Raw genomic sequence first — 57,671 nt, forward strand, 5'->3', positions numbered from 1 at the left:
CATTCCCAATAACCCTGTAACCCAATACCTGCGAATCCAATTTATCCGGAACATCAATAATTCCTTCAATTGTAAAGTTCCCTGATTCCTCAATTACATCGATACATGATTTTGCATGTCCTCCTCCTCCTATTAAAATCAGTGGTTTCCCCATATCATTATTTTTTCCGACAAAGGACTATTTAAGCTGTTAATACTGTATAATTCCTGCGCCCCAGGAATATCCCACACCGAAACCAGCCACCAATACCTTCATACCTGATTTAATCTTCTTCTGCTCCTCCGCCTGTTTAAGGGCTATGGGAATGGTAGATGAGACCGTATTTCCACAATTGGCCATGCTAACAAAAAACTTCTCTTCCGGGATTCCAAGTTTAAGTCGTAAATGATCAAGCATATACTTGTTGGCCTGGTGAAAAACAAACAGATCAATATCCTCTTGTTCCAGACTATTCTTTTGTAATATCTGTTTCACCATCACCGGCACAGATCTGAGGGTAAACGAAAATATCTCGGCGCCATTCATGAATAAGGTGGTACCAGATAAGCCATTAGGACTGGGAATGGTACCTTCAGAATCTGAAACACGGGGATGGCGCATACCTCCTCCTTTCACTATGAGGTTTTCCGCACCGCTACCGTCAGTACCAAAAGTAATAGCCCGTATGTCTGCCCCGTGACCGTTTCTTTTAATGAAAGTTGCACTGGCAGCATCTCCAAAAATAGTTCTTACGCTTTTATCGTGATCATGAATATGCTTACTGTATGTTTCTGAAGTTATCAATAAAACGTTCTCCACGTCTCCGGAACAAATTAATCCTTTAGCGAGGCTCAAGCCATATACGTAGCCGGAACAACCAAGATTAAAATCGAGGGCACCTGCCGTGGTTGGAATACCTAAAGCGTGCTGCACAATACAAGCCGTTGTAGGTAAAAAATAATCCGGGCTCTGCGTGCACAGTAAAATAAATTGTATCTCCGAAGGAGTTATTTTATGTTCCTCAAACAACTTGCTTGCTGCCTTGATAGCCATCGACGAAGCAAACTCATCTTTTGCTGCAATCCGGCGCTCTATCACACCGGTTTTGGCAGCTATTTTATTTACTGACCAATCAGGAAATAATTCATGAAGGTCATCATTGGTCAATGTTTCCTCCGGTAAATAATATGAAATTGCATCAAGTGTTATCATCTTTAACCTCATATAATTGTTAAACCTCCATCCACAACCAAAGTTGTTCCGGTAATCCATTTACTGGCAGCTGAAAGCAGAAAGATAGCTGCATTCGCAACATCTTCCGGCTCACCATAATCGCCTAAAGGATACTTCAATTTATCTTCTTTCACGCTCTCGTCAGACACTTGTTTTATCATCTCATGATACATCTCTGTTTTTATCATGCCAGGAGCGATGGTATTAAACCTGATCTTCCGGGAGGCGTATTCCAGCGCCATTACTTTACTTATGCTGTTAAGTGCACTTTTTGAACCGGCATAGGCTCCAAAACCTTTAACTGCAGTATAGACTCCATTCACAGAAGTCAGAAAAACCACCGAGGCGGCTGATTGAATCTTTTTTTTATTCAACAAAAGGCGTGTAAGATTAACAGGAGCCAGGTAATTGGTTTCAGTAATCTGCTTTAACTGATTGAAGTCCAGTATTTTTATTGGAGCAAGCTTCAATATACCAGCTGCATGAACAATTCCATCTAGAGGAGGTATCTTATCAACAGCCGCAGCAATTGCAATTTCATCTGTAATATCTAATGATAACACAATATGGCCGGCCCCATCAAGCAGCTCCTTAACGTTCGTTAGTTTCTCAGCGTTTCTTGCCACTAAAATAACTTTCGCGCCCATCGACGCAATCGAGATCGCAATTTGCTTACCGATACCGGACGATGCTCCGGTAATAAGTATTGTTTTCTCTTGAAGATTAAACGGGGATTCTGGCATCAATCAAACTATTATTATGCAATTACTATATAGTTGAAAACTATCTTCTATTTCGCAATGATATTATACAACTCCTCAACAGTAGCAGCATTCATAATATCATTTCCCGAGATCTGTTTATTATATTCCCTGTCGACCATAGCAATTATAACGAGACTGGTCATTGAATCCCACTCCTCTAATTCACGATAGTTAGTGGCGGCTGTGATTGTGCCTGGCTCAACATCTTCAAGCTGCTGCTCAAATTTTGTAATAAACTCTTGTATTCCCATTTATTAGTATTTAATATAATTATCTAACACTGCTTGGCAGATTAACGACTCTTTCCTCCAGCCATAAAGCATTTGTGAGATCTGTAGATTGGCATGCAGCATACATCTGCAATTTATTCATCAATCTCCAGATTGGCCTTGTCATTACCTTCTGCTCGTTCGTTTCTTTAAGAAACAAATGCTGGGCCGTATGATCCGGCAAAATGATTGCATTTAACCAGTAATTAGCCTTTGTGTTCTCAATTTCCCTTACAAACTTTATGTCCGTTCCCGTAAAGAATTCAGCATATAAATCAGCGAGTTCCCGTTTGTTCTGCAACATCATTTCCAGTTGTTCCAGCTGTGCACAAGCCAAAGCTGCATTAAGATTCGACATTCGGTAGTTATAGCCTACCTCATCGTGTACAAACTCCCAGGCATGGGGCTGCTTTGCTGTTGTGGATAAATGCTTCGCATGCAATGCTATGGATTCATCATCAGTAACAATTGCTCCTCCCGCACCACAGGTTACGGTTTTATTGCCATTAAAACTGAAGGTGCCTATTTTTCCGATTGTACCTGTATGCTTGCCATTGTAATAGCTACCGAGTGACTCCGCAGCATCTTCAACCAAAGCAATATTGTATTTCCTGCAAATATTTGAAATATCCTGGATCCTCAATGGAAACCCAAAAGTGTGCATCGGCACGCACGCTGCGATCCGCTTCCCGGATACTTTATTGATGCAATTTCCGCTACTATCAATATAAGTGTGATCGTGTAAAAACTGTTCCAGGCTTATTGGCGACATCCCCATTGTATCCCTGTCCACATCTACAAATACAGGTATTCCACCTGCGTGAACAATGGCATTGGCCGTAGCTACAAATGTAAGCGGCTGCGTAATCACCTCATCTCCATTTTTCACACCAGCCAGCAAAAGTGCCAGATGCAGGGCTGTTGTGCCATTTACGGTAGCAACAGCATATTTTGCGCCTGTAATCTCAGTCATCATCTTCTCAAACTGCGTAACATAAGCACCTACAGAGGAAACAAAAGTGGAATCTATTGTATCTAAAACATACTTTTTCTCGTTACCTGTAAAACGGGGAGCATGTAATGGTATAAAAGTATCTTGCTGGTTAAAAACTGTCCTGATGAAATTTATAATGGGCTCAAAATCCATAACCATTCTTTAAATGTTGTATATGTTTGCCTTATAGCTACTGAGGTTACCAGGGATAGAAAACCATTCGATCGTTTCTTTTAGCCCTTCTTCCAGTGTATACTTTTGCTTCCAGGCTGTATGCTGACTAATCTTCTCTCTGGATCCATACAAGCGAAACACTTCACTTTTTTCAGGTCTCAATCTGTTTTCATCCTGAACGATTCTTGCAGCTGGATTCAGGAGTTTCACCAGATTGGCAGCAAGATCACCGATGCTCACTTCAGATTGAGTTGCAATATTACAATCCTGTCCGATCAGGGAATCCGCTTTAGCAATCTCAATAAATCCATTTGCGGTATCTTTCACGTATAAAAGATCCCTGGTAGGCGTAAGGTCTCCCAGACTTATTTCAGTTTTACCATTCAGTAATTGTGAAATAATAGTCGGTATTACTGCTCTCGCCGATTGCCGCGGCCCAAAAGTATTGAAGGGTCTTACAATTGTTACCGGTAAATTAAAGCTCCTGTAAAACGATTCTGCAATACAGTCAGCACCAATCTTTGAGGCGGAATACGGTGATTGCGGCTGCCTCGGATGCTTTTCATCAATAGGAATATATTGGGCAGTACCATATACCTCCGAGGTAGAGGTGACAAGTACCCTCTCTATATTGAGATCTTTAGCCGCCTGTATAATATTTAATGTTCCTTTGATGTTCGTGTCAATATAAGAGTCAGGAGAATGATAACTAAAGGGAATTGCAATTAATGCCGCCAGGTGAAACACCACATCAATGTCTTTCATGGCGGTTCTTACACCGTTAGGATCCCGGATATCTCCTGAAAATATTTCGAGTTGGGACAGCTGATCCTGCGATAATGTATCGAGCCAACCCCAACTATTAAAAGAGTTATAATATACAAAAGCCTTCACTTTACAACCCTCTTCTAGTAAACGTTCTGTCAAATGACTTCCTATAAAGCCATCTGCACCTGTTATTAAAACCCTTTTATTCTTTAGTTCCATGATTATTCTAAATTATTTCCTGATTTCAATCCACTCTGAATAGTATAATTATGCCAGTATATCTTTGAGTACCTTCCTCAGCGTAAGAAAAATAACAATGAAGAAACCACCCATCAAACCTCCAATAATCACACCCTTCGTTTTTCCCAGTTTTTCTTTTTTCAACGGCAGAATGGGCGTATCAATAACCTGGATGATCGGAGTTTCCTGCGCCATAGCAATTTTACCTAACTCAAGATTTTTGACAACTTCACCATACATTGTTTCAAGTACCATTTTATCTCTACTCGCCAGTTGTGTATTTATACTCGCTACCTGACGGGCCGGATTCATATTAATATCCTGGGCAAGTGCTACGGAATACGTTTTCCGATTCAACATTTTTTCCAACGAATCCGCTTCTGCCTGTAAACGGTCAACATTCGTTTTGGACCGCTGTGTCCTGGTGTCAATATAAAAATTGGTTGCCTCAGTCATTAAACGCTCCGTGAATGCTTTCGCGAAAAGCTCATCTCTGGTTGTACTCCTGACTACAATAAAGTTAAGTTTCTTGTCAACCTTTTCTACTTTCAATACCGACTTTCCAATTGACTCCTGCAATGTTTGCAGAATACTGTCCTGAAGCAGGGAAAATCGTCTTCTATCGCCACCCGGTGGGAAAGAAATGCCTTTCAACGAAGGTTTGGCGGCCCACCCTAAACGAAGCTCATTAAAATCTATATATCTCTCAGCGAGCGTTTGCTTTTTACCATTTATCATCACAGTAGAAAGCAAAGCCTTTTCAATCATTAACCTTGACTTAAGAAAAGTCATGATATTATCACCCTGAAAAACACCATTACTCCCCGAACCACCAAGGTCAATTCCAAACTGGCTGGCAAGTCCGGCATAAGCCCCTAACGGACTGCCGCTATTGTCCTCCACAACGAAGGTAAGTTCAGCGACGTATTTGGTTTTTAAAATAAACGATAATATTAATCCCGTAGCTCCACCTAAAATACCAAACAGCAAAATAATATACCAGTTCTTAAGGAAGTATTTCCACCAAATGCCCAATTTTATAACAAGTTCTCTGACAGAAATTTCATCATTATTTTTATCACTAACATTCGTATTTATATTAGAAATCTCCATTTGGTTATATTTAATTGCAATTCCTGTTTTTTATACGGTGTTTATTTAACTCTTGTCAGGATTGTAACAATTATTAATGCAATGGACGCAATACCACTACTTAGTCCAACTACTTCCTGTCCTGATAAACCTTTCCTCTCTCTCTTGCTCGGAACATATACTTCTGCACCTGGCTTTACTTTGGGATACTTATTAAAGAAGAATATCTTCCTGGTACTTTTTACTTCCCCATTTGCGTATACAACGTAACTTCTTCTTTTCAAAGCCGCCGATGTATACCCACCTGCTCCTCTTATATAATCCCTAAATGCATAAGCTTTATCGAAACGAATTTTCTTCGGAAAATAAATCTCTCCAAATAATTGAACAGTTTGTAATTTTTTAGGAATTTTTAATACATCCCCCTCTTCTAACAGAATATCATATTTCGATCCCGGCTTCTTTATGATATCTGCCAGATTAATCCCTAATAGTTGATACTTCCGCTCCATCATACTCTTAACGCTATTAATACTTGAGCTGTCTTCCAGCTTATTGTAGAATAAAGCGAGCTTGTTCGTAAGCAGAGCCGAATCTGAACCATTTATGTAGGTTTTACGCAACAATACCGCTCCTTCAGGAAAAGCTTCCGGCTTAAGGCCTCCAGATCTCTCAATAAGATTAGAAATATGTTCTCCTTTATTAACAATGGAATATTGTCCTGGATAAACTACTTCTCCATCAATTAAAATATTAGCCTGCTCACTGTAAACCGGAGATTTACGAATACTAACCTCGTCAAACGGCTCCAGTAATACTTGTTCACCCGCAATAGCATTCAAATCTGCGTTGATATCAAATTGTTTAATGATAGCCTTTGCACTGTCCTTGCCATTGTAATCGCCCTTCCTGATTCTCCTTGATATTTCTACACGTTTCAATGATGCTGCATCCCTGAGCCCCCCGGATAACAAAATCAGATCTTCCAACCGCATACTATCAGCATAAGGAAACGCCCCTGGTTTGTTAACCTCACCTCCTATTGATACAAAATATTGCTGTCTCAGATCTAGCTTAGAGAATACAATTACACTGTCTTCTTTCTTAATAGGAATGCTGGATTTACCACTGACAATATCCTGTACATTAAAGCTAATGATAGCTGGCGTAAAGTCATCCTGCAAACGCCGTATAATGCCTCTGTTCAAAGAAGCCTCTTCTCTTATGCCATCTGCTTTTTTAATCAAATCGGCCACCGTCATTCCTGGCTCCAAACCATAATTTCCCGGATGAAAAACAGCACCGCTGATAGTCACGCGGTTACTAAACCGGTTCAAAATAGAATCTACAAAAAACTGATCTCCCGACTTGAGCTTAAACGTGGCAATCTGATCAGCGGGGACATTGATGACCTCTCTTTCCTTATTATTAATGCGATACCCTGTTATGTTCTCCTTAAACGAACCATCCGTATATCCGCCTGCATAATCCAGTATATTCTGCAATGTCTCATTTTCCTTTGCCTCAAAAATTGCGGGCCGCTTAACTTCCCCGACTAATTCAACACGGGTCTTATACGGATTCACTTTCACAATATCCTGATCCTGTAACACAATGTTATTGGTGAGATCACCCTGCGTAAGAAAATCATACAAATCAAATGTTGCAGCTACATGACCATTACGGATCACCTGAATACTTCGAAAAGAACCATTATCATCGGGCCCTCCGGATACATACAATGCATTCGCTACAGTAGCCAATGATGGCAACGTATATGTTCCCGGCCGTTGAATCTCTCCAATAAGCAATACCCTTATACTACGAATGTTACCCAGTGATACCTGTACAAAGGTTTTACCACTGGAAATAGTAGAGTATATTGTAGACAACTGCTTTGTTATTCTGTTCTTAGCCTCATCCATTGTCAGGCCATTCACATATACCGGTCCCAGATTAGGAACACGGATATACCCCTCCGAAGTGACTGTCAATTTATACTGCACCTCAGAGTAGCCATACACATCTATCATTACCTGATCATCTGCAGCTAGTCTGTAATTAGAGGGAGTTGGTATTCTCAGGTTAGGTTCAAAAGTCAGATTCTTATTTGTAAACAATTCAGCGCCAAATATCTTCTTTCGTTTAATTTCCGACGGACTCGCATTTTGCCTGAATAAATCAACCTGAGTGGTATCCGAATCATTGAATGACCTTCCTGAATATTGCGTGTCCTGCTGAAAAATCTCACCGCTTTTCTTTTTTTCCAGTGATTTATCCAGTCCCATTGCCTGTATCCTCGTTTTCAATTTCGCCGCCTCGGCCGGAGGCACCCCTTTCTGCTCCGCGTACGAGTCAATATCATCCATAGACATATTATTCTGTTTCATCTCAGCAACGATACGCCTGATCTGATCATCTGATAAATTATCTACGTTTACTTGTTTTATCTGAGCTGGGGACGGTACCTGTGCCATTACACAAAACCCTACAAACAGGAACAGTTGGACCAACAGTATTTTTCTTAACATGTATAATAGGATCTAAAACTTTCTCGAATACCTTTTTTGGAAACAATCTTATCCGGCGCCGGCCAAATAAGGTGCAAATCTATTAAAAATAACATATAAATGTTAGTTCCTAACACTTTTAACCTGAAAACCTTATGTGCTGTCTGATATACGTTTAAACATCTTCCCGGGTGTTGGGCACACCCCGCTGCAAATATGCATCCAAATATCACCTATCCATTAATTTTAAGTTATTTATAATATGTGAATATTATTAATACAATAACTCAAATCCTTTTCTCACTCTTTTACGTTAATGCATATAGAGAGTCACCTGTATTTACCTGTTTGAGAAAATTTGGATCACTACTTAAACTACCACCTGTTTTACCGATCTAAATATTAGGCATAAGACAAATTACTTGATAATCAATAAAATATAACGGAAAAATCATGTATTAACCGCCCCGCGGTATCCTTTGAAAACTATTTACCCTGTTTTCTTGTTTAAATTAGTTAAGGCAAAACTTAAACATTATGTCGTCTGTTGAATTTAACACCTTGCTTGTCGGAAACGCTGATTTCCTGAAACCCTTTGCTTTTACCCTCACCAAAGATGCCGAACAGGCAAAAGATCTTTACCAGGAAACGCTTTTCAGAGCCCTGTCCAACCGGGAAAAATACCTGGAAGGCACAAACATCCGCGCCTGGCTATTTACCATCATGCGGAATATCTTTATAAATCATTACCGGAAAAAATTAAAACATCGCACCGTCGCAGAACCAAGTGCCAGTGAATTCTTTATAAACCATCATGAGAACATCGTCAGCAATAAAGCGGCCTCTAACTTACAAATGAAAGATATCCATGTGGCAGTTTACCATCTGCCGGGCATCTTCAAAAAACCCTTTATGCTTTACTACGAGGGTTACAAATATTTCGAGATTGCAAATATGCTGCAAGAACCATTGGGCACCATTAAAAGCAGAATACATTTCGCCCGCAAAATTCTCAAATCACAGGTTCCAAGACAATAATCCCTTACCCTTACCGAAAATCCCACACGCATCCGTCCGGCCAAAACGCCGGATAAGCATTGCTATGAACGGGGATAACCGTACACCAGGCGCAGGTAATGCTCCTTGAGGTGCGACTGGAAATAAAAAGCAGTAATCATAATAATAGCAGCTGCACAGAGAAATGCAGGATGAGGCCAGCAATAATAACCTGCCAGGCACAATACCAGGTAACGCGCATACTCCAGGTAAAACACCCATTTCTTCTGCTCCATAATAGCGCCGCAGTTAATCAGCGTAAGCAGGATGAGCAGCGCTACACATACCTGTATAAATACCGGCACATAGTGCTCCAGCAACAGAAAGGAAAACAATACAACCAATGTGGCCACAATTTGCCACAAAACATAATTAAACAGTTTAGGCGCCTCCGTGATATGGGGATTACGCAGCAGGAACTTTTCCTCCAGGATCTTCCGCGCCCCCGGATCTACATTGTCCGGTTTACCAAAAATCACGCGCAGCTTATTCCGCCAGCCTTTTGCCTGCCGGGCAGAATACAACATCTCCAGGATAAAATGGAAATGCTGCCACAAAAAACTATTGCTTTCCAGTGGCTTGGTTAAACCATACACCGGCTCCTCTTCTTCTTTTACAAAAGTGCCAAATAACTTATCCCATATTATAAATACATCACCATAATTTTTATCAAGATACTGGGGGTTACTTGCGTGATGCACCCGGTGATGCGAAGGCGTTACCAATATATATTCCAGTATCCCCAACTTCCCAATGGTACGCGTGTGAATAAAAAATGGATACAGTCCATGCACCAGGAGCATACTGGTAATCATAGCCGGAGGAAAACCGATTACAGGAAGTATAGCCCAGAAACCCGTACGTATGAAAGCCTGGAACACCGTAATCCGCGCAGATACCGTATAATTAAACTCTTCACTCTGGTGATGCACCACATGCGCGCACCAGAACACGGTAACTTCATGCGCCAACCGGTGATACCAGTACCAGATAAAATCTGTACAGATCAACAACGCCACCCATAACAACACACTGGATTTGATATCAAAAATGGCAAAATGACGATACAAGTAGTCGTATACAAAATAAAAAAGCCCTACTGTAAAAGTATCCAGTAAGCGCTCCGCAATACCCACACTCAGGTTGGTAATAGAATCATTAAACTTGAAATAAGTCTTTCCGTTTTTTCGCGCCACCAGGTATTCTAACCCAATAAAAGTCAGGAAAAAAGGAACTGCCAATGCCAGGTAGTTTAAATGCACTTGATATAATTTTAAATCCGGAAATCCAAATAGTAAGACATAGGCTAATACACGGTGCCAGCCCATGCATAGGTTTAACTGGTAAAACTGGTGGTGGTAAATTACCACAATGATAAGGAATAAAATTTAATTATCCTACTATTTTAATAGACTAATAAAAACGAAAGGCGGAAACAACTTTCGCCGTTATCCGCCTTCGCTTCATTGCATATTTTTATCAGTCCTCCGGAGGTCCGCCATCAGCCATTCTTACCACCTTCGGTACAAACCGGCCAATTACTTCCACCAGCGCTGTTTGCGCCGCCATCACCGTATCAATATTCTTATACGCACCCGGCGCCTCATCCAAACCACCTCCAATCAGTGTTACACCATGTTCCTGCAATTGTTGCCTTAACACCTGTTCAGTGATAGATGACTTTGCCCGTGTACGCGACATGAGTCTTCCGGCGCCATGCGACGCAGATTGTAAACTTTCCTCTTCACCCTTTCCACGCACAATAAATCCGGGCGCTGTCATGGATCCCGGGATTACACCCAGTACTCCTTTACCTGCCGGCGTAGCCCCTTTCCGGTGCACAATCACCTCTTTTCCCCGGTATATTTCTTTCCAGGCAAAATTATGATGATTCTCCACCCTCGCCAGCAAAGTGGCGCCCGTAGCGGCAATCAACCGCTTATGAATCAGGTGGTGACAGGCAGACGCATAGTCACCCGCCAGGTTCATCGCCAGCCAATACTCCTGCCCTTCCGCTGTATCCAGGTTCAGGTAAGCCAGGTGCTTTGCATGTTCGGGCAACGGGCAAATCTCTTTCGCAAGCTGTGTATAGTGCCCCGCTATCTGCGCACCCATTCCACGTGAACCGGAGTGCGACAGCAATGCCACATACTCACCAGGCGCCAGCTGCCATTCATTCTCCGGATCCGTAATTGTGGCAATTCCCCATTCCACGAAATGGTTACCGGATCCGGAGGTTCCAAGCTGCCCTGCCGCTTTATCAAACAGGTTTCTTACAAACTTTATCTCCTTAAATTCACTTCTCTCCAGCACCGGGTCCGCCTCCCGCTTTTTCCACTCTGCACCGGCTCCGAATTTTGTGAAAGTCATCAGCTGCTTAGCATACGATGTTTCATTCATTAACAACGTTTGCACCGGCAAATCCAATACACTCAAACACATACGGCAACCAATATCCACGCCCACTCCATACGGTATCACTGCATTATCCGCCGCCAACACACCACCTATCGGTAACCCGTATCCCTGGTGGGCATCAGGCATCAACGAACCGGCAACGGCAACGGGCAAACGAACCGCGTTATTTAATTGCTTCACCGCGCCCTCCTCTATATAGGACTCCCCATAAACGGAATAAGGTACCGGCGTTTCACGCAAGGCAATCACTGCCGGCGCTGCTGGCGTCAACAGTTCACGGGCTATTTCACCCAGTATCGCATCATCTGCATAGACAGCAGGATCCGCCAGTACTTTGGTCAATAATTCAATTGCTGCTTCTTCCGTTAAGTGTCCATAATGTTGTTCTATAACATTCATGGCTATACGGAAAACAGGACTTTGGGGATAACCTATCTCCAGTAATTTTCTACCGTTGATTTTTAAACTTGACATAAAGGGTTAATTTATTCGTACCATTCTTCCTGCAACAGTTGCTGCAGGGTAAATTGCTTAAATTGATATTTCTTCTTATACTCCGGTAACCATTTTCTCCGGCTGGATTGCTGGCTCCTCGTAAGGCTCCATATCCTGTGTTCCAATTGATGCTGCTTCAGAAAGTCATCCAACCGGTCCATCTCTGATTGCAGTTCGGGCGCTGCTACCCGCTGTTTGGTGATCATATTGGGGCGTACCTGCAACACAAATCGCCAGGGTTCTTTTACAACAAAATACTTTATCTGATCAATACCGTTCTTACAATAACGGACCCGTTCTTCAAAACAGTTGATCTCTTTTGGGGAGAGTTTCATCTTCTTAAAATGATAATCCACCGGTTGCAGTAAATGCTGCTCCCTCAGCACATGTATCTTCCTTCCTCTCTGTCGCTTCTTTACTTTAAAATCTTTCCGGTGGCTATAATCATACGTATTGATCTTTTTCAACAGCTCCTGGAAAAACTCACCATCGCGGCTCCTCATCACATCTTCCCGTAAAACAAAGTACCGTTTGTAACCTTTCATTACCGGCGGATCCAGCTCCGTATAACCACGTTGATTCCATGCCTGCCGCAATTCCTTCCGCCTTCTGCTGTATTGCAATAACTGTTTGTCGTATTGTTTAAGCGCATCGCGCTTTCTGCGCCTGCACGTTCTTATCCGTGAGGCTGCCATATAATTTTCGATTTCCTGATTGTCCATCATCAGTCATTAAATGTTCAATATTGTTTACTCCGCTGATATATATGGACAATTGATTTTTTTTCATTTTTATTAATTTTTCAAGATGAATAAATACTATTTACGCGATCTCTTCCAGCATTTCCCGCCTGAACCCGATCACATGTTGTTTTGTTTCAAAAGAGGGTTCATGCTGATTGGCAATTTCTGCAATAGTCATCGCCTTATTGATCACCGTATCAAAACCCATGTGCTTTGATAATGCCTGTGCCTTAGCCACCGGCAGCCGTTTGAACTCGTACTTTGCAATCAGCCTGCCTTTACGCAGCAACGCATTGTCGATAGCGGATAAGTCGCTGTTGAAAGAACAAACCAGCTGTATATTCAAACAATCTGCCAATAATCCATCCGACAGGTTCAACAAATTTGAAACAGATGAGTTACCGGAAAACTTACGATCCATAATTACATTTTCAGCATCTTCAATGATCACTACACAATTAGGATTATCGATCAGCAGTTCCATGAACTCAGGATTCATAATGTTGTTTGCCAGGTCCGGCGAAACAAAAAGCACCCGCTTCTTTATCCGGCCAATCAGGTAACGCAGATAAGTAGTTTTACCTGTTCCCGGCAAGCCATGCAGCAATACGATCCCCTTGTCTTTATCCTTCTTCAGCCGCTGCTGGATTACCTTGTCTATCTCTTTAAAATCATCTTCATAAAACATACCTATATCCAGCTTGGTACGTTTTATTTCCAGGCTTTTCAGTTCCAGTCCTTTACGTCCGCTGGTGATCAGGTTAATTTCATGCGGTTCCCTGCGTTGCTTTTCTTTATATCGTGTAACCGTTTCCGTTACTTCTGATACAAAGGCAGGAATAGTACCATTATGCAATATCTCGCACCACGATTGCCAGAACGCTACCACGCTGTTATTACTTAACACAAACAGCGTTTGATTATGCTTATACTTTTTCTTCTTGTTGTCATAATCGGTATAGCGGTGCGTATGAACAATAATACTTTCATATTTCTTGGCAAAGGCTGCGGCGGCTTTATCACCATCTACTTCGTAAATGTTATTGATATCGGGGATAGCACTAAAATGAACGGTATACACTCCTTTCGGATCAAAATGTTCACCATCTGTGATATCTATGTTATTATTAACTATCTGCTTCATAGCTGCTTGTTCTCTTTAATGTGATGTTGTCCTGATGATAAAGATTTCCCGGGACCAGGCCGGGCCCGGGTAAATCGTATTTATCATGGGGTAAATTACAGGTTATCCTTCTGATAACCTGATGATAAGGGGTTAAAAATGCAAACAGAGACGAAAAAAAATATCTTAAAAAGGAGATGAAAGCGGAGCAGGATTACTCCGCCTGCCTGTTTTTTATGTACCTCCTCAAATAATCTTTATACTGCCGCATAAAAAAACCCGGTCTGTTTAAAACGGACCGGGTCATATAACGTTAACGTATACACTACGTCAAGACATACCTCGTCCGTTTAGCATTAATTGAATTAATGCTATCTCTAAACCATTTACTGCGGCGGATTTGAATCCGTTCTGTCATTCCCGGTAAATTCATCATTCCAATAAATCGATAACAAAAAAGCCCGGATCCAAGGACCCGGGCTGCTGTTATACTTACAAATATTTTTTATCTACCTGTAATCATAAAACGCCCGGAATCCGCTGCCATCTTGCTCTGAGCAAGGTGTTGCGTTGTCCATATATAGATTAATGCGTTTCATGTTTATCAATTTGTTTATTATCAATTTTAACGATGCAAAGATAACAGGATATATTTTGAATTTGCAAATTTTTAACAAAATATTTTCAACTATTTTATTTATGTTTTTTTTGATTTTCGAAATCTGAAGCAGTGTCAATGATCTGCAGCAGGTCACAAAATATAAGCGCAATAAAAAGCCGGAAGTGATAAACTTCCGGCTGTAGTTATGATCAGGATTAACAAAAACAGATGGTGGTGGTCGACCTAAGTTATATTAACACCGCGCTTTCTTCGAATTCCTTCTGAAGGCGCTGCATCTGACGGATATGCCGTTCGATATGCTTGGTGAGGAAATAGATATACTGATAGATGTCCAGCTTGCCCAGCTGATTTACAGACATGTTAGTGAACACCAGCACTCCTTCACCGTTTTTCAGTAAAGACAGGTTGTACATGCACTGTGCATACTGTTGCTTCAGGAGGGCTTTTACTTCCTGCATATTTTTAAGTCCGGTAGGTTCCATATGTTCGGGTCTTACCCAACCAAAGGATTTGCTGCCGATGACATCTATTTGTTCTAATTTATTGGCATAATCTGCCGGGAGTATCACGGAGTGGCCGGTTTTCTTACGTTCCAGCGCCCGGCGGGTACTCTTATTGATGATCAGCAGCAAAAAGTAATTGGTGAGCGTAATATGCTCCAGTACTTCCCGTATGCTCCATTGATCACGGTCTGGTTTGAAATCCAGTAATGCCGGTTCTTTTTCAAACCACTGATCCAACTCCCTGAAATTGGTGAGTAAGGCCTCTCTTACAACTTGAATAACGTTTCTCATCATCTAACGTTTTTGGGATTATGCACTTTACTTCTTTGCTAATCAAACGGGTTAGCGCATAACATCTTTGAATAAATATTTTGTTTGCCATTTTTATGCCGGATTTGGCCACAAAAAAACCCGGCCGTATTTACGGACCGGGATAAATAATGTAGAGGGGTTATCTCACATTATCGCATACCTTGTCCGTATGGCTTTTTTAAGGCAAAGCCATTCCGTTTACGCCATGAGGCGCATTTTTCTTGCATTACAGTTATCGCTTGAAATTCTTTCAATGTCGTCATTTCATTACTGCTTCAAAAGCAAAAAGTCCCACACTTTTCTCTAGTGCGGGACTCTTGTTTATATCGTTTGATAACTTTTCGTTCGTTAACAATCGGTGCAACATGCCCGCATTCTGGCCTTGACCTGCTTGTGTTGGCAGGCCATCGCTGAAATCTCGTATGTTGATATAAGTTGCACAGTTATTTTTGTTCTTGAAGCAAAGGTAATTTTTATTTTTTTTATTACACAAAAAAACACCCTACTTTTTTCCCAGACTTAACAATTAGTTTAAAGTGCAACTACATATCATTGATAATCAGAACAGGCTTAATTGCGAATTCGGCCGGCGGAAGGCTGCTGTATTGAATTCGAAGCGTTCCTGGTTCAAGCCATTCTTCTTTGTATGAATTTTAAACTGCTGCTTTATGAGGTCCGCAATGTTGCCTTCTCCCCTCATTCTCCGCCCAAAGTCGCTGTCATTCACCTTTCCCCCGTGCATACTTTCTATATGGTGCCATACTTTATCTGCCCGGTCGGGGAAGTTTTTATAGAGCCAGTCGTTGAAAATGATCTTCACCGCATCGTTGAGCCGCACTACCGTATACCCTGCATATTTAGCGCCATTGGCTGCTGCAGCTTCCAGCAGGCGGGGAATTTCATGGTCATTGAGTCCCGGAATGAGCGGGGCCGTCATAACGCCAACGGGTATCCCAAGATCACTCAGCTCCTTCACCACCTTTAGCCGTTGCGCCGCCGTAGCGGTACGGGGCTCCATTTTTTGCCGCAGGTCTTCCTGCAACGTGGTGATAGACAGGTACACGCATACCAGGTTATCCTGTGCCAGCTGCTGTAACAGGTAACGATCCCGCAATACCAGCGAGTTTTTAGTAATGATCCCTATGGGCTGTTTGTATTCCAGCGCCACCTCCAGCAACTGCCGGGTAAGCCACATCTTGCGTTCTACCGGCTGATAGCAGTCCGTATTCCCCGAAAGGGAAATCGGCTTGGGGTCCCACTTTTTATTATCCAGGAACCTGCGCAGCAGTTCCGGGGCGTTATGTTTTACAATAATCTTTCTTTCAAAATCCAAACCCGCGCTCAAACCCCAATACTGGTGGGTGTTACGGGCATAACAGTAAATGCAGCCATGCTCACAGCCCTGGTAGGGGTTCATGGAATACCACATCCCCACATCCGGACTGTCCACCTTATTCACGAGATTTTTCGCATGTTCCTCGAACACCTGGGTAGGTACATCTGCCTGCCACCATTCATCAATGCCTTCGGCATGCTCCTGCGCATATTCATCTGCCAGGTATTTATTCTTGGGATTAATCTGTGCTCCGCGCCCTTTATAGTATGGATTTTCCGGTGCGCCCTCCTGGAATGGCAAAGTCATAGACTAAATATTTTAGTAAAAATACTAAAATATTTAGGATTTAAATAATTTCCATTTGCTTCATCAGGAAAGTGGCGTTTTTATTTCTCGCAATACCCTCCCGGATGCGGTAGTCGAAAAACAAATGGTTGTCCTGTATAGTGCTTTCAAAACAATAATTCCTGATCTGGTGCGGATAAGCCGATTCCAGCTGCCCCAGTTCCAGGTCGTGCGTAGCAATCATGCCCAGGCAGTTATATTGCAGGAAATGCTCAATCAGGCTGCGCGAGCCCGATAATTTATCTTCAGAATTGGTGCCTTTGAGAATTTCATCTAACAAAATAAAAACCCGCGCACCGGTTTTCAGGTGATGGATAATATGCTGTAACCGCAGCAACTCTGCCTGGAAATAGGAAGTATGACTGGCAATCGAATCCTTGATTCGCATGGAAGTCATGATACGCATAGGGCTGAATACAAAACGGTCCGCACACACCGGAGCGCCGCACATAGCCAGCAACAGGTTGGAGCCTACGCTCCGCAGGAAGGTACTTTTACCGGACATATTCGATCCGGTAATGATCAGGAAATGATCTTTACGGCCAGTGGCGCCGTCATTCTTTACGCATTCATTGGCCGGGATCAACGGATGCCCCAGTGCCGTAGCCTCCAGGACACGCCCTTCCGCTTGCGGCGCCGGCCACGAAAATTCCGGATGATTAAAGGCGTAGGTAGCCAGGCTGTTCCACACTTCCAGCTGGGTAATCACATCAAACCACCCGGTAATGTGCTGTTTATGCTGTTTCTTCCACCGTTCCAAACGCAGGATGCAATGGAGGTCGTACAGCATCAGGGAGTTAAGCCCCAGTCCAATCAAAAGGTTTAGCCGCTGATCAAAGGCATTACATATTTTAGACAGCTGCCGCAATGCTACATCGGCTTCTTTGGCCTTATCCTGCTGTTGCTGCAGCAACGCGGATTTTTTGAAACTGCCGTTTTTTATAAGATGTAATAAGATAGAAAACTTATCCAGTATCCTTTCCTTATGCGAAATCAATACATATTGCGCCATGATCTTTTTCTGACTAGCGCCCAGCAGCAACCAGTTTAACATGATCAGTATCAACAACGGGTAGTATTTACCAGTGATGGCATAATATACAATGGAGCCGGTTACCAGCAAAGGACTCAGCCAGATAACCACATTTATAAATTTGTTGTGCAGAAAGTGGAAAGGCATTTCCAGCCATGCGCTGATTTCCCGGCGATCGCTTTCTTCTTCTTTCGCCAGCATGGCATTGGCAGTAAGCAGCTGCCGGAACTCCAGTTCGGGTGTAAGTACCTGCAAAGCCTCCTGTGTGGCCAGAATAGCCGGGGCATCTTCAAGCGGGTCACGCAGCGCAGCCGCCAGCTGGCGTCTGCCGGACAATGTACCCGTGCGGTTAATATGCTGAAAAACAGAAGATGGCCCAAAAACATCGAGGTCGCTGCTGAAATCATGGCTGTCGTCCACGAACTCATTCCCGTCGTCAAAAGCCGATTGCCCGGTAGTGACCAACTGCCACTCCTTCTCATTCAACTCCAGCAGGGATTTAAAAAGCTGCAGCTTCTGCTGCGCTTTGGAATACCATATCAACAACACTATAAACGCAAGCATACCGGCAGCTGTTACCAGCAGCCATGGCGCTTCCCAGCCGCTCCGGATAAAAAACACGATGCCGGCTACCATCACCAGGAAACTGGCCAGCCGGGCCCATGAAAGGCTGGCGGTTAACCGCTTCTCTTTTTTTATCGCTTCCCGGAACTGGTGAATCCTTTGCTGGTAAATATCTGCTGGCGTCATTTATCTGGTATTAATAACTAAAAAAATCAGGGATTTCATGATGTATGTTCGCAATATATTGAACATAAACCACAAAATCCCTGGTAGAAATAACTGGATTATTTATGCGTATTGTCTCTTCAGCAGATCAGGATACTCCTGGCTTACCTTCAGGATCAGTTCACCAAAGAGTGTATTCACCCAGGCAAACCACGGACGGGTAAATTTAGAGGGATCATCTTTGTGATAAGATTCATGAATAAAGCCGGTTTCACCGTCGGTATTGCGCAAGGTTTTAATACAGGAAGCTATTTCCTCCTTATCATGACTGGTCAACGCCCGCATGATAATACTCATTGGCCAGATATAGTCGTTGCCGGTATGCGGGCTACCTACCCCATCGCCATATTTACCCCTGTAAAACCAGGGCTGGAAATTACTCCATACAAAGTGCCGGGATGCCTGGTACAACGGATCGTCAATGCCGGTATATCCCAGGTAAGGAATAGACAGGAGGCTGGGCACATTGGTATCATCGAGGAATAAACGGTTTCCGAAACCATCTACCTCAAAACCATACATCATACCTAACTTAGGATGCTCCACAATGGCATGCGACTTAATAGCACGGTCTACCTCATCAGCCAGCGCCGTACATTCGTGCGCAAAGGCCGCATCTTTATATATTGTTTCACTGATTTCCGCCAGCTGACGCAGGGATACCACGGCAAACATGTTGGACGGAATCAGAAAAGGAAATACTGTAGCATCGTCTGAAGGACGGAATATAGAAACGATCAGTCCCACCGGAGAAATAGGGTTCCCCCAGCCTCCGTTGGCAACAGTATCTGATTGTACAGGTGAATTACGCTGAAATTTGTAAGGACCGTGGCCGTCTTTACGCTGCTGCTCCTTAAATGTTTTCACGATGAGCTGCGCCGCCTGTTTGTATTTATCATCGAAGGGGGTATTATCCCCGCTGATTTTCCAGTAATTATAAGACAACCGGACCGGGTAACACAGGGAATCAATCTCCCATTTGCGTTCATGCAGCTCCGGCTTCATGGTGGTCAGATCTTTATCCCATTCGCTGCCGGTAGGGCCTTCATTAAAGGCGTTGGCATACGGATCAATGAGGATACATTTCGTTTGACGGTTGATAACGCCCACCACCATTTCTTTCAGTTTCGCATCATCCTTTACCAGTGGCAGGTAAGGCCATACCTGGGCAGAAGAGTCGCGCAGCCACATGGCGTTGATATCACCGGTGATCACGAAAGTATCGGGCCGGCCGTTTTCTTTCTTAAAGTTAACCGTTGTATCGAGCGTGTTAGGGAAACAGTTTTCGAACAGCCATCCCAATTTGGTATCCGCAATCTGGGACTTTACCTTGATAATTGTCTTTTCCACCGCTTCGCTGGTGAATTTCCGCTTTGCCAGGGGCGGACGTTGGGAGGTATACCCATTCCAGCCAAATACTGTTTTGGGCAATCCAAGCCCAACAACGCCTGCTACCAGGGCGCCGTTCTTAAGAAAATCTCTCCTTGCAACCATAACGTTTTTGAATTTAGGAAACCCTAAAATAGAAAAGTTTTGCGGATTTGCTTAATCGATTTATCAATCGTCCTCATCTTCGGCAGCCCGTAACTTCACAAAAGCGCTTCTCCTGGGCGCCGGCATCACTGCCTGTTCACCATGAATAGCCTTCCACACCACCTCATTCAGCTCCAGGTCAGGCACCCGGTCTTCATGCGCCAGGTCGAAGCTGGCCGACCGGCGGGCGCTTTCATTCCAGGCAGTATTTCTTTCGTTAATATCCACATTTGCAGGCAATACGGTGTACGGCCGCAGATCAGGCGTAGCGGAAAATAATTCCCACATGGGAGTAGCCGCAGCATCATACTGGCTCATCGCCGGCAAACCCAGGATCAACTCCATCGTACGCAGCATACCCGATGTGGAATACATGTTATGATTTACGGCATTCCGCTTTACGTAAGGGCTGATCACGTAAGCCGGTGAACGGTGGGCATCCACGTGATCAGGGCCATTCTGCGCATCATCTTCCAGTATAAAAATGGCGCTCTCCTTCCATATCTTACTGTGGGAGATGTAATCTACCAGCCGGCCTACCGCCAGATCGTTATCGGCCACGGAAGCATACGGCGAATAGGCGCCCTTCCGCATGCCGCTGGTATGATCATTCCCCAAACGGATGCTGTTAAAATGCGGTACTGCATCTATCGCCAGCAATGAATCGAAATCATGCTGCCAGATTTCCTGCCGCGCAATATCCTGTATGGAAAGGTCGAAAGAAGGATAATCGCTGCAGAAATGATTGTCCAGCGATTTCAGCGCGGCCTTTCCCTTGCCGGCAAACTCACCGTAGGTGCGGTAGCTCACACCAGCGCGCTGACAGTAATCCCAAATAAATCCTTTTTCCGGATAAGCCACTTTACGGCTGCCTTCATAGTCGTAGCTACCACCGCGACCACCATAACTGGTAGGCCATGTCTTCTCCACGTAATCAGTAGCATAAGCTGCCATGCTCCAGTTATGCCCGTCGGCGCTTACTTCCGCATCTACATAAAAATTATCCAGTAATACAAACTCGTTGGATAAACGATGCTGGTTAGGAGTAATGCGCTCAGGGAAAATACATAAGCTGCTGTCGCCATTACCCTGCGGCATGTCACCTAACACCTGGTCGTAGGTGCGGTTTTCCTTGATAATATAAAATACATACTTAATAGGCGATGATTGTCCGGCGGCACGGGGAATAGGATTCCCCGCTTCCCCAGCGGCATGCTGCTCTTTCTCTTTTGTGTAAGGTGTATTTTCATACACCTGTTTGGACCAGCGGCCCAGCAGCGCTTCGCCCGGTTCATTGAATACCGACAGTGTACCTTTAAATAAACCGGCTATATACTGTACGGGCCTATCTTTACGGGTATTAGCCAGGTGCGATCCGCTTTCATCTTTCCTGCTCACCGGATTAGGCCCTTCCGGATTAGCCATCGACGTAAATCCCTTGCCATTGGCTACAAATATTTTTTTGCCGATCCTTCTTACACAAGTGGGATACCATCCTACCGGGATAAACCCTTCCGACCTGCTCTTACCTGGTGTTTCCACATCAAAAACAGCCAGACAGTTATTATCGGCATTGGCAATATAAAGTGTGTTGTTATTGGCAGACAGCGCCAGGCCATTAGTGGTGGAGCCGGCCGGAGCATCCGGGTACAGCGCTGTTTGCAGCGATTCAATCACCCGTTGACCGGTAGTACTGATCACCGATACCGAATTATCATTGGCATTAGCCACGTACAAATATTTCCCGTTGGCAGACAATATCATTTCGTTAGGATGACTTCCCGTTTTGATAGTGTTTATAATCTTATTAGTGGCAATATCAAATACCGCCACCGCATCGCCTCCCCAGAGAGAGATGTATAACAGGTTCCTGTTTTTAGATGAGACAACAGTATATGCTTCCGCACCCAATGCCACTTTGCCCACCACCTTATTGGTAAGCAAGTCGATACTATATAAGCTGTTGTCTTCCTTGGTAGCTACGTATAACCGGTTACGTGAGTAATCAATGGTCATTCCGGTAGGACAAATTTTCTCTTTGGGCCACGACAATCCCAGTCGGATACTATCTGTTACCTGTAATTTATTATTGTTGATAGCATACTGCCATATCACGTTATCGTTGGCGCCGGAAGCATACAGTTTCTTTTCGTCCCTGCTGAATGCAAGACCCAGCCAGGCTTTGGGGATACTCACTTCATCAAGTATCATCTCCTTCCTGGCGTCTATCAGCTGTATGGTTTGTTTGCTCTGCCCGTTGTTGGTAACCGCTATCATTTTTTTCGACGGCGATACTACCATATTCAGCGGTAGATCTCCGAGCGGCAACGAATGCCCCACCGGCGTTAAGGCCCAGCCATTGGGCAGTAACACCCGCTTCGCCATGGTATCTGCTGTTTGGGCATTTGCCTGCAAAGCGCTCAATAAAACCAAACCCAAGAGTATTTTCTTCATAGTAGTTCCGATAAGTGAAGCTGTAAAAATAGGATAGACATGCCCGGCTGATAATGGCCATCAAAAAGGTAATACTAATATAATACAAAGCGGCATAAAAAAAGCCCGTATCAATATCTGATACAGGCTTTTTATAACAGTATTAAGATTACATATTTCTTCTGTACTGCCCTCCTACTTCATACAGTGCATGCGTGATTTGCCCCAATGAGCAATGCTTCACTGTTTCCATCAGCTCTGCAAAGAGGTTGCCATTGCTGACCGCTACCTGCTGCAATTGCTTAAGTGCAGCAGCGCTCTTATGCTGGTGCCTTTGCTGGAAAGCTTCGAGGGTATGGATCTGGAATTCCTTTTCTTCTGTAGTAGAGCGGATCACTTCTGCCGGAATAATGGTAGGGGAGCCGTTTTTATTCAGGAAGGTATTTACGCCTACGATCGGGAATTCGCCGGTATGCTTCAGCGATTCATAGTACAGGCTTTCTTCCTGTATTTTGTTGCGCTGGTACATTCTTTCCATGGCGCCTAATACGCCGCCACGTTCGGTGATGCGGTTGAATTCCGTTAGCACGGCTTCTTCCACCAGGTCGGTGAGTTCCTCAATAAAGAACGCTCCCTGTACGGGGTTTTCGTTTTTAGCAGTACCTAGTTCACGGTTAATGATGAGCTGTATAGCCATTGCCCTTCTCACACTTTCTTCTGTAGGTGTGGTGATGGCTTCATCATAGGCGTTGGTATGCAGGGAATTACAGTTATCGTAAATCGCGTACAGCGCCTGCAAGGTGGTACGGATATCGTTAAAATCAATTTCCTGTGCGTGTAAACTGCGACCGGAAGTTTGAATGTGATACTTCAGTTTCTGGGAGCGGTCGTTTCCTTTGTATTTATACTTGATAGCCTTAGCCCAGATACGGCGGGCCACGCGACCAATCACCGCATACTCGGGGTCCATCCCATTGCTGAAGAAGAACGACAGATTAGGCGCGAAGTCATCGATGTTCATGCCGCGGCTCAGGTAATACTCCACGTAGGTAAAACCGTTGGCCAGGGTAAAGGCCAGCTGGGTGATAGGATTGGCGCCGGCTTCTGCAATGTGGTAGCCGGAAATGCTGACGGAATAGAAGTTGCGTACCTTTTGGGTAATAAAATATTCCTGTACATCGCCCATCAGTTTTAATGCAAATTCTGTAGAGAAGATACAGGTGTTTTGTGCCTGGTCTTCCTTCAGGATATCTGCCTGCACGGTACCACGAACAGTGCTGAGGGCATGCGCTTTGATCTTTTCATACACATCTTTATCGAGTACCTCTTCTCCCGAAATTCCCAACAGCTGCAAACCCAAACCATCGTTACCGGCGGGCAGGTCGCCGCTGTAATGCGGCAGCGGATGATCTTTGAATTTAGTTTTGATGAGGGCCTTTACTTTTTCTGTAAGCCCCTGCTCCTTGATATATTTTTCACATTGCTGATCAATGGCGGCATTCATGAAAAATGCCAGCAGTATGGGCGCCGGGCCGTTAATGGTCATAGACACCGACGTTTTCGGATCGCAGAGATCGAAACCGCTGTATAATTTTTTAGCGTCGTCTACTGTGGCAATGCTCACACCGGAGTTACCCACTTTACCATAAATATCGGGGCGTATTGCCGGATCTTCACCGTAAAGGGTAACGCTGTCGAATGCAGTAGACAGCCGCTTTGCCGGCTGGTCGAGTGATACGTAGTGGAAACGTTTATTCGTCCTTTCGGGACCGCCTTCGCCGGCAAACATGCGCGTAGGATCTTCTCCTTCGCGTTTCAGCGGGAACACGCCCGCTGCGTATGGAAATTCACCAGGCAGGTTTTCTGTGAGCTGCCAGCGGAGAATATCGCCCCAGTCTTTGTATTTAGGCAGTGATACCTTTGGAATACGGCTGTGGCTCAGGCTTTCGCTGTACAGCGGCAGTTTGATCACTTTGTCCCTTACCTGGAACTCATAAAAATCGGCGGCATATTTCTCTACCAGTGCAGGCCATTCCTCCACGAGTTTTTTACATTCGGGATGTAATGATTTCTCCAGGTGGGCTTTCACGTCGGCCAATGTGGCGGCTGATGCCGGCTGCAGCGCCATCACGCCTTGTACCTGGTATAGTTGTGTAGCGAGTGTACATTGTTCATCCACCCATTTGCTGTAATCGCCGATGGCTTCTGAAATCTCTGCCAGGTAGCGTACCCTGGCCGGGGGGATGATCTGTGATTTGGTAGAAGTAGATTTAATGCTTTCATGCGCCATAGGGCCGAAGCTGGCCCCGGTTTTCTCTTCCACTTTTTCCATTACTTTTTCAAACAGCAGGTTGATGCCTGCGTCGTTGAACTGGGAAGCAATAGAGCCCACTACCGGCAATTCTTCTTCCTTGGCGTTCCAGAGGTTATGGTTACGCTTATATTGTTTACGCACATCGTGCAGGGCATCCAGTGCGCCGGCCTTATCAAATTTGTTGATGGCAATCACGTCGGCATAGTCCAGCATGTTGATCTTCTCCAGCTGGGAAGCGGCGCCGTACTCTGGTGTCATCACATACAGCGATACATCGCAGTAATCGGTGATAGCCGTATCGCTCTGCCCAATACCGGATGTTTCCAGGATAATAAAATCGTAGGCGGCCAGTTTGCAGACATCGATGGCTTCCTGGATATGTTCACTGATGGCTTTATCGCTTTCACGGGTTGCCAGCGAACGCATATAGGCACGTGGATGGTGGATGGCATTCATCCGGATCCTGTCGCCCAGCAATGCGCCGCCGGTCTTCTTCTTGGAAGGGTCTACAGAAATTACAGCCACCGTTTTATCGGTAGTATGATTGAGATAGCGGCGCACCAGTTCATCTGTTACGCTGCTTTTACCGGCGCCGCCTGTTCCGGTGATACCGAGTACTGGAGACTTTTCCGGCTCTGTGGCAGTATGGGTAATGTGTGCGCCGGCGGTTTCATCTACGGTGACAGCGGTTCTTGTTTTCTGCCCGCTGAGCAGGGCTACCGGCATATCGTTTTCTGCCAGGCTGATAGCCCTGGCAATGATCTTAGGATTTTTGTCTGCCTGCAGCTGCGGGATATCTTCCACACCGGCGCCGGCAGTTAATGGCTTGATGGCCGTATCGCATTGACTGATCAGATCCTCAATCATACCTTCCAGTCCCATTTGCCGGCCATCGTCCGGTGAATAAAGGCGTGCAATGCCATAGGCATGCAGTTCCGCTATTTCTACAGGAAGAATGGTACCACCGCCGCCGCCAAAGATCTTGATATGACCGCAACCTTTTTCCTGGAGCAGGTCGTACATGTATTTAAAAAATTCCACGTGGCCTCCCTGGTAGGAGGTGACGGCGATTCCCTGTGCATCTTCCTGGATGGCGCAGTCTACGATTTCAGCTGCAGAACGGTTATGCCCCAGGTGAATGACCTCGGCTCCCTTTGCCTGCATAATGCGCCGCATAATATTAATGGCCGCATCATGCCCGTCGAATAAAGCTGCCGCTGTTACAATGCGAACCTTATGTTGTGGTGTATAAGACATATCAATTACCGGATTTTTGACCAGGGGTTCATGCTTCCTGCATGAAATCCACGAAGAATGCAAGTTACGGAAAAAGCAGCTGAACTGCCGGTATAGCGCGGGTTTACCCAGAATTAGAATTGATTGAACAGCTACCGGATCTTATTGCAAAATATTTAACTGATCCCCGATCGGGTTAGTATTTCCCTAAAACAACTTTCCCCTGTACATTACCTGTACAAGGGAAAGCATAAAGTAAGACACAAGGCATTAATGCTTAGCGGTCTTCTGTTTCATAACGTGGAACTATAAAATCAAACTAATGATAAATGATTTATAGCTTTTCAAACTTATTAAATGGAATTTCTACATACGGAAATAAACAAACGAAAAATTGCTTTTGGCGAACAAGTTAAATTTTGGTTTTATAACGATTATTGTTTGCTTCTAAGATGTGTATATCTTACACAATCTTACTTAAAGTTTTGTTAAAAACCAACTTTTTTTTCTATTTAGATAGAAAATTAACCTGGCTGTTTTTTGACAGACACAGGCCATCGCAAATCCTTCGTGACAAAGGATTTCAATCTCATTCAAATTAACAGGAATACAAGAGAATGCAAAAGTGATGGAGAAAAAAATATCAGATCGTCATCTTTAGAAGCCTATTCCGAGATAACGCTTCTTTCTTTGGTCATATTTATCGAAATTGAATTTATAGAGCTTTGCCGGACGATGAGGTACATCTTCCTCTTCTTCATTCAAATCCATCAACAAATCCATCGACAAAAACTTCTTTCTGAAATTACGGCGATCCAGTTCCATATCCAGGATAGCCTCGTACAGGTTCTGCAATTCGCGGAGGGAAAACTTGCGGGGCAACAGGTTAAAACCGATAGGCTGCACCAGCACCTGCTGCTTCAGCCGCTCATGGCAGGTATCCAGGATCTGCTTATGATCAAAGGCCATTTCACGCAGTTCCTTTACACTGTGCCAATGCAATTCGTTATTACTCATCTTCAATTCCACATGCTCAATATTCACCAGTGAATAGTAGGCCACGGTAATCACCCTGCCTGCGGGATGACGCTCCACCGCCCCAAAGGTTTGCACCTGCTCCATGTATACGTTATCCAGCCCGGTGCGCGCCTTCAGCACCCGGTAAGCTGCTTCATCCAGCTCTTCCTCCGGCCGTACAATATCGCCCAGCAACGACCACTTACCCTTAAACTCTTTGAGATCAGATTCTATCAACAGTACCTTCAACTCGTCGTTGTTGAACCCGAAAATGACGCAGTCGACAGAAATAGCTACCTTGAAATAATCCTTTATTTCAACAAGGTGCGTGTTGATGTTCTTGGTGTACATAGACATCATAAAGACGTGGAATTACAGTAAAACTCAGTTTATCAATAACACGCGGAACTATATCCAAATGAAAGAAAAAAATATCACATTTAAAACAAAAGTGCCCGGATTTTTTTCAACAGATATCTCTAACCTGAAAGATAAGTTTAAATTTACGGCTCAGTTATATCAATTATGTACACAAAGGAGATAGAAATAACCCTGACGCAGCTGGCCAAACAACTGCTCAGCCATTTAAAGCAGGAACAACTGCTGCAATCCATTGATGAAACCCTGGATGCCCTTCGCCGTGTAATCAGCTATAACGACTGGCGTTACTACGTGGAAAGTGAACCCGTGATCAGCGACTATGAATACGACCAGTTGTATGCCTGGCTGAAAAAACTCGAACTGGAAAATCCTGACCTCGTTACATCCGACTCCCCCACCCAGCGGGTAGCACAAGGCCTCACCAAAGAATTCATTACGGTACCTCACCTGGTACCCATGCTCAGCCTCGAAAACTCCTACAATGCAGACGACCTGCTGGACTGGGACCGTAAAGCTCGTGAAAGCGCCCGCCTTACCGAAATTGAATATTGCGTTGAACCCAAGTTCGATGGCGCCAGTATTTCACTCATTTATGAAGACGACCGGCTGACACGTGGCGCCACCCGCGGCGATGGCGTAGCAGGAGAAGACATCACCACCAATATCAAACAGATCCGCTCCATCCCGTTGTCTGCCTCCTTCTCAAAATATGGCATTCACCAGATAGAAATACGCGGGGAAGTACTCATTAATAAAAACACTTTCAAAGCCTTTAACGATAAACGTATTGCTGACAACCTCCCCCCGCTGGCCAACCCGCGCAATGCGGCCTCCGGCTCACTGCGGATGGTAGATCCCAATGAAGTGGCCAAACGCGGACTGGAAGCCTTCCTGTATCACATGAGCTATCATAACATGAATACCGGGAAAACAGAACCGGATGCGCTCAAAACACATAGCGGCACACTGGAACTGTTATCTACACTCGGTTTCCGCAGTCCTGCCAAAGAAAAGAAAGTGATAAAAGGCATACAAGGTGTTATCGACTACGTATTAAAATTTGAAACCGAACGGGATAACCTGCCTTATGAAATAGATGGCATGGTGATCAAAGTAAATGACTATGACCTGCAGGACAGGCTGGGCATGACCACCCATCACCCGCGTTGGGCCATCGCCTATAAATTTAAAGCACGGCAGGCCACCAGTAAGCTCCGCAGCGTGGAGTTCCAGGTAGGCCGTACCGGCTCTGTTACTCCCGTGGCAAAAATTGACCCCGTACCCATTGGTGGGGTAACCGTTGGATCTATTTCCCTTTTCAATGAGGAAGTAATTAAAGAGAAAGATCTCAAACTCGGGGATACCGTGCTGGTAGAAAGAGCCGGAGACGTAATTCCTTACATCGTGAAGTCCGTAGCCGACCTGCGCGACGGCAGCGAACAGGAAATCATTTTCCCTACCCGCTGCCCCGTATGTCATGATAAACTCGTAAAGCCGGAAGGGGAAGCCGTTTGGCGCTGCACCAATATCAACTGCGAAGCACAGGTGGTAGAAAGAATGATCCACTTTGTGAGCAAAGACGCCATGGATATTAAAAGCTTCGGCGAAAGTAATGTGCGCAAATTCTTTTTATTAGGACTCCTGAAAGATATACCCGGTATTTATGAATTGGATTTTGAGAAGATAGGCGCGCTGGAAGGCTTTGGTAAAAAATCACTGACCAACCTCCAATCCGCTATTGAGCAATCCAAAACACAGCCGCTGCACCGCCTGATATTCGGGCTCGGCATCCGGTACGTTGGAGAAACAACCGCTAAAACACTGGCCAATGCAGTGAACCATATCATGGACCTCCAAAACTGGACAGAAGAACAGATCCTGGCGCTGGAAGATATAGGACCTAAAGTAGCAGGCTCCATCCGGTTGTTCTTCGCCAACAATGATAACATCGAAATGCTGAACAGGCTGGCAGCGTTGGGTATCAGCATGACCAATACTAAAAAGGAAGCGCATGCGCCGGGTCACCTCAACGGACAAACGTTTTTGTTTACCGGCACCCTTCATAAGCTGAAACGCACCGAGGCAGAGGAAATGGTAGAACAGGAAGGCGGTAAAATAGTGAGCGGCGTGAGCAGCAAACTCAACTACCTGGTAGTAGGCGATGATGCCGGCAGTAAACTGGAAAAGGCCAAGAAAATTAATACTATTAAGATCCTGTCGGAAGATGAGTTCCTGGCAATGATCAACAAATAATTATCAGCCTTTGGTTGCTTTGCAATTAAAGGCTGAATACCAACAGCGGTTATGACAGACGAACATTTTATGCGGCAGGCGATGCAGGAAGCACGCAAAGCCTTTGAAGACGGAGAAGTGCCTATTGGCGCCGTAGTGGTATTAAACAACCGCATTATTGGCCGTGGCTATAATCATGTAGAAAGATTGAACGACTGTACCGCGCACGCAGAAATGATTGCGTTAACAGCTGCGTTCAATACGCTCGGCAGTAAGTACCTGATGGAAGCTACTTTATATGTAACCGTAGAACCTTGCCTGATGTGTGCGGGAGCACTGTATTGGAGTAAGATAGGCAGGATTGTTTATGCAGCGGCAGATGACAAGAACAGCTACCGGAGAGCCACCGGTGACCGGTCCCCGTTTCATCCCAAAACAAAACTGGAGGCCGGCCCGTGCAGCGAAGAAAGTTTACAGCTGATGAAAACCTTCTTTGAACAAAGGAGATAATTATTTTTTGGTGGAATCCATCAGCTTATTCATACCCATCATTTGTTTCATGGTATGATCCATCCCTTCGGAAGAACCATCCAGGAAGATGACGTTTCCTTTTGAGTTTTCAGCAAAGTGCTTAATGGCTTCGGTCCACATGGAGAAGAGGATCACAGAGGTATCCAGGTTGGCCTGCTGCATTTCTTTGGCGGCCATACTCATACCCTTGGCTACTTCTTCACGGAACAGGGCCACACCCATACCACGCAGCTGGGCAGCCTGGCGCTCAGCTTCTGCTGCAATTTTAATAGCATTACCATCTGCTTCCGCTGCTTTGGTTTTAGTGATCAGTAATGCCTGACCTTCATTTTCAGCAGCCGCTTTCAGGTTATTGGAAGCCACTACCTGCGCCATCGACTTCATGATCACTTCATCAAAAGTGATATCATTCATCTGCAGATCCAACAGGTGGAAACCCCATTCTTCCAGGGTTTTGTCGATCTGTTCTTTTACGTGTTCCGTAATATCTTTACGCAGACCTAATACCTCCGCCTGTCTTTTAGTAGCCACAAATCCACGGATAGAGCCTTCAATGGTGCGTACCAGCGCCTGCATGAAGCTTCTTTCATCCATAAATTTGAACGCCACGTTCTTCAGCGTTTCTTCTTCCTGGTTCCATACGGCATACAGCAGCATGGCTTTAAAGTACACATTCGCCTGGTCAATGGTGATAGCCTGGAATTCCAGTTCCACAGACCTGTTCTGGATGGATACCCTTTTAAATACCTTTTCAATGATGGGTATTTTCCAGTTCAGCCCGGGAAAAAGTACCCGGTTGTATTTCCCGAATATAGTGGTAACAGCAATGTTTCCCTGCTGCACCGTTACAAACGATGATAGTATGACGACTAAAGCCAGTACTATCAAAACGATCAAGATAACATTCATAGAATGATTGTTTAGGTAGGGTTTAGGCTGGTAAATATAATGAATTAAAGCCAACGGCAGATGTGGACGAAAACTGCGATTAGTCGCAGTCTCTATATTCTTTGTTTTCTTCTGAAATATATAAATACGTCGTCCAGCTCTATTTGTTTCAACTGGTACGCCAACCGCGTTCTCAGGTCCTCGGTTTCATCTTTTATCCTTCTGTATTGATCTTTAAGGATTTCGTAGCGGGCAACAATTTCTTCTGCAGTGGCAGAGTCCTCCAGTTGTAAGATGTCAAATGCTCTTTCCTCGGTTATCATAGTAGTTATAGGGGTGTTTCAGATAGTAATCATCCCGGATGTTTAAAAACATACGTAATATTTAATCCACTAAATTAGTCGAGTTTGAAAAACGAGCAAATACCCAATGTTGGGTATTTTTATTCAAATCCTATCTTACGGGCAATGGCCACCAATTCTGAGGTGTTACGTACTTTCAGTTTCAGCCGGATATTTTTCCGGTGGGTTTCCACTGTATAACGGCTAAGGTTCAACGATTGGGCTATTTCCTTGTTGTTCAGTCCTTTTACGGCCATCCCCAACACATCTTTCTCCCGTGGGGTCAGTTTGTTGAAAAGGGTTTCATTTTGCCGGCGCATAATAGCAGCCAGCGCTTCAGACAGTTGGGCATTGGTATCAACAGCATTGGTAAGATCCAGGAAGGCACAGATGATTTCCACCACCCTTCCGTTTTTATCGTGCGTAAACGGCACTTCCAGCCCAAGCAACCACCGGTAATCAATTTCTCCTTTTTTGCGGATGCGGGCCAGTCCCCCAAATTGTGCCTTGTTATTAATAAACGATTGCTGCGCTACCGCAGCCAGCTTAAAGTCGTCAGGATGCATGATGTGCCGGAAAAATTCAATGCCCATACCCGTCATCTCATCAGCAGAAAAACCAACGGTTTCTGCGAGACGGTCGTTGCACCACGTCACAGATTTATTATTGTTATCGTAACTGTAAATCATGGCGGGTACATGATGTAAAACGCTCTCCAACCAATGGATACGATTTTTTAAATGCTCATTTTCCTTCTGTAAGGCATTGAGGGAAAAATGTAGCCCCGAGTCCGAGCCTGTCTGCATACTATAAGTTTTAAACAAACAATAGGTAAACAACTGCCAGGCGCATCTGAAAAAATATGCCTGACGTTACGTTCTGTTAAACCGAGTATCCGTAAATATAAAATAATTTTCCATATGATCAAGCCCTGGCGTTGATTGATTTCGCCTAATTAACAAGGTTGCCCGTTGATCACTAAACCGGTTATCTCATTAACTTAATAATTAAATGTCTAAATTTTAACGGATTGGCAGTAAATTTGGCGACTATCAAGAAATCATATTTTAAAACCCATAAAACTTTGAGTTATGGCATTTACACTTCCGAGCTTACCCTACGCACCAGACGCGTTAGAGCCGAATTTCGATAAACTGACAATGGAAATTCATCATGGTAAGCACCACCAGGCTTATGTAGACAATCTGAACAAAGCAGTAGCAGGCACAGAAAACGAGAACAAATCGCTGGAAGAACTGGTAGCTAATGCCGGTAAAATCAGCCCGGCTGTAAGAAACAATGGCGGTGGTCACTGGAATCACAGTTTCTTCTGGACCAGCCTGGCGCCAAATGCCGGCGGCGCTCCAACCGGTAAACTGGCAGATGCTATCAACAGCACTTTTGGTTCTTTTGAAGCCTTCCAGGAAAAATTCAACACCGCCGGCGCTACCCGCTTCGGCTCCGGTTGGGCATGGTTAACCGTAAAAGATGGTAAACTGGAAGTTTCTTCCACCCCTAACCAGGACAATCCACTGATGGATGTTGCTGAAGTAAAAGGCACACCTATCCTCGGTGTAGACGTATGGGAACATGCTTACTACCTGAAATACCAGAACCGCCGTCCGGAATACCTGAAAGCATTCTGGAATGTGGTAGACTGGAACGCCATCAGCAAACGCTACGAAGCAGCTGTATAAGCTATCACCAGTTCATGGAACTGCATAAAAAAATCCCGTCAGGTAAACCTTGACGGGATTTTTTATATGCTTGACCAATTGTTTATAGTTCCCTGATCTTTAAATTTTTGAACCATATTTCGCTGCCGTGGTCCTGCAATGCGATATGGCCTTTTTTAGACATCCCGTAGCCTTTGGCATCCTTCCATTTGCCGTCCTCCTTGTGCTTCTTCCATTCAGGCGTCCACAGTTCGTAATCGGCCGTTTTCTTTCCATTCAGCCAATGCTCTACATGACCCTTGTTTACAATGATCTTGGTAATGTTCCATTCGCCGATGGGATTCGCAGCATCTGCCAAAGGAGGATTCATGGCATAATTGGCGCCTGTTTTCTGCCAGGGCTCCAGCTTCTCCGGGAAATTTTTATCATCAATGATCTGGTATTCCGGCCCACTCAACTGAGGCGTTTCAAATTCTTCCGATACCATATACATGATGCCGCTGTTGCCTTGCGGCGACAGCTTCCAGTCGGCCGTCAGCTCAAAATTCTCAAACTGCTTATCTGTGATCAGGTTCCCCCGTTTATCAGACTTGTCTGTTTTATTACCCAGGCAATGCAGGATCCCTTTCTCCGCTACCCAGGAGTCGGCCGGTTTATTTTTGTAAGTCCGCCAGCCCTCCATTGTATGGCCGTTAAATAACAGTTGCCAGCCTGCTGCCTTTTCTGCTTCACTTAACACAGCTCCCGTAGAATCTGCAAGCGCAGTGCTTACAAGAGAATCCGCCACCGCAATGGCATTCTTGTTCTCGTTATTTACCGTATTACCTCCGCAAGACGCCACCACAATAGTTATCACGGACAACGCAGGAACCAAAAGGTGCTTCATATGTACGCGTGTTTAATTACTTGTTCACTACTTTCAGATTCTTAGGATCCCAGTGGATGATCTTATTATCGAAATAGCTTTCGTTGCACAACAGCGCCGGCGCCGCTGCACGGAAACCGAATGTAGGATCTTCCGCTACTTTACCGTTGGTACGCATGGCGTTAAACAGGTTGTAGAAGTGATCGAAGTGCGCTCCTTTGTATCCTTTCTCTGCCTCATAGATCATCTTTTCAGGATCCAGCATGTTCGCACGGTGATAGGCATACGATTTTCCGTTATTGGATGCAGCAGCATTGGCAGCAGCCAGCGGATCGTTTTCATCTACCTGTACATTATTGCGGAACAGCGTTACCTTATCCCATTCTACGGTCATAGAGCCCTCACTGCCCACCATGCGCAGGTAGTTGGTGCCACCGGTACCATCCACGAAGTTCACGCGGAGCGACAGGTTAAACGCAGGGTGTATTTCTGTTTCAGGATAATCAAACATGCCCAGCATAATATCGGGTACTTCCCTGCCATCTTTCCAGTAACGTAATCCGCCGGTGGCCATTACTTTATTGGGACCGAGTGAACCGGTTACCAGGTGAAGACTGGAAAACAGGTGAACGAACAGGTCGCCGGAAACGCCGGTGCCATAATCTTTATAATTACGCCAGCGGAAGAAACGCAATGGGTCAAAATCGCGCTTAGGCGCGTTTTTGAGGTAAGTGGTCCAATCAACTGTTTTAGTGGAGGCATCCGCAGGAATAGGGTATTGCCATGCGCCGGTGGGCGACATACGTGCCCAGAAGCCTTCGGCATAATTAAGTTTACCGATAGCGCCATCTTTCAGGAGCTGCCTGGCTTTTTCATTACCCAGGGAACTCATACCCTGGCTACCTACCTGGTATACTACTTTTCCGTTGCGTTGCTGGGCTTCCACTACTGCGGGTCCTTCGCTGATATCATGTACCATTGGTTTTTCGCAATACACGGATTTGCCTTTATTCATGGCTGCCACGGAAATATCTTTATGCCAGAAATCCGGCACAGCGATGATCACGGCATCAATGTCTTTTCTCTCCAGGATTTCCTGGTAACTGCGGGTAGTGTAAATATCATTCCCCCATTTCTTTTTTGCATCTGCCAAACGGCCATCATACAAATCACAGGCGGCTATCAGCTTTACACCGGGCACGGTGATTGCCGTATTGGCATCTGCTGTTCCCATACCACCCGCGCCTATCAGCGCTATCTGTATCTGGTCGTTTGCACTGTATTTTTCTTTCAGGCGGGAAAGTGACTGAATGTTTCTTTGCTTATCAGCTGCGGTCAGGATACTTGGCAGCAGCGATGCTCCTACTACTCCTTTGGCAAATTTACTGATGAAACTCCGGCGAGAGTCTTCATTGGAATTTACTGGCATGATAACCCTTTTAGATTGAGAAATGATATAAGTTTATTATTCACTGGACTCTCAAAATATAATTATTCTACCGGAATTCATAATTTATATGAGAATTGGAAAAGGAGGAATAATGAAGCCTGCAAACAAACTCCGGTGACAACCGGGGCTTATTTGCAGGCTTCATTATTACCAGGGCTAAAAGCGGTTACTTCGCTGCGGTAAGCAGCTGCTTATATTTTGATGGGCTATGTAATAAATCGATGGCGGCATTTACATCATTATCCCACTCGAGCGACCTGATAATACGGCCTCTCTGCAAATAATAACGGTTCACGATTTCTTCTTCCAGTAACCGTTTTATTTCTGTTTTATTTTTCAGCAGATCCTGCTTTTTATCGTGCTTCATTTTCGTTTCAAGCGTTTCCAGTTCTTTAGCGATCGCATCATAGTACTTTTCTTTTCTTGCGGTGCTTTTGAAAGAATCCAGGGCTTCTTCACTGCGTGTTTTGTAGCTGTAATCTTTGTTATCGAGATAGCGCTCAAAATCTTCGAAGTCGCTTTCAGACAGTGCAAAAGAGCCTGCAGCGGCTATTTTAGGATGGCTGTAGTAATAATTGGTAGCGTAGTCGAAAATAAATTGTTTACGGATAAGGGTAATGGCCACCTGGCTGATATAGGTGGGATCGACCTTTGCATCGGGTTCAATACCGCCGCCATCTTTTACGGCACGGCCGCCTGTGGTGGTAAATGATTTACGCAGGGAATCCGGTACATAATCCACGCTGCCGTCGTCGTTACGGTGGGAGTAGTCGATGGCCTGGATACAGCGGCCACTTGGCGTATAATATTTAGCGGTGGTTACTTTCAGTTTGGTGTTGTAAGGCAGCTGGCGGGTGGTTTGCACCAGGCCTTTGCCGTAGGAGCGTTGTCCTATCACCAGGCCGCGGTCGAGGTCCTGTATGCTGCCGGCCACTATTTCGGCAGCAGAAGCGGAGGAGTGGTTGGTGAGCACGGTTAACGGGAGATGCAGGTCTACCGGCTGTTCGGATGTTTCGTAGTTGCGGTCCCAGTTCTTTACTTTTCCTTTGGTGCTGACGATGAGTTTATTTTTATCTACAAAAATGTTGGCAACTACAACGGCTTCATCCAATAATCCGCCGGGGTTGCCGCGCAGGTCGAGGATCAATCCTTTCAGCGCGGGGTTGGTTTGTTTCAGTTGTTGTACTGCCGTGCGTACCATGGCGCCGCTGTTCTCTGTGAACTGGGTCATTTTGATATAGCCGATATCATTTTTCAGGATGCCGGCATAGCTCACCGCTTTTACATTAATTTCTTCGCGGATGATTTTTTTCGGGGTTTCCACGCCGGTTACCGGGTTGCGGAACACCATATCCAACGGGGTACCGGCAGCGCCTTTAAGCTGTCTGCTGATTTCTTCCTGGGCTACATTTTTACTGGACTTGCCATCCATGCTCACGATGATATCGCCTGGTTTCACGCCGGCCCTGTCCATCGGGCTGCCTTCATATACATCGGTGATGGCGGTCCATTCGCCGCTGGTATTGATGGAGGCGCCTACCCCGCCGTATTTGCCGGTAGCCATGAATTTAAGATCGTCCAGGTTTTCTTCGGAAACGAAATCAGTAAAAGGATCGGTTTCCTCCAGCATGGCTTCAATGCCTTTTCGCATCACCTTTTCAGGAGGAAGGTCATCTACGTAATACGTATTCAGTTCCCGGTAGAAAGCGGCGAATATGTCCAGGTTTTTGGCAATCTGGAAATATTTATCGTTTTCATTGAAAGCGAAGATCCCTGCTGTAGTAATAACCAGGAGCAGGGCTGCTGTCAGTTTCCTTCTTTTATTAAAAAACGCACGCATGCAACGAGTGTATAAGATGAAAGATATTAGTTGGCAACCGGTGGTGACTATTTATGGCACCGGATCATATCCGTGTCCACCCCAGGGGTGACACGACAAGATACGCTTTATGGTGAGATAGCCACCTTTGAAAGGGCCATATTTTTTAAATGCTTCCAGCCCGTATTGTGAGCAGGTAGGGGTATAACGGCATTTACTGCCCAGGAGGGGCGAGATAAACCATTGATAAATTTTTATCAGGAAGATAAAAGGAAAACTAAGCCAGCGCACAACACGATTCATAAGCAGCTTTTAGCAGTAAAAAATAAGCAGAGCATTTAACAGCATGTTGAATGCCGGGTTTGCTGCAATCAGCTAAAAGCTAACCACTGAGTGCTAAATACTGGTTTGCAGCTTCTTTAAAATTACCGAAATTTTGTCTTTCAGGGTAGAAAAACCGGCGATTTTTTTGTCGGTGTAGATGAGGAAAACGGCGATCTGCCTTGATTCGGACCGGAGATGGTCGTAGAGTTCCTGCTTTTGCAGGCGCCAGGCCTCCCGGCCCAGGCGTTTGATGCGGTTACGGTCCACCGCATGGGGAAACCGGCGGGTAGCGGCGCTAAAGCCTACCTGCACGGGGTATTTACCCGGTTCTTTCAACGGCATGTAAACAACCCGGTAGGGAAAAACAGAAAACGCTTTTCCTTCACGAAAAAGCGTTTCAATAAGTTTTCTGCTTTTTAACCTTTCTTCCTTTGTAAAAGAATAAGTTTTTATGGCAAATAGTATTTAGCTACTATAATTATTTCAGCTTACGCTCGTCAGAAACAGTCAGCTTCTTACGACCTTTTGCTCTACGGGAAGCCAATACCTTACGGCCATTAGCAGTTTCCATTCTCTTTCTGAAGCCGTGAACGCTCTTTCTGCGTCTGTTATGCGGTTGAAAAGTACGTTTCATTTCTTTTTTTTGTTTTTACCTGTACTATACTAAAACTCCCGTGTTAAAGGATTGTGGTTTTTAAAACGGAAGGCAAAGGTAGCAGAAAATATTTGAAAAGTAAAATTAAAATACGAATTCTTAAATGTAAAGGTGGAATGCAGTTTTCACCACATTCCACCTTTAAGTATTAAATTTATTAACTATTTAACTCCCAGTTTAGTCTTTACAGCAGTCAGGATATCGTCTGCAGCAGGAGAAACCAGCAGCATACCGGCAGAGCTGTCGATTACGTAGTTGTAACCTTTTTCCTTTGCTACATCTTCAATTGCCTTACGGGCTTTATCGTAGATGGGTTTCAGCAGCTCCTGTTGTTTAGCCTGTACTTTCTGTTCAGCGCCTTCACGGTAGTCCTGGATACGTTTCTGTGCGTCCTGGATTTCACGGCCTTTGATTTCTTTCATGTTGTCGGTCATAGTGGCCGCTTTATCATCGAATTCCTTCATTTTCTTCGTATACTCATCTACCAGTGCTTTACCATCACCTTCCAGTCCTTGTGCAAAAGTTTGCAGATCAGTTTCTGCCTTTTTAGCTTCTGGCATGCTTGCTACCAGTGCCTGTGCATTGATATGCGCTACTTTGGATTGTGCCATTGCATTCACGCTGAACAAACCGGTAACCGCCACAAAAGCAATAATTACGTACTTCTTCATGATGTTGTCTGTGTTTAAAAAAATTTAAATACTTATAGTTAAAAAATAGGTACGGGTTTATTTCTTGACTCCCAAAGATTTCAGGATTTCTTCGCTTTTATCCAGCTTTGGATCAGAGAATATAACGGTGGCGCCTGCAGCCTTATCCAGTACAAAATCATACATCCTGCCGGCAGAAAGCTTCTGCACTGCATTATAGATCTTATCCTGAATGGGCTTTACCAGTTCTTCCCTTTTTTTGAAAAGATCACCTTCGTAACCGAAACGCTTCTTCTGCAAATCCTTTGCCTCTTTTTCCCGGGCTACGATTTCATCTTCCCGCTTACGTTTCAATTCTTCTGTGAGCATTACCTGTTCTGCCTGGTAAGACTTATACATCTTATCCACTTCCTGGAACTTAGCGTCAATTTCCTTCTGCCATTGCTCTGCAACTGCATCCAGCTTTTTCTGTGACTCCTTGTATTCCGGAATGCTTTCCAGGATATATTTTGTATCTATCACGCAATAGCGCTGTGCACTTGCTGCACCGCCCATAGCCAGCACAATGGCGGCTGTAATAAATAATTTCTTCATGCTACAATAATTTTTCGCAAAACCAAATGACGGTTAAACTTGCAATATATAATTATTTTCCACATTATTCTGGTTCGAAGCCGAGCATAAATGTAAACTTAGCAGCGTCTTTCAAACCACCCCCTGGCTGGAGACGGTCAAACCCGATACCATAGTCAAATCCAAGCAATCCAAACATCGGCAGGTAGAAACGCATACCGATACCTGCAGAACGGCGTAATCTGAACGGGTTGTATTCATTCAGGTCTTTATAACCGTTAGCTGCTTCCAGGAACGCCAAACCAAAGATGGTGGAGCTGGGATTCAAACTGAACGGATACCGCAGTTCCATCACGTACTTATTAAATACGGTGAAGCCGGAATAGTTGGCAGGCTGACCGTTTTCAGGATTGATGCTCGGATCGGAAGTATAATACACCGGGTAACCTCTCTGGGAGATGATATCACGGTCGTAGATCGCGAAGTTACTCAAACCATCACCCCCCATTTCAAACCTGCCGAAAGGCGACAGGGTTGTACGGTTGTTGTAACGGCCGATATAACCAAATTTCGCGGCTACCTTCAATACAAATGTTTTGTTATCGCTACCCATCGGACGGCTCAAAGGCACGTACCATTCTGCGTTAAAGCGGTATTTCTGGTACTCGATAAATTTAAACTGCTCAGAAGCCGGCTCTTTGGAGTAATCCTTGTCGGGATTAAACAGGGAGTATGGCGGCGTATACTGCGCAGATACCATGAAGTTGGAACCACTGCGCGGGAAGATCTGCTGATCCACAGAAGAACGCGACAACGTCAGCTTGATGTTAACGTTATTGGACGTACCGCTTTCAAATCCGGGAATACCAAAGTAGTTATAGTTCTTCAGCTTATACTGCTGATAGTTCACGGAATAGATCAGGGTGAAATAGTCATCCGGCCATTTCAGCTGTTTACCCAGTGATACAGAGGCGCCCAATACTTTAAAGTGACCATTTGTAGAAGTAGTGGTATCACCCGGCAGCTTATAATAATCGTTGTATGCGTATGGGTTCTGGTAACTGCTGTAAAGACTTACAGAAAACTGGTTCCTTTTTTTACCTCCCAGCCACGGCTCCGTGAAGGAGAAGTTATAGGAACGGTAAGCTTTACCATTGGAAGATACACGTACAGACAATTTCTGTCCGTCGCCACTTGGCAATGGATCCCAGGTTTCTTTTTTGAAGATATTACGCAGGGAGAAGTTGTTGAAGGTAACGCCGAGGGTACCGGTTAAACCGATATAACCACCCCAACCTGCCGACAGTTCCAGCTGGTCATTGGCTTTTTCTTCCACGGTATAATCAATATCCACGGTACCATCCTGTACGTTCGGCACCGGGTTCATGCCGATCTTTTCCGGGTTGAAGAAGCCGAGGTTGGCGATTTCACGGTTAGAACGGATCAGATCCTGGCGGCTGAATTTTTCACCCGGGATCGTGCGCAGTTCACGGCGGATAACGTGTTCATTGGTTTTTTCGTTACCGGCTATACGTACTTCCTTGATGGTTGCCTGCGGTCCTTCACGTAAACGGATTTCGTAATCGATAGTATCGCCGCGGATACCAACTTCCACCGGGTCAATCTGGAAGAAGAGGTAGCCATAGTCCATGTAGTAGCCGCTGATATCGCCCCCTTCCTGTGACATTTGTTTACCGATTCTTTTTTCCAGCAGTTCCAGGTTATAGATATCTCCTTTTTTGATACCGAGAATACGGGTCAGTACGGAGTCGGAATAACGGGTATTTCCTTTCCAGGTAATATCCCCGAAATAATATTTTTTACCCTCAGAGATCTGCATATCCACATTCAGATTCTGTGAGTGGGTTTTATAGGTGGTATCTCTTACAATCACCGCATCACGATAACCTTTGGAGTTATAGAGCCCGATCACTTTACCTTTATCCTCGAAGTATTTGTTTTCGTTGAATTTAGCAGAGCTGAACAGTTTAAAGCGGAAATAAGGGTCCAGTTTCTCAAATGCGCGGGTGGGTTGCAGGAAGCCATAGGTTTGCCAGAAATCATCCGGTTGGGCCAGGGAATCCACGTACACCTGTTCCAGATCCGGATGAAGCGTGAAGCGGGAACGCTCTTTGGTTCCTTTCATCTTCTTCTTGATCTTGGAGTCGGCTATACTTTCATTACCTACGATGTTGATATCCTGGATACGTACCTTACTACCTTTGGTAACATTAAAGATCAGGTGTTTGGAGTTTACCTGGCCGGTATCCCCTCTTTCCTCGATTTTAACGGTAGCATTTCCGAATCCTTTATCTGCATAAAATTTATGTACTACCCCGATTACGTTTTGTTTCAGGGCCTGTGTGATCACATTTCCTTTACGTAAACCGGCTTTGGTGGTAATATCGTCTGCTTCTGTTTTTTTGATTCCCCTGAAAACGAAGGAGGACATGCGGGGCATTTCCGTTAATCCTATTTCCAGCCAGATTTTATTATCTTCTATCTTGGTTACATAAATGGTTACGTCGGCAAACAGTCTTTGTGACCAGAGACTCTGGATTGCCTTTGTAAACTGGTCACCGCCGGGATAAGTAACCTTATCGCCCACAGTGAGGCCGGAAAGCGACAGCAGCAGTGATTTATCCAGGTATTGGGTACCGGCAACGGTGATATCGGCAATTTCATACTGTTGCGGAATACCTGTGTTGATAGGAGAAACGGCCGGCGGATTAGCAGGGGGCTGCGTAGGAGGCACGGTATCTTTTTGCTGAGCGGATACACGAATGCCTGCACTGCAACATAATGCTATAGCCAGAAGGCCCTTAGGAAATAATTTCTTCATTCTGCTGAATTTGTTCGCTTGTTTTGCCAAAGCGCCGTTCTCTGGTTTGGTAATTTAAGATGGCTTGGTAAAGATGTTCATTGCGGAAGTCCGGCCAGCGGGTATCTGTAAAATACAGTTCCGCATAGGCCAGTTGATATAGTAGGAAGTTACTGATCCTGCATTCTCCACTGGTACGAATCATTAATTCAGGGTCCGGCAGGCCGGCGGTACAGAGATATTTTTCCCATACCTCTGGCGTCACAGCTACCGGGTCCAGGGCTCCACTTTTCACATCCAGGGCTATTTTCCTGGCTGCATTCACGATTTCCCACCTTGCACTGTAGCTAAGAGCCATAATGAGATTGAGGCCGGTATTTTGGCTGGTAAGGGCAATGGCCTCCTCCATTTCCCGCTGGCATTGGGGAGGTAACATTCCCATGTCACCTATTACGCTCAGCCGGATATTATTTTTCGATAACGTATTCACTTCCATACGGATAGTGTTTACGAGTAGTTCCATAATGCCATTAACTTCATAAACCGGGCGGTCCCAGTTTTCAGTAGAAAACGCGTATAGGGTCAGATAACCTATTCCCAGTTCTGCACAGGTCGTCACTATATTACGCACACTTTCTACCCCTTCGTGGTGCCCGTACAGCCTGTCTTGTCCCCGCTCCTTTGCCCAACGGCCGTTCCCGTCCATAATAATGGCTATATGGCGCGGCAACCGTTGTAAGTCCAATTTTTCCTTCAAGCTCATTTGTGTCAGGCGTATTATAACAGATTATAACAGATTTACTAAAAGGGTGCAAAGATACAAAAATAGAGTAATGACTTTTTTGGCAAAGCCTAAGAAGGTGTTTTAACGTAGTTTTAACAGCGAATTCAATACCAGTGGGGATTTTAGCAAATTGGGAGGCTTATCAGGGCGGTTGGCAGGTACGGAAAGCCCACCCGCAGAAAGTATTTTTTATTGTAAATTAAAATTTACAATTGTAAGAAGTGAAAAGAATACTAATGGTTAATTCGATTGTTACGAACTGATCCTTATCCCTGCTGTTTCCTCTTTGCCTCCCTATCACCCCGATAGGACTGCCTTTCACAGCCGACCTGTCCTGCAACTGGGCCGCCACCGTAGGCTGACCGTCAGGAAGCGCCGGGAATGCGGCAGGGCCGGCATATGTAGTGCTTACATCATCCAGGTAATCCGTTTGAGTGAACCGGTATAGCGCTTCCAGGCCCACATTTACTTTTTTGGAAATATTATATTTAAAACCTCCCCCGATCAACCAGGCATAAGAAACCAGGCTATAGGGCTTGCGCTCCGGATAAAGGGCGGTACCCTGCCCTTCCGTACCCAGGGGCTGTAAAAAATATTTGACGCCGTTAAGGTAAGCATATGGATTGTAATAAAAAATACTGGCGCCACCAGTCAGATAGGGGGAAAAACGCTCATATAAGCTGCCCGGTTCAAACCGGAAAAAATTAAAGTCCCCCTGGAGGGACAACTCCCATAAATTAGTATTAAAGCTGAGGTTCCGGCGGTTCTGGAATTCATTTTTATTGTAGGTATCCGAATAGCCGAGTTGCATAAACCGGCCATGGGCGCGGAGGCCCACGTAGTCGTTCATATATTTACGGTAGTAAATGCCAACAGCAGGCTTCAGGGTATTTAATGCTCCCCGGGTGTTCAGATCCCCGAAATACTGTGCGCCTCCCACAGAAAAACCCAACTCTCCCACATATTCCAGCTCATTTTGCGCCGAAGCACGTTCCGCGAACAAACAACCGGCCGATACCAGCCATATAAAAACGATGTATTTGGAATATAGAAAAGGTTTCAGCATAAATCAGTTCTACTTAAACGCTAAAATGCCGGATTTATTTAATGTATGGCTGATGATTATGCTTACTTATTTGGCGTTTGCTTTCCTCACGGGGCATAATTTCTATTACAATCAGCATGGAATGTATTTGTAAATATAACAATATATTTTACATTTCTATATTTTAATCGTATTCCGGGCGTCAATTCCCCAGAGCAATTTATTCCGGAGCGTATGCAGGAAATTGCTGTCGTCCAGCCGGAGCAGGCTCAGTTTGAACTCCTCTTTCTTAATAGCCAGCTGCACCCGGTTATCGATGGTTTCCATACGGCTGTCGAGGGTACAAAGGAACTGGTCGCTGCGGCCTTCCACTTCAAAGGAAATGATATTATTGTTGGGCACAATGATGGGCCGTACGTTCAGGTTATGCGGCGCCACAGGCGTAATCACGAAGTTGCCGGCGTCCGGGAACACAATGGGACCGCCGCAGCTCAGGGAATAACCGGTGGAGCCGGTGGGGGTGGCTACAATTAATCCATCGGCCCAGTAAGTGTTCAGGAATTCGCCGTTCAGGTAAGTATGTATTTTCACCATCGCGGAAGTATCCTTCTTATGGATGGTGAATTCGTTGAGTGCGTATGGAACATCACCAAATAAGGGGATGTTGGCATCCAGGTGAAGCAGCGACCGCTGGTCTACCACGTAGGTGCGGTTCAGCAGCGCCTCCACCAGTGCATGGATCTCGTTTTTACCGATGCTGGCCAGGAACCCGAGGCGGCCAAAATTGATCCCTATTACCGGGATGTTGGTATCACGCACATAACAAACGGTATCCAGCAGGGTACCGTCTCCACCAAGACTTACCAGGAAGTCGATTTTTCCCGGGAGGTCTTCCGCACAGGAAAACAGCGTTGGTACGTTATCGAAAGGAATGTGTTGCTGCAGCGTATGAAAAAAAGGTTCATAGATGATGGCCTCTATCTCTGCCCGCTTTAATTCCTCCAGCAATAAGCGGATGTTTGAAATATCTTCTGTAATAAATCCCCTGCTATAAAGTGCTACCTGCATAATTTTTAAGCTTTTAACGATCGGCTCTGAAGTGCTACATATCCACGCTCGTGTGTAAAAATAGTCCTTTTTGCCCTAACTGGTTAAAGCTGTATTCAATCCTGAGGCAGGTATCATAGAAGGAAACGATGTCCAGTCCTATGCCGCCGGTATACAGGAAACGGTTATTCAGGAAGCTGTTGCCGGGGAATTTATTGTAGGCGTAACCGGCGTCGCCAAAGGCTTTGGCGAAGATGCGCACCGGAACGGTATTAAATTTCTTTGGAACAATAGGCAACTTTACTTTAAAGGAAAGGAGTTCCTGCCGGAGGGTTGATTTCAGGATGGCGAAGCTGGTGCCATCTATCACGTAATATTCCAGTCCGCGCAGGTAATCATCCCGGTAACCCAGCGCCTGCTGATTGATATATGGCTGTTCATTGGAGAGCTTGGCCGCGCTGCGGATACCTAATGCAGCATAGGTTTTGGGCCGTAGCTGCCAGTATTTGGCCATGTTAAGCCGAAAGTGAACGTCATCCACATCATTGAGAGGACCTATTCCCTTTTTGCCAACTTCTGCCAGTAACCGGAATCCTTTGAGAGGATATACCCAGCTATCTGCCTTAATATAAGTGAGACGGTAGGTGATATCTATGTAACGTACATTGGTGCGGCCTTTCCCAAGGTAGTTGGGGTTGATGATAGCCACCGAATCCGCCACTTTTTCATAATTATAATTTACAAATACCTGGTGCCGGGTGTTAATGGCCTTACGGTAGCTGTAGTTAAGCCCGATCATATATACCTGGCGCAGAAAATCATCTTTCCGGAAAAACTGCTGTTTATTATTGCTGGTGCTGTCGTTCACCTCACGGTTACGGTTATAGGAGGCGATGATACCCAGGCCGTGACGGAAACGTTTATCGATATACGGTATATTATACTGTAATGCGAATCGCTGGGTATAGCCGAACTGCAGCGCGGCGTTCAGCGCATCATTGCGGCCGGTGAGGTTTTCCTGGGTACCGCTTACACCGAGGTTGATACGGCTAAGGCTATGGTTCTTTTCCACCCACCACTGGTTAAAGTTACGGTCTGCCAGCTTGAAAATGGGATAAGCGAAGGTGTACCAGCGTTCCCATACTTCAAATACCACGTCGGCTTCGTTACCGGTCCAGTTTTTCACATTGGCGGTAACGTTGAGAAAGAGGGAGGTATTGAGTAATTGTTTTCGTCTTTCTTCCAGGGTATTGGAGAGATCGCGGAGATAGATGGTATCTCCGGGTACAGTGCTTATTTCCCGGAGAATGATGGAGGTCCGGGTTTTCTTGTTACCGGAAACCAGGATGTTGCGCACTACCAGGTAGTTGGTATCCGTTGCAGGCGCCGACTGTCCTTCCGCATTTTCCGGTATCACCATTCCAAACAGGCAGACTAAGGCCAGCAGGTAGTAACAGCATCTCAGCATGTAGGTCCCTAAAACATTTTAAAAGTTGACAATAGCGCGGATTTTGTCTTTACTCAGGATTACGCTGATTATAATATTGATTTAAAGGATTTGAACCTTTTTGATTTTTTTGATTTTAAAAGATAAAAGCAATTCACCTTTTGTTTTTTTGATTTTGAGTGATAAAATCAGAAAAATCAAAAAGGTTCAAATCCTTTAAATCAATATTATAATCAGCGTAATCCTGAGTAAAGACAAAATCCGCTTACATGCCGATATAATTCATCAGCAGGTCGTAGTTTTTCTTCAGCAGCTCTTCTTCCGGTTCTTCCGCAAAGATGTATTTGATTACATAATTAAAGCGTTCGAAAGTAGCTACCAGACCTTGCAGTTCCTGCCGGTTTGTTTTGAGTACCACCTCGAGTTTACCGGTAACGGGGTTGGTGATGGTGTTTACGCTCAGGAGCGTAACATCATTTGATTCAGCGATACGGGCAATTTCGCTGAGAGCGTAATCGCGCGGGTCTACTTCAAACGCGATGATACCGCCGGGTTCCTTTACCCCGTTATATCTTGCTAAAGCTGCCAGCAGGTTATCTTTGGTAATGATACCGAGGTATTCATTTTCCTTTGTTACTACCGGGAGGGCAGACAATTTAAAGTCGTAAAAAAGTTTGAGTGCTTCGAATAGATGAGCGTATTCCATGACAGCCGGGCGGGTACTGCTGTACTCCATAGATTCCAGGGGTACATCCGGATCTTCGAGATCCATGATATCGTCTTCTTCCACCAGGGCCAGGTATTTGCTATCTACTACCATCGGGAGCTGCGTGAGATGATATTCGTTCATCAGGCGCAGTGCCTTTGTTCCTGAATCCGAGGGATGCAGAACAGGTACTGAAGATATGAGTTCTCTGGCGATCATGTTAGCGTATTCTGATACAATAATAGTAAAGAATATGCCAACAGAAAAAGAAATTACATGTACGCGAAATCGCTGCACCGGTTGGTACAGTCGTCGGGCTGCCGGTAAAGTGCCGGTTTAAGTGGCAGGTTGAAACTTCAGTTTCTCCAGGAAAGCGTGCAGAATTTTGTTGAATTCTTCCGGCACCTCCATCATTGGAGCGTGTCCGCATTTATCAATAAACTGCAGTTCAGAATTAGGTATCAGCTTTTTAAATTCTTCGCCCACCATAGGAGGAGTAACGGTATCGTTCTGGCCCCAGATCAGTAAGGTTGGTTGCTGGATATCTTTCAGTTCATCTCCCAGGTTGTGGCGGATGGCTGATTTTGCCAGCGTAATGATCTTGATCACTTTCAGGCGGTTGTTCACTATCTCAAACATTTCATCTACCAGTTCTTTGGTAGCTATTTTCGGATCATAGAAAGTAAGTTCTGCTTTTTTGCGGATGTATTCATAGTCGCCGCGTTTAGGATAGGTTTCGCCCATTCCATTCTCAAACAAGCCGGAGCTGCCGGTTAGGATCAGGGATTTTACGGGTGCTTCAGGGTGTTTTAACAGGTATACGATGGCTACGTGACCTCCGAGTGAATTGCCCAGCAGGTGTACATTTTTGTACCCCCTGGCTTCAATAAACTTGTGCACATATTTGGCCAAACCGCCTACCGATGTTTCCAGGATGTTTAAATCGTACAGGGGTAACATCGGGATCACAACCTTGTTATACTGCCGGAAATATTCGATCATGTGCGAGAAATTGCTCAAAGCACCAAAAAGTCCATGCAATAATACCAGTGGTTCTCCTTCTCCTTCTTCTATAAAATTAAACTTACCCTGTGTTTTGATTTCGTAATCCATTGCCAAATCTTGAAAGTCAATTTTACGCTAAAATAATTCTTTTTATTAATCTAAATAATCTTTGGAACGAGTTATCCAGGTTGAATATGCCGGGCTGCCTGCTCAAAAAAAGACTGTAACTCGGTGAACATATTCTTAAAAACCGGGATCACACTTCCCATATGATCCAATACCCACGGGCCAATATTCTCTATATAAGGATATACCACAGATTGCAGCTTTGTTTCAGGACTCAGCCAGTATACCTGGTTAGCCATCCACAGCACTACACTGTAAATTATTATAAATATAACGCTATACAACAGTATTCCGCCCAGTTTATTCAGCCAGCCCAACATTACCAGCTCCACCAACTTCTGCAAAGCTCCTGCTCCCAACCTCACGAGCAATATTACTCCCAGGAAAAGGCACACGAAACAGATTACAGGCACCCAGCGGGAATGCATATCCCAGTGTTCCTGTACATATAATGCAGTAATGGCTGTTAATTTCAGGGCTGCCGCTAATCCCAATATGGCGGCTACCAAAGAAAATAAGGCTACTATCAGACCCCGGGTGTATCCCCGGTAGATGGCAAAAACCATGATGATAGCAAAAATAATGTCTATAGGCATGGTTGAAATATAGGGAATCCGGTATTTAACTCGCTGATTTTTTTGTTTCCGGGAGATGTTATCTGCCCGGTTTCCGCTTATCAGCCGGTTAAATACCAGACAGCACTATTTAGTAAGCAATTCTTTCACCAGGGCGGAAATTGCCTTCCCATCAGCTTTACCGGCCAGTTGTTTGGTGGCAACGCCCATTACTTTACCCATATCAGCGGGTGAGCTGGCGCCGGTGGAAGCGATGATATCAGTAATGGCTGTACGTAATTCTGCTTCATCCATTTGTTTAGGCAGGAAGCGTTCAATCACCACCAGTTCCTCTTCTTCTTTCACGGCAAGGTCTTCACGGTTCTGGGCGCGGAAAATTTCAAGAGAATCCTTTCTTTGCTTGGCGAGCTTCTGCAACAATTTGGACTCATCCGCTTCTGTGAGCTCTCCGCTGGCGCCTTCTGCTGTTTTGGCCACCAGGATAGCCGCTTTGATAGCACGCAGCGCACGCAGGTCAGCTTCCTTTTTACCCAGCATCGCAGCTTTGATTTCTGCGTTGATATTTAGTTCTAATGACATATGGTTAGGTTTAATGGATTATTTTCCTGCTTCTTCGGCAGCCTGCCTGTCCTGGAATTTCTTAAAGAAATCCTTTGCAAAAGCGCGCATGTCGTCTGCCTGGTCTTTATAAGGAGTGGCTCTTCCGTAAGTGTCAGCCATGGTCATCATGGTCTGGAAAAAGAAGTCCGCCATTTCATCCACCATCATGTCCTTTGTCCACAGGTCGATGCGCAGCGCCACCTTTTCAGCCGGATCCCAGAAAGATACGATCATGCCCTTGGCCTTAATCATTCTTTCTTCCTTGTTATCTGTAGCGCTCCACTCTATCGACTCGGGCACCTTTTGATCATCCAGTCCAACCTGGATCTTTATGGTAGATACTTTACTCATGATTTTCAATTAAAGCGCAAAAATAGCCATCATTTGCTGATTTTGGAAAAACCCGTCCCGGTGAGATGACTCCACAGCTGCTCCGCAGCATGCTCCCAGCTGCTGAAAGGCTTTGCCGCAGGGATCTTGGCCAGCAAACGGGATCTTAATTGTTCATCTTTATATAAAAGACTCATTTTTTCTGATAAATCGTCCAAACTCGCCGGATCAGCATATAATACCGCGTCTCCACCTGCCTCCCTGGCGGCAGCGCCGTCCAGCGCAATCACCGGCACCTCACACCGCTGCGCCGCGTATACCGGCAATGCAAGCCCTTCCAACCTCGACGGATATACGAGGGCATAAGCGCCCCCGGTGAGCCGGGCAAGGGTATCTTCATCGGCATCTTCTATGCACACCACATCCTGCCGGAACTTGTAGCTCTGCAGGGCCGTGGCAATATCCGCTCCCGCCGGGGTTACACTCCCCGCCAGCACCAGCTTGATATTGCTCCGCTGCCGCTTCTTCAATGCTGAAAAAGCTTTCAGCACCGGTATAATATTGTTCCGGGGATGCATACTGCCTGTTACCAGGAAATACTCCGCCCCACCGGAAAAAGCCCGCTTCACCGTTTCGCGCTGCTCCCACTCCAGGGGTTTGTACTGCTCACTGATACCGGTTTCCAGGCGGATCAGCTTATCTTTTACGCCCGGTGCATAACGCAGCAGTTCTTCCTGTGCGGCATCAGACAGCACGGCTATACGCCGCGCCCGGTCGAGGTATTTCGTAATGTTATTTTTAAGCGACCGCTGTTGCACACCTGGCTGCAGGCCGGCATTGCGCAAAAACGAAAGGTCTCTCAGCAACAGTCCCGCAGGAATTTTGCTACGCAGGGGCAGCGTGCCATCCAGCCCCAGGAACAGGTCCGGGCGGAAAGGCTTCATGGCCCGTACCTGCTGCCACTCCTGCCACCAGTACAAATGCCAGGGTTTATTGCCTTTCAGGGGCAACACCACGTTGGTCACATTGGCCGGTACTTTCAGGCCGGCGGGTACCTTTCCGTCAAAAAAAAATGTGAACTGATGGCCTGGCTGCTGCCGGCACATCGCCAGTATTATCTCCGTTGCCACATTCCCGGTATCGGCAGGCATGTCCTGTCGTAAACAAGCGGCATTAACAGCAATTTGCATAAACGATTCCTTTGTCTGCGAGCTTGCAAACCTACACAATTTTAGATTCGGGACTGCCGGATTTTAATGACCCGGCTATTCTCCGGACTTATTGGTAAGGAAAAATACCTGCGGAGGAGTTACATTGCCGGTATTACCCAGGGACGCCAGCCTGACAGTTACCTCGTATGTTTTCAACGGCTTCAGGTGACGGAGCGTAATGGTAAAGGGGGTTGCTTTAATATCTGCTATATCGTCCTGGGGCAGCGGAATAAGCCCCGTTTCTGTGGCTACGTTCAGCGTAACTTTCACGCCTTTATCAGGCAACTTGCTGGTGATGTTCACCTTCAGGGCATAGGTGCTGTCCTGCGCCATATTATATTTTCCCACCTGTACTTCAGGCAGCGCGAAAGCCAGTGTTTCTTCCTGCGTACTGGGTGCAGGATTATCTTTCTTCTTCTTTTTACAGGAAGAAAAAGTAAGCAATGCAATAGCTAAGAAGGCAGGGAGAAAGGTTTTCAATAACATATTTCCAGTTATATAGGAGCATGAAATTAGCTTTTTTTAATATGCAAATCAAATTTTACTTCTTACATCCAGCGCATCCCGTAATCCGTTACCTAACAGGTTGAAAGCCAGTACCAGTAGCATGATGGCCACTCCGGGCGCCAACGCCAGTAAAGGATTATGGGTGATGATGAAGTTGTAGTTTTCTTTGATCATCAGTCCCCACGACGGCTGCGGCGGTTGTACCCCCACGCCCAGGAAGCTGAGTCCCGCCTCCACCACAATAGCGGTGGCAAAATTGCCGGCGGCTACTACCATCACCGGTCCCATGATATTGGGCAAAATATGTTTTACTATAATCCGCACATGCCCGTAGCCCAGCGCCCTCGCGGCTTCCACATATTCCAGCTCCCGGATACCCAGTACCTGCCCACGGATAATGCGGGCAACGCCCACCCACATCGTGAGCCCCACGGCAATAAACACCTGCCAGAATCCCTTGCCCAGCGCCAGGGTAAGCGCAAACACCAGCAGCAGCGTAGGCATGGACCATACCACGTTTACCAGCCACATCACCAAATCATCCGTCCGGCCCTTGAAGTAACCCGCTATGGCGCCCAGCAATACGCCGATGCTCAGCGAAATAACTACGGCAATACAACCTACACCTAAGCTCACGCGGGTGCCAATCAGCAGCCGGCTCAGGATATCTCTGCCAAATTTGTCGGTGCCCAGCCAGTAAGTGCGGGAGAAAATCCGTTCTGCCAATATCTTTTCATGTAACGATTTCGATGACATCGGGCGGTCCGGCGGATGGCCGTACCACACCTGCTCCAGGGAGTAGGTTTCCTCCCTGCTGGTAGATTCATCCACGTACCGTTGTACCACCAGCACGCTGTCCCTGAATTGCCACGACCGGACGGGGATCCAGTTTACATCAGACTCCTGGCCGTATAACAACCGGTGAAAAACAGACACCTTTTGGATGGGCTGTTCTTTCCGCATGGCCAGCATATTGATGCGGAAGCCGGGGTGCTGCCCCTCTATTTCCAGCACCATCCTGTTGGCGTTGGGTGTATGATCCGGCGCAATAAAATAAGCGGTTATGCTGATAAACACCGCCACGGCAATCACCAGTAAACCGGCTACCGCACCTTTATTCCGGTATAACTTTTTCCAATAAGGCTGCATATCTGACAAAAGAACCAGGATTTAATTTACCTGCCGGCCTTTCCACTGATAACTGCCAAACTTCCCAAGCCACCCGGCAACAACAATATAAGGAATATGAAATATCTGTCCCGGAATAAACCATAGCAAGAGTTCTGTTTTATTAAAAAACCTGGCTACAGGAAGCAGGAAATAAAGTTCCAGGGTTATTTTAAACAGTAAAATGATGAGGAACCAGGGCCACCATACCGGCAGGAACAGGGCCATTACCGCCAGCGCCAGTAAGCCGGCATTGAACAGGTAAACCAGCAGTAATACCCAGGTCAGTCGTTTATCTTCATACTTATCTGCTTTCGATGACCACCGGATCCGCTGGTTCATAAAGTCCCTGAGCGTATCTACCGCGAGTGTACGCACTACAGCTTCTTCACACTTCAGGTAGCTGACCTTATCGGGGTATGCGCTGTAAATTTTGTACATCAGCAGCATATCGTCGCCGGAGGCAATATTATCGATGCCATTAAAACCGCCCACTTCCAGGAAGGCCTTTTTTTCATAGGCCAGGTTAGCACCGTTACACATGGTACCGGAGGCCAGTTGGGCTGCAGCGCCGGTAATGCCCTGCATGGTCATGAAATCGAGCGACTGTAACCGCTTAAAAAAATTATGTTCTTTATAGAAGCTGACTGGTGCGGCTATAAATTTAGGTTGATGATGTTCGTAAAACTGCACCAGTGTTTCAATCCAGCGCGGCCCCATTACGCAATCAGCGTCTGTGGTTACAATAAGGTCGCCCGCAGCTTTTGAAATAGCAATTTCTATTGCTTTCTTCTTGAAAGAATTCAGCCGCTCCTCTTCATTGAGATACTGCTTTAACTCCAGCAGGTGAATATTTGCTGCTGCGAAATTGCGCACCACTGCGGCTGTTTCATCTGTAGAAAAATCATCTATTACAATCACTTCCAGTAAGGCCGGGTTGTACGTTTGCTTCTTCAATGCCTCCAGCAAGGCGGGCAAATTGGCGGCTTCATTCCTGGCAGGAATGATCACGGTAACCGCAGTATGACCAACCGATGGCGCTGCCGGTGAAAAACTCTTCAGGCGCTTCCAGCCCAGGCTATACCATAACATCAGTATACCATATCCTAAAGCCAGCACCAATAATATAATTACAAAAAGATACATCCGGGTTAAAGGTTTGTTTTGATGATAAGCCCCAGCTGGGCGGAAATCAACTGGTGGCCTTTTTCCATTACCAGTATTTTGCAGGGAAAAGACCCATCTGCAAAGCGGGTACCCAGCACAGGTGGAATTACACGGTCGTATTTCCCGAATATCAGGAGTGTTAAAACGTTATATCTGCCTAATAATTGTTTACACCGCTTTTTATCCGGCATCATCCGGCGTAAATTGGTCCATACGTTGTATACCAGTTCCCTTTTCTCCGTTTCATTCATACGGTGCAGCGCAAATTTGTATACGCTCTGGTTCAGCAGTCCTAGTCTTCTCCAGGTATGCAATAACGTAAAAAACAGCCTTGGGTGGTAAGTATTATATTTAAACAGCCTGTTTCCGGCAGTGGTTTGGGTTACAAACATATGCCAGGGGTTATTTCTCAGGCCATCCCCGGCGGCGATGACCAGGTGGTTGATCCGGCTGGCCATCTTTTCCACGAGGCAAAGCGACAGGCGTCCGCCCATGCTGTAGCCCAGCAGGGAAAAACGCTCCTTCCCGTGCTGCTGTAGTATCAGTTCCACCAACGCTACCAGGTCGTCTTTCTCCAGCACCCGGTTTTCCTCCCATTGGGTGCTTCCGTGCAGGGGCATGTCCAGCGCCACTAAAGTGAAAGTATCGCCCAATGTGGCGGTTAACGGCTGAAAATGAGCCGCACTTTCGCCAAACCCGTGTAAACAGATCAATAGTTCCTCCCCGGCACCTTCTACGGTGCCATGAAACCGGCTTTTCAAATATGACAGATAAAAATCAGGCATAAAGGGCAACAATGATACAGAATAAATGCCTAATGACGATGGATATGATTATCGAGGGGGCGGTGACCTGTGGATAAGGGAGCATATCTTCAACCAGGACCAGGTAATCTACCCCGGGCAGGTCTATTTATTTTTTGTTAAAAATAGCGGCCTCTCAACAGGAGTGCCGCATTTAACTTACATTCAGTAAGTTAATATGGCAGGTAGCAGGGAAATCAGTTTAGCCCCCCGGTGACCGGTTTTGCCTAATGCTTTTTTCAGTAAATTACAGAACTACCAAAAATACAGTAACATGGACGCAACAGTTGAAAATAAGACTGCGTTAAAAGGCGCAGAGTTCCTGGTTAAGGAGAGTGCTCCTGAGGAAGTGTTTACTCCCGAAGATTTTTCGGAAGAGCAGCTGATGATTAAAGACATGGCAGATCAGTTCATCAGTAAGGAAATAACACCGATAGTAGAGCGGATAGATAAGCTGGAAGAAGGATTGATGCCCTCATTGCTGGAAAAAGCGGGCGAGCAGGGACTGCTGGGCGCTTCCTTCCCGGAGGAGTATGGTGGTTTAGGTAAAGATTTTGTGACAGCAACGATCATCAACGAGGGACTGGGTGCAGGTCACTCTTTCTCCGTTGCCATGGCCGCCCATACGGGTATTGGCTCTTTACCGATCCTTTATTTTGGTACCGCAGAACAAAAACAAAAATATATACCCAAGCTGGCTACCGGTGAAATGAAAGGCGCTTATGCCCTTACAGAGCCTGATTCCGGCTCCGATGCACTGGGCGCTAAAACCACCGCCAAATTAACCGACGATGGTAAGTACTATATCTTAAACGGGCAAAAAAGCTGGATCACCAACTCCGGTTTCGCTGACGTGTTTACTGTATTTGCAAAAATTGACGGGGATAAATTCACCGCTTTTATTGTGGACAAAGGCACACCCGGATTTACACTGGGTGCGGAAGAACACAAAATGGGGATCAAAGGATCCTCTACCCGCCAGATCTATTTCCAGGACGCCAAAGTACCGGCAGAAAATGTACTGGGCGTAATTGGCAAGGGCCACCTCATTGCCTTCAACATCCTGAACATAGGTCGCTTGAAACTTTGTGCGGCCGCACTGGGCGCCTCCAAAAAATGTATCAATACCTCCGTACAATACGCCAATACCCGCACACAGTTTAAACAACCAATCGCCAACTTTGGCGCCATCAAACATAAACTGGCGGAAATGGCTATCCGCACCTGGACATCGGAATCAGCCCTGTTCCGTACAGCGCAGCTGATCGATGACAAGGAAAGAGAACTGCTGGCAGAAGGCAAGCCTTTCAACGAAGCCTTACTGGGCGCCGCGGAAGAATATGCCGTGGAATGCGCCATCCTGAAAGTAAATGGCTCCGAAGTACTGGACTATGTAGTGGATGAAGGTGTACAAATTCACGGTGGCAACGGCTTCAGCGATGAATACATCATTTCAAAAGCTTACCGCGATTCCCGCATCAACCGCATCTTTGAAGGTACCAATGAAATCAACCGGTTGCTGACACTGGACATGACACTGAAACGTGCCCTGAAAGGTAAACTGGACCTGATGACACCGGCCATGAATGTAATGAAGGAGCTGATGAGCATTCCTGATTTCGGCAACGATGATGAAAGTGCCTTCAGCAAGGAAAGGAAAATGATCGTTAACTTCAAAAAAGCAATCCTGATGGCTGCCGGCGCTGCCGCGCAGAAGCTGATGGTGAAGCTGGAAAACGAACAGGAAATCCTGATGGATATCGCCGATATGGCCATTGAAACCTTTGTGGCTGAAAGCGCGCTGCTGCGCTTAATTAAACTCACCAACAACAAAGGTGAAAGCGCCGCTTCCCTGCAGGCAGATATTGTACGCACCTTCATTTATGATGCGGCCGACCGTATCAATAAATCCGGAAAAGACGCCATCAATGCCTTTGCAGAAGGCGACGAACAACGTATGATGCTGTTAGGCCTCAAACGCTTTACCAAGGCAGAACCATTTAATGCTAAAGATGCCCGCAGAAGAATTGCGGACAAACTGATTGCAGATAATAAATACAGCTGGTAACAACCAGCGCCTGGCATTTAGAAAAAATACAGCAGGTACACTATCCCGCTGCATTTTTTCTAAATGCTTTTTTTCCTATTCCCCTCACCTGCTTATCTTTACCATCTTTCAAAGATATTGATGACAGGGTATGACGCTAACAGCAAAGTTTTTTTCTACGTTTCTTATTACTATTTGTGTCCCCTTTTTTGCAATCAGTCAGGCAACACTGCGTATCAGTCAGCCTTCAAGGGATCAGAATAACGTGAACACCTCCCGGCAATTTATCGCCGGCCGCACCTGTACCGGCTGTACGGTAAGGATCAATAACGATACTGTACACGTTTATAACACCGGCACCTTTGCTGCAAAATATGAACTGACCACCGGCAGGAATTCCTTTTCCGTTACCGCTACCACACCTAACGGCGAAACATATACGAAGAACATCACCTATTACTATAACCAACCGCCAGCACCGGCTGCTACTACCGTTTTCCGGATAGATTATATGGAGATATCCCCCTCCGGGAATGTTCAACTCTCGGAAGGCGACACGCTGCGGA

At 45.5% G+C, this 57,671-nt stretch carries 51 protein-coding genes (2 of these 51 only partly in view); 6 read left to right on the top strand and 45 right to left on the bottom strand.

Annotated elements, in window-relative coordinates; translation table 11 throughout:
- The 8 genes in view from ACLHR0_RS05765 to ACLHR0_RS05800 are tightly spaced (at most 48 nt apart) and all read right to left on the bottom strand, a layout consistent with a single transcriptional unit that may run on beyond the window.
- Positions 1–154, bottom strand: partial view of an acetyltransferase gene (locus ACLHR0_RS05765; RefSeq protein ID WP_436485304.1) — the start only. The gene continues 482 nt to the left of window position 1, outside the view; 154 of the gene's 636 nt are visible here — the first part of the coding sequence; its start codon is at positions 152–154; the stop codon falls past the left edge of the window.
- A gap of 36 nt (positions 155–190) precedes the next feature.
- Positions 191–1,192: a 3-oxoacyl-ACP synthase III family protein gene (locus ACLHR0_RS05770; protein ID WP_436485306.1), complete on the bottom strand. Its 1,002-nt coding sequence runs from the start codon at positions 1,190–1,192 to the stop codon at positions 191–193.
- 8 nt (positions 1,193–1,200) lie between these two features.
- Positions 1,201–1,956, bottom strand: coding sequence for an SDR family NAD(P)-dependent oxidoreductase (locus ACLHR0_RS05775; RefSeq protein WP_436485308.1), 756 nt, complete (start codon positions 1,954–1,956; stop codon positions 1,201–1,203).
- Positions 1,957–2,003: 47 nt separating this feature from the next.
- On the bottom strand, positions 2,004–2,228 hold the full coding sequence (locus ACLHR0_RS05780; RefSeq protein ID WP_370908565.1) for an acyl carrier protein: 225 nt from the start codon (positions 2,226–2,228) through the stop codon (positions 2,004–2,006).
- Positions 2,229–2,247: 19 nt separating this feature from the next.
- On the bottom strand, positions 2,248–3,393 hold the full coding sequence (locus ACLHR0_RS05785; RefSeq protein WP_429042534.1) for a LegC family aminotransferase: 1,146 nt from the start codon (positions 3,391–3,393) through the stop codon (positions 2,248–2,250).
- Between the two features lie 9 nt (positions 3,394–3,402).
- A complete protein-coding gene (locus tag ACLHR0_RS05790; RefSeq protein ID WP_429042536.1) occupies positions 3,403–4,401 on the bottom strand; it encodes an NAD-dependent 4,6-dehydratase LegB in 999 nt (332 codons plus the stop codon).
- A 48-nt stretch (positions 4,402–4,449) separates the two neighbouring features.
- Positions 4,450–5,535 (bottom strand): lipopolysaccharide biosynthesis protein, encoded by a 1,086-nt coding sequence (locus ACLHR0_RS05795; RefSeq protein WP_370908568.1) that lies wholly within the window; start codon positions 5,533–5,535, stop codon positions 4,450–4,452.
- Between the two features lie 41 nt (positions 5,536–5,576).
- Positions 5,577–8,045 (bottom strand): SLBB domain-containing protein, encoded by a 2,469-nt coding sequence (locus ACLHR0_RS05800; RefSeq protein WP_436485312.1) that lies wholly within the window; start codon positions 8,043–8,045, stop codon positions 5,577–5,579.
- Between the two features lie 516 nt (positions 8,046–8,561).
- Between ACLHR0_RS05800 and ACLHR0_RS05805 the strand changes: the two genes are divergently transcribed.
- Positions 8,562–9,062, top strand: a complete 501-nt coding sequence (locus tag ACLHR0_RS05805) for an RNA polymerase sigma factor (protein WP_370908570.1) — start codon at positions 8,562–8,564, stop codon at positions 9,060–9,062.
- Positions 9,063–9,124: 62 nt separating this feature from the next.
- Here the strand turns inward: ACLHR0_RS05805 and ACLHR0_RS05810 are convergent, their stop codons facing one another.
- The 11 genes from ACLHR0_RS05810 to ACLHR0_RS05860 all read right to left on the bottom strand — a co-directional run bounded on the left by ACLHR0_RS05810 (position 9,125) and on the right by ACLHR0_RS05860 (position 27,692).
- Positions 9,125–10,342, bottom strand: a complete 1,218-nt coding sequence (locus tag ACLHR0_RS05810) for a sterol desaturase family protein (RefSeq protein WP_436485314.1) — start codon at positions 10,340–10,342, stop codon at positions 9,125–9,127.
- Between the two features lie 217 nt (positions 10,343–10,559).
- Positions 10,560–11,972, bottom strand: a complete 1,413-nt coding sequence (locus ACLHR0_RS05815; protein ID WP_436485316.1) for an RtcB family protein — start codon at positions 11,970–11,972, stop codon at positions 10,560–10,562.
- 11 nt (positions 11,973–11,983) lie between these two features.
- Positions 11,984–12,688 carry a hypothetical protein gene (locus ACLHR0_RS05820; RefSeq protein WP_436485318.1) on the bottom strand — a complete coding sequence of 235 codons (705 nt, stop codon included), beginning with the start codon at positions 12,686–12,688 and terminating at the stop codon, positions 11,984–11,986.
- Positions 12,689–12,815: 127 nt separating this feature from the next.
- Positions 12,816–13,880 carry an AAA family ATPase gene (locus tag ACLHR0_RS05825; RefSeq protein WP_370908574.1) on the bottom strand — a complete coding sequence of 355 codons (1,065 nt, stop codon included), beginning with the start codon at positions 13,878–13,880 and terminating at the stop codon, positions 12,816–12,818.
- Between the two features lie 828 nt (positions 13,881–14,708).
- Positions 14,709–15,275: a DinB family protein gene (locus tag ACLHR0_RS05830; protein ID WP_200817306.1), complete on the bottom strand. Its 567-nt coding sequence runs from the start codon at positions 15,273–15,275 to the stop codon at positions 14,709–14,711.
- 580 nt (positions 15,276–15,855) lie between these two features.
- Positions 15,856–16,938, bottom strand: coding sequence for a PA0069 family radical SAM protein (locus ACLHR0_RS05835; protein ID WP_370908575.1), 1,083 nt, complete (start codon positions 16,936–16,938; stop codon positions 15,856–15,858).
- Between the two features lie 40 nt (positions 16,939–16,978).
- The gene (locus tag ACLHR0_RS05840; protein ID WP_436485321.1) at positions 16,979–18,760 is read right to left on the bottom strand and encodes a MutS-related protein; all 1,782 of its coding nucleotides are present in this window, start codon (positions 18,758–18,760) and stop codon (positions 16,979–16,981) included.
- Positions 18,761–18,862: 102 nt separating this feature from the next.
- Positions 18,863–20,293: a glycoside hydrolase family 125 protein gene (locus ACLHR0_RS05845; protein ID WP_436485323.1), complete on the bottom strand. Its 1,431-nt coding sequence runs from the start codon at positions 20,291–20,293 to the stop codon at positions 18,863–18,865.
- A gap of 63 nt (positions 20,294–20,356) precedes the next feature.
- The gene (locus ACLHR0_RS05850; protein ID WP_436485325.1) at positions 20,357–22,786 is read right to left on the bottom strand and encodes a beta-propeller fold lactonase family protein; all 2,430 of its coding nucleotides are present in this window, start codon (positions 22,784–22,786) and stop codon (positions 20,357–20,359) included.
- Between the two features lie 148 nt (positions 22,787–22,934).
- Positions 22,935–26,336 carry a methylmalonyl-CoA mutase family protein gene (locus ACLHR0_RS05855; protein WP_436485327.1) on the bottom strand — a complete coding sequence of 1,134 codons (3,402 nt, stop codon included), beginning with the start codon at positions 26,334–26,336 and terminating at the stop codon, positions 22,935–22,937.
- A 636-nt stretch (positions 26,337–26,972) separates the two neighbouring features.
- Positions 26,973–27,692 carry an NUDIX hydrolase gene (locus tag ACLHR0_RS05860; RefSeq protein WP_370908580.1) on the bottom strand — a complete coding sequence of 240 codons (720 nt, stop codon included), beginning with the start codon at positions 27,690–27,692 and terminating at the stop codon, positions 26,973–26,975.
- A gap of 165 nt (positions 27,693–27,857) precedes the next feature.
- Here ACLHR0_RS05860 and ligA point away from each other — a divergent pair, with 165 nt between their 5' ends.
- Together ligA and ACLHR0_RS05870 are read left to right on the top strand one after the other, a co-directional pair.
- On the top strand, positions 27,858–29,966 hold the full coding sequence (gene ligA, locus ACLHR0_RS05865; RefSeq protein ID WP_436485329.1) for an NAD-dependent DNA ligase LigA: 2,109 nt from the start codon (positions 27,858–27,860) through the stop codon (positions 29,964–29,966).
- Between the two features lie 51 nt (positions 29,967–30,017).
- Positions 30,018–30,455: a nucleoside deaminase gene (locus ACLHR0_RS05870; protein WP_079471170.1), complete on the top strand. Its 438-nt coding sequence runs from the start codon at positions 30,018–30,020 to the stop codon at positions 30,453–30,455.
- On the opposite strand, the gene ACLHR0_RS05875 is transcribed toward ACLHR0_RS05870, so the two are convergent.
- The 3 genes from ACLHR0_RS05875 to ACLHR0_RS05885 all read right to left on the bottom strand — a co-directional run bounded on the left by ACLHR0_RS05875 (position 30,456) and on the right by ACLHR0_RS05885 (position 32,511).
- A complete protein-coding gene (locus tag ACLHR0_RS05875; RefSeq protein ID WP_142684834.1) occupies positions 30,456–31,385 on the bottom strand; it encodes an SPFH domain-containing protein in 930 nt (309 codons plus the stop codon).
- Positions 31,386–31,477: 92 nt separating this feature from the next.
- Positions 31,478–31,687 carry a hypothetical protein gene (locus ACLHR0_RS05880; RefSeq protein ID WP_436485331.1) on the bottom strand — a complete coding sequence of 70 codons (210 nt, stop codon included), beginning with the start codon at positions 31,685–31,687 and terminating at the stop codon, positions 31,478–31,480.
- A 119-nt stretch (positions 31,688–31,806) separates the two neighbouring features.
- Entirely contained in the window at positions 31,807–32,511 is a 705-nt protein-coding gene (locus ACLHR0_RS05885; RefSeq protein ID WP_370908583.1) for a LuxR C-terminal-related transcriptional regulator, read from the bottom strand.
- 285 nt (positions 32,512–32,796) lie between these two features.
- On the opposite strand from ACLHR0_RS05885, the gene ACLHR0_RS05890 reads away from it, so the two are divergent.
- Complete coding sequence (locus ACLHR0_RS05890) at positions 32,797–33,402, top strand: superoxide dismutase (RefSeq protein WP_370908584.1); 606 nt, start codon at positions 32,797–32,799, stop codon at positions 33,400–33,402.
- Positions 33,403–33,484: 82 nt separating this feature from the next.
- Here the strand turns inward: ACLHR0_RS05890 and ACLHR0_RS05895 are convergent, their stop codons facing one another.
- The 23 genes from ACLHR0_RS05895 to ACLHR0_RS06005 form a co-directional block, all read right to left on the bottom strand.
- Positions 33,485–34,267, bottom strand: coding sequence for a 3-keto-disaccharide hydrolase (locus tag ACLHR0_RS05895; RefSeq protein ID WP_436485334.1), 783 nt, complete (start codon positions 34,265–34,267; stop codon positions 33,485–33,487).
- A gap of 16 nt (positions 34,268–34,283) precedes the next feature.
- Positions 34,284–35,675 (bottom strand): Gfo/Idh/MocA family protein, encoded by a 1,392-nt coding sequence (locus ACLHR0_RS05900; protein ID WP_370908586.1) that lies wholly within the window; start codon positions 35,673–35,675, stop codon positions 34,284–34,286.
- Positions 35,676–35,862: 187 nt separating this feature from the next.
- Positions 35,863–37,536: a S41 family peptidase gene (locus tag ACLHR0_RS05905; RefSeq protein ID WP_429042572.1), complete on the bottom strand. Its 1,674-nt coding sequence runs from the start codon at positions 37,534–37,536 to the stop codon at positions 35,863–35,865.
- Between the two features lie 51 nt (positions 37,537–37,587).
- On the bottom strand, positions 37,588–37,818 hold the full coding sequence (yidD, locus tag ACLHR0_RS05910) for a membrane protein insertion efficiency factor YidD (protein ID WP_079471177.1): 231 nt from the start codon (positions 37,816–37,818) through the stop codon (positions 37,588–37,590).
- A 93-nt stretch (positions 37,819–37,911) separates the two neighbouring features.
- Positions 37,912–38,304, bottom strand: a complete 393-nt coding sequence (locus ACLHR0_RS05915; protein WP_370909245.1) for a ribonuclease P protein component — start codon at positions 38,302–38,304, stop codon at positions 37,912–37,914.
- 13 nt (positions 38,305–38,317) lie between these two features.
- Positions 38,318–38,473, bottom strand: coding sequence for a 50S ribosomal protein L34 (gene rpmH, locus ACLHR0_RS05920; protein ID WP_012788729.1), 156 nt, complete (start codon positions 38,471–38,473; stop codon positions 38,318–38,320).
- Positions 38,474–38,655: 182 nt separating this feature from the next.
- Positions 38,656–39,165, bottom strand: a complete 510-nt coding sequence (locus ACLHR0_RS05925) for an OmpH family outer membrane protein (protein ID WP_429042578.1) — start codon at positions 39,163–39,165, stop codon at positions 38,656–38,658.
- A gap of 57 nt (positions 39,166–39,222) precedes the next feature.
- Positions 39,223–39,738 carry an OmpH family outer membrane protein gene (locus tag ACLHR0_RS05930; protein ID WP_079471180.1) on the bottom strand — a complete coding sequence of 172 codons (516 nt, stop codon included), beginning with the start codon at positions 39,736–39,738 and terminating at the stop codon, positions 39,223–39,225.
- Positions 39,739–39,802: 64 nt separating this feature from the next.
- The gene (locus tag ACLHR0_RS05935) at positions 39,803–42,559 is read right to left on the bottom strand and encodes a BamA/OMP85 family outer membrane protein (protein WP_370908588.1); all 2,757 of its coding nucleotides are present in this window, start codon (positions 42,557–42,559) and stop codon (positions 39,803–39,805) included.
- Positions 42,540–43,301 carry an isoprenyl transferase gene (locus tag ACLHR0_RS05940; protein ID WP_429042581.1) on the bottom strand — a complete coding sequence of 254 codons (762 nt, stop codon included), beginning with the start codon at positions 43,299–43,301 and terminating at the stop codon, positions 42,540–42,542. Before ACLHR0_RS05940 ends, ACLHR0_RS05935 begins: the two co-directional genes overlap by 20 nt.
- A 220-nt stretch (positions 43,302–43,521) precedes the next feature.
- Entirely contained in the window at positions 43,522–44,388 is an 867-nt protein-coding gene (locus ACLHR0_RS05945) for a DUF6089 family protein (protein ID WP_370908590.1), read from the bottom strand.
- A 156-nt stretch (positions 44,389–44,544) separates the two neighbouring features.
- The gene (locus ACLHR0_RS05950) at positions 44,545–45,435 is read right to left on the bottom strand and encodes an NAD kinase (RefSeq protein ID WP_429042582.1); all 891 of its coding nucleotides are present in this window, start codon (positions 45,433–45,435) and stop codon (positions 44,545–44,547) included.
- A 34-nt stretch (positions 45,436–45,469) separates the two neighbouring features.
- Positions 45,470–46,882, bottom strand: a complete 1,413-nt coding sequence (locus tag ACLHR0_RS05955; RefSeq protein ID WP_429042584.1) for a POTRA domain-containing protein — start codon at positions 46,880–46,882, stop codon at positions 45,470–45,472.
- A 244-nt stretch (positions 46,883–47,126) separates the two neighbouring features.
- Entirely contained in the window at positions 47,127–47,786 is a 660-nt protein-coding gene (locus ACLHR0_RS05960) for a CBS domain-containing protein (RefSeq protein WP_079471185.1), read from the bottom strand.
- A 117-nt stretch (positions 47,787–47,903) separates the two neighbouring features.
- Complete coding sequence (locus tag ACLHR0_RS05965; RefSeq protein ID WP_370908593.1) at positions 47,904–48,680, bottom strand: alpha/beta fold hydrolase; 777 nt, start codon at positions 48,678–48,680, stop codon at positions 47,904–47,906.
- A gap of 71 nt (positions 48,681–48,751) precedes the next feature.
- Entirely contained in the window at positions 48,752–49,294 is a 543-nt protein-coding gene (locus tag ACLHR0_RS05970; protein WP_370908594.1) for a CvpA family protein, read from the bottom strand.
- Between the two features lie 105 nt (positions 49,295–49,399).
- Entirely contained in the window at positions 49,400–49,852 is a 453-nt protein-coding gene (locus ACLHR0_RS05975) for a GatB/YqeY domain-containing protein (RefSeq protein ID WP_370908595.1), read from the bottom strand.
- An 18-nt stretch (positions 49,853–49,870) separates the two neighbouring features.
- Positions 49,871–50,224 (bottom strand): gliding motility protein GldC, encoded by a 354-nt coding sequence (gldC, locus tag ACLHR0_RS05980; RefSeq protein ID WP_370908596.1) that lies wholly within the window; start codon positions 50,222–50,224, stop codon positions 49,871–49,873.
- A gap of 29 nt (positions 50,225–50,253) precedes the next feature.
- Positions 50,254–51,393 (bottom strand): glycosyltransferase family 4 protein, encoded by a 1,140-nt coding sequence (locus ACLHR0_RS05985; protein WP_436485343.1) that lies wholly within the window; start codon positions 51,391–51,393, stop codon positions 50,254–50,256.
- A 75-nt stretch (positions 51,394–51,468) separates the two neighbouring features.
- Complete coding sequence (locus tag ACLHR0_RS05990; protein WP_436485345.1) at positions 51,469–51,900, bottom strand: hypothetical protein; 432 nt, start codon at positions 51,898–51,900, stop codon at positions 51,469–51,471.
- Positions 51,901–51,948: 48 nt separating this feature from the next.
- On the bottom strand, positions 51,949–53,070 hold the full coding sequence (locus ACLHR0_RS05995) for an ABC transporter permease (RefSeq protein ID WP_429051559.1): 1,122 nt from the start codon (positions 53,068–53,070) through the stop codon (positions 51,949–51,951).
- A gap of 21 nt (positions 53,071–53,091) precedes the next feature.
- Positions 53,092–54,234, bottom strand: a complete 1,143-nt coding sequence (locus tag ACLHR0_RS06000; RefSeq protein WP_429042591.1) for a glycosyltransferase — start codon at positions 54,232–54,234, stop codon at positions 53,092–53,094.
- A 5-nt stretch (positions 54,235–54,239) separates the two neighbouring features.
- Positions 54,240–55,016 carry an alpha/beta fold hydrolase gene (locus tag ACLHR0_RS06005; protein WP_436485347.1) on the bottom strand — a complete coding sequence of 259 codons (777 nt, stop codon included), beginning with the start codon at positions 55,014–55,016 and terminating at the stop codon, positions 54,240–54,242.
- Positions 55,017–55,332: 316 nt separating this feature from the next.
- Here ACLHR0_RS06005 and ACLHR0_RS06010 point away from each other — a divergent pair, with 316 nt between their 5' ends.
- Positions 55,333–57,126, top strand: a complete 1,794-nt coding sequence (locus ACLHR0_RS06010) for an acyl-CoA dehydrogenase family protein (protein ID WP_429042594.1) — start codon at positions 55,333–55,335, stop codon at positions 57,124–57,126.
- Between the two features lie 130 nt (positions 57,127–57,256).
- A protein-coding gene (locus tag ACLHR0_RS06015; RefSeq protein WP_436485350.1) for an N-acetylmuramoyl-L-alanine amidase crosses the window boundary here: on the top strand, positions 57,257–57,671 show its 5' portion. It continues 1,334 nt past the right edge of the window; the window shows 415 of its 1,749 coding nt (coding positions 1–415); it begins with the start codon at positions 57,257–57,259; its stop codon lies beyond the right edge, outside the window.

Source organism: Chitinophaga sp. ARDCPP14 (assembly GCF_051362515.1).
Classification (GTDB): Bacteria; Bacteroidota; Bacteroidia; order Chitinophagales; family Chitinophagaceae; genus Chitinophaga.

Coding starts and splice junctions, on each gene's coding strand:
- ACLHR0_RS05970 (WP_370908594.1), bottom strand. CDS start 49,294: ATGCCTATAGACATTATTTTTGCTATCATCATGGTTTTTGCCATCTAC.
- ACLHR0_RS05775 (WP_436485308.1), bottom strand. CDS start 1,956: ATGCCAGAATCCCCGTTTAATCTTCAAGAGAAAACAATACTTATTACC.
- ACLHR0_RS05800 (WP_436485312.1), bottom strand. CDS start 8,045: ATGTTAAGAAAAATACTGTTGGTCCAACTGTTCCTGTTTGTAGGGTTT.
- yidD (WP_079471177.1), bottom strand. CDS start 37,818: ATGAATCGTGTTGTGCGCTGGCTTAGTTTTCCTTTTATCTTCCTGATA.
- ACLHR0_RS05780 (WP_370908565.1), bottom strand. CDS start 2,228: ATGGGAATACAAGAGTTTATTACAAAATTTGAGCAGCAGCTTGAAGAT.
- ACLHR0_RS05870 (WP_079471170.1), top strand. CDS start 30,018: ATGACAGACGAACATTTTATGCGGCAGGCGATGCAGGAAGCACGCAAA.
- ligA (WP_436485329.1), top strand. CDS start 27,858: ATGTACACAAAGGAGATAGAAATAACCCTGACGCAGCTGGCCAAACAA.
- ACLHR0_RS06000 (WP_429042591.1), bottom strand. CDS start 54,234: ATGTATCTTTTTGTAATTATATTATTGGTGCTGGCTTTAGGATATGGT.
- ACLHR0_RS05805 (WP_370908570.1), top strand. CDS start 8,562: ATGTCGTCTGTTGAATTTAACACCTTGCTTGTCGGAAACGCTGATTTC.
- ACLHR0_RS05965 (WP_370908593.1), bottom strand. CDS start 48,680: ATGGATTACGAAATCAAAACACAGGGTAAGTTTAATTTTATAGAAGAA.
- ACLHR0_RS05925 (WP_429042578.1), bottom strand. CDS start 39,165: ATGAAGAAGTACGTAATTATTGCTTTTGTGGCGGTTACCGGTTTGTTC.
- ACLHR0_RS05940 (WP_429042581.1), bottom strand. CDS start 43,301: ATGAGCTTGAAGGAAAAATTGGACTTACAACGGTTGCCGCGCCATATA.
- rpmH (WP_012788729.1), bottom strand. CDS start 38,473: ATGAAACGTACTTTTCAACCGCATAACAGACGCAGAAAGAGCGTTCAC.
- ACLHR0_RS05885 (WP_370908583.1), bottom strand. CDS start 32,511: ATGCAGACAGGCTCGGACTCGGGGCTACATTTTTCCCTCAATGCCTTA.
- ACLHR0_RS05895 (WP_436485334.1), bottom strand. CDS start 34,267: ATGAAGCACCTTTTGGTTCCTGCGTTGTCCGTGATAACTATTGTGGTG.
- ACLHR0_RS05855 (WP_436485327.1), bottom strand. CDS start 26,336: ATGTCTTATACACCACAACATAAGGTTCGCATTGTAACAGCGGCAGCT.
- ACLHR0_RS05790 (WP_429042536.1), bottom strand. CDS start 4,401: ATGGAACTAAAGAATAAAAGGGTTTTAATAACAGGTGCAGATGGCTTT.
- gldC (WP_370908596.1), bottom strand. CDS start 50,224: ATGAGTAAAGTATCTACCATAAAGATCCAGGTTGGACTGGATGATCAA.
- ACLHR0_RS05890 (WP_370908584.1), top strand. CDS start 32,797: ATGGCATTTACACTTCCGAGCTTACCCTACGCACCAGACGCGTTAGAG.
- ACLHR0_RS05820 (WP_436485318.1), bottom strand. CDS start 12,688: ATGGCAGCCTCACGGATAAGAACGTGCAGGCGCAGAAAGCGCGATGCG.
- ACLHR0_RS05995 (WP_429051559.1), bottom strand. CDS start 53,070: ATGCAGCCTTATTGGAAAAAGTTATACCGGAATAAAGGTGCGGTAGCC.
- ACLHR0_RS05985 (WP_436485343.1), bottom strand. CDS start 51,393: ATGCAAATTGCTGTTAATGCCGCTTGTTTACGACAGGACATGCCTGCC.
- ACLHR0_RS05850 (WP_436485325.1), bottom strand. CDS start 22,786: ATGAAGAAAATACTCTTGGGTTTGGTTTTATTGAGCGCTTTGCAGGCA.
- ACLHR0_RS05935 (WP_370908588.1), bottom strand. CDS start 42,559: ATGAAGAAATTATTTCCTAAGGGCCTTCTGGCTATAGCATTATGTTGC.
- ACLHR0_RS05945 (WP_370908590.1), bottom strand. CDS start 44,388: ATGCTGAAACCTTTTCTATATTCCAAATACATCGTTTTTATATGGCTG.
- ACLHR0_RS05955 (WP_429042584.1), bottom strand. CDS start 46,882: ATGCTGAGATGCTGTTACTACCTGCTGGCCTTAGTCTGCCTGTTTGGA.
- ACLHR0_RS05900 (WP_370908586.1), bottom strand. CDS start 35,675: ATGCCAGTAAATTCCAATGAAGACTCTCGCCGGAGTTTCATCAGTAAA.
- ACLHR0_RS05875 (WP_142684834.1), bottom strand. CDS start 31,385: ATGAATGTTATCTTGATCGTTTTGATAGTACTGGCTTTAGTCGTCATA.
- ACLHR0_RS05930 (WP_079471180.1), bottom strand. CDS start 39,738: ATGAAGAAATTATTTATTACAGCCGCCATTGTGCTGGCTATGGGCGGT.
- ACLHR0_RS05960 (WP_079471185.1), bottom strand. CDS start 47,786: ATGATCGCCAGAGAACTCATATCTTCAGTACCTGTTCTGCATCCCTCG.
- ACLHR0_RS05880 (WP_436485331.1), bottom strand. CDS start 31,687: ATGATAACCGAGGAAAGAGCATTTGACATCTTACAACTGGAGGACTCT.
- ACLHR0_RS05975 (WP_370908595.1), bottom strand. CDS start 49,852: ATGTCATTAGAACTAAATATCAACGCAGAAATCAAAGCTGCGATGCTG.
- ACLHR0_RS05835 (WP_370908575.1), bottom strand. CDS start 16,938: ATGACTTTGCCATTCCAGGAGGGCGCACCGGAAAATCCATACTATAAA.
- ACLHR0_RS05840 (WP_436485321.1), bottom strand. CDS start 18,760: ATGACGCCAGCAGATATTTACCAGCAAAGGATTCACCAGTTCCGGGAA.
- ACLHR0_RS05825 (WP_370908574.1), bottom strand. CDS start 13,880: ATGAAGCAGATAGTTAATAATAACATAGATATCACAGATGGTGAACAT.
- ACLHR0_RS05830 (WP_200817306.1), bottom strand. CDS start 15,275: ATGAGAAACGTTATTCAAGTTGTAAGAGAGGCCTTACTCACCAATTTC.
- ACLHR0_RS05905 (WP_429042572.1), bottom strand. CDS start 37,536: ATGCGTGCGTTTTTTAATAAAAGAAGGAAACTGACAGCAGCCCTGCTC.
- ACLHR0_RS05795 (WP_370908568.1), bottom strand. CDS start 5,535: ATGGAGATTTCTAATATAAATACGAATGTTAGTGATAAAAATAATGAT.
- ACLHR0_RS05770 (WP_436485306.1), bottom strand. CDS start 1,192: ATGATAACACTTGATGCAATTTCATATTATTTACCGGAGGAAACATTG.
- ACLHR0_RS05950 (WP_429042582.1), bottom strand. CDS start 45,435: ATGCAGGTAGCACTTTATAGCAGGGGATTTATTACAGAAGATATTTCA.
- ACLHR0_RS05860 (WP_370908580.1), bottom strand. CDS start 27,692: ATGATGTCTATGTACACCAAGAACATCAACACGCACCTTGTTGAAATA.
- ACLHR0_RS05785 (WP_429042534.1), bottom strand. CDS start 3,393: ATGGATTTTGAGCCCATTATAAATTTCATCAGGACAGTTTTTAACCAG.
- ACLHR0_RS05845 (WP_436485323.1), bottom strand. CDS start 20,293: ATGGTTGCAAGGAGAGATTTTCTTAAGAACGGCGCCCTGGTAGCAGGC.
- ACLHR0_RS05990 (WP_436485345.1), bottom strand. CDS start 51,900: ATGTTATTGAAAACCTTTCTCCCTGCCTTCTTAGCTATTGCATTGCTT.
- ACLHR0_RS06010 (WP_429042594.1), top strand. CDS start 55,333: ATGGACGCAACAGTTGAAAATAAGACTGCGTTAAAAGGCGCAGAGTTC.
- ACLHR0_RS05815 (WP_436485316.1), bottom strand. CDS start 11,972: ATGTCAAGTTTAAAAATCAACGGTAGAAAATTACTGGAGATAGGTTAT.